Annotated in this window: 50 protein-coding genes, 1 pseudogene and 1 riboswitch (1 of these 52 running past the window's edge); of the genes and pseudogenes, 16 read left to right on the forward strand and 35 right to left on the reverse strand. The window is 74.3% G+C overall.

Going from position 1 to position 56,605, the window contains the following annotated elements; translation table 11 throughout:
* Positions 1-77 precede the first annotated feature (77 nt).
* Positions 78-1,373: a hypothetical protein gene (locus MicB006_RS32000; RefSeq protein ID WP_192900235.1), complete on the reverse strand. Its 1,296-nt coding sequence runs from the start codon at positions 1,371-1,373 to the stop codon at positions 78-80.
* Positions 1,374-1,643: 270 nt separating this feature from the next.
* On the reverse strand, positions 1,644-2,510 hold the full coding sequence (locus tag MicB006_RS12435) for a hypothetical protein (protein ID WP_116506145.1): 867 nt from the start codon (positions 2,508-2,510) through the stop codon (positions 1,644-1,646).
* Between the two features lie 131 nt (positions 2,511-2,641).
* Between MicB006_RS12435 and MicB006_RS12440 the strand changes: the two genes are divergently transcribed.
* Both MicB006_RS12440 and MicB006_RS12445 read left to right on the forward strand, forming a co-directional pair.
* A complete protein-coding gene (locus MicB006_RS12440) occupies positions 2,642-3,727 on the forward strand; it encodes a DICT sensory domain-containing protein (RefSeq protein ID WP_116506147.1) in 1,086 nt (361 codons plus the stop codon).
* Positions 3,728-3,750: 23 nt separating this feature from the next.
* Positions 3,751-4,460 (forward strand): annotated as a pseudogene (locus MicB006_RS12445) (helical backbone metal receptor).
* 18 nt (positions 4,461-4,478) lie between these two features.
* Here MicB006_RS12445 and MicB006_RS12450 read toward each other — a convergent pair.
* Complete coding sequence (locus tag MicB006_RS12450; RefSeq protein ID WP_116511387.1) at positions 4,479-5,177, reverse strand: CBS domain-containing protein; 699 nt, start codon at positions 5,175-5,177, stop codon at positions 4,479-4,481.
* A 217-nt stretch (positions 5,178-5,394) separates the two neighbouring features.
* Here MicB006_RS12450 and MicB006_RS12455 point away from each other — a divergent pair, with 217 nt between their 5' ends.
* Positions 5,395-5,976, forward strand: coding sequence for a hypothetical protein (locus MicB006_RS12455; protein ID WP_370013446.1), 582 nt, complete (start codon positions 5,395-5,397; stop codon positions 5,974-5,976).
* A gap of 154 nt (positions 5,977-6,130) precedes the next feature.
* Positions 6,131-6,499 (forward strand): FKBP-type peptidyl-prolyl cis-trans isomerase, encoded by a 369-nt coding sequence (locus MicB006_RS12460; protein ID WP_030499930.1) that lies wholly within the window; start codon positions 6,131-6,133, stop codon positions 6,497-6,499.
* A gap of 85 nt (positions 6,500-6,584) precedes the next feature.
* Here MicB006_RS12460 and MicB006_RS12465 read toward each other — a convergent pair whose 3' ends face one another.
* Positions 6,585-6,944, reverse strand: coding sequence for an anti-sigma factor antagonist (locus tag MicB006_RS12465; RefSeq protein WP_116506149.1), 360 nt, complete (start codon positions 6,942-6,944; stop codon positions 6,585-6,587).
* 185 nt (positions 6,945-7,129) lie between these two features.
* Here MicB006_RS12465 and MicB006_RS12470 point away from each other — a divergent pair, with 185 nt between their 5' ends.
* Positions 7,130-8,149, forward strand: a complete 1,020-nt coding sequence (locus tag MicB006_RS12470) for an SMP-30/gluconolactonase/LRE family protein (protein WP_116506150.1) — start codon at positions 7,130-7,132, stop codon at positions 8,147-8,149.
* A 60-nt stretch (positions 8,150-8,209) separates the two neighbouring features.
* On the opposite strand, the gene MicB006_RS12475 is transcribed toward MicB006_RS12470, so the two are convergent.
* The 4 genes from MicB006_RS12475 to pdhA form a co-directional block, all read right to left on the reverse strand.
* Positions 8,210-9,481: an Ig-like domain-containing protein gene (locus MicB006_RS12475; protein ID WP_192900236.1), complete on the reverse strand. Its 1,272-nt coding sequence runs from the start codon at positions 9,479-9,481 to the stop codon at positions 8,210-8,212.
* Positions 9,482-10,035: 554 nt separating this feature from the next.
* Positions 10,036-11,385: a dihydrolipoamide acetyltransferase family protein gene (locus MicB006_RS12480; protein WP_116511391.1), complete on the reverse strand. Its 1,350-nt coding sequence runs from the start codon at positions 11,383-11,385 to the stop codon at positions 10,036-10,038.
* Positions 11,386-11,495: 110 nt separating this feature from the next.
* Entirely contained in the window at positions 11,496-12,500 is a 1,005-nt protein-coding gene (locus tag MicB006_RS12485) for an alpha-ketoacid dehydrogenase subunit beta (RefSeq protein WP_116506153.1), read from the reverse strand.
* Positions 12,500-13,699 (reverse strand): pyruvate dehydrogenase (acetyl-transferring) E1 component subunit alpha, encoded by a 1,200-nt coding sequence (gene pdhA / locus MicB006_RS12490; RefSeq protein WP_192900286.1) that lies wholly within the window; start codon positions 13,697-13,699, stop codon positions 12,500-12,502. Before pdhA ends, MicB006_RS12485 begins: the two co-directional genes overlap by 1 nt.
* Positions 13,700-13,771: 72 nt before the next feature.
* Here pdhA and MicB006_RS12495 point away from each other — a divergent pair, with 72 nt between their 5' ends.
* A complete protein-coding gene (locus MicB006_RS12495) occupies positions 13,772-14,278 on the forward strand; it encodes an Lrp/AsnC family transcriptional regulator (RefSeq protein ID WP_073828474.1) in 507 nt (168 codons plus the stop codon).
* A 4-nt stretch (positions 14,279-14,282) separates the two neighbouring features.
* On the opposite strand, the gene MicB006_RS12500 is transcribed toward MicB006_RS12495, so the two are convergent.
* The 7 genes from MicB006_RS12500 to MicB006_RS12530 form a co-directional block, all read right to left on the reverse strand.
* Positions 14,283-15,263: a DNA polymerase domain-containing protein gene (locus MicB006_RS12500; RefSeq protein WP_116506158.1), complete on the reverse strand. Its 981-nt coding sequence runs from the start codon at positions 15,261-15,263 to the stop codon at positions 14,283-14,285.
* 34 nt (positions 15,264-15,297) lie between these two features.
* Positions 15,298-17,370, reverse strand: a complete 2,073-nt coding sequence (locus MicB006_RS12505) for an SWIM zinc finger family protein (RefSeq protein ID WP_116506159.1) — start codon at positions 17,368-17,370, stop codon at positions 15,298-15,300.
* An 11-nt stretch (positions 17,371-17,381) separates the two neighbouring features.
* Entirely contained in the window at positions 17,382-18,494 is a 1,113-nt protein-coding gene (locus tag MicB006_RS12510) for a VWA domain-containing protein (protein WP_116506161.1), read from the reverse strand.
* Positions 18,491-20,800 carry a DUF5682 family protein gene (locus MicB006_RS12515; RefSeq protein WP_116506163.1) on the reverse strand — a complete coding sequence of 770 codons (2,310 nt, stop codon included), beginning with the start codon at positions 20,798-20,800 and terminating at the stop codon, positions 18,491-18,493. Before MicB006_RS12515 ends, MicB006_RS12510 begins: the two co-directional genes overlap by 4 nt.
* On the reverse strand, positions 20,797-21,900 hold the full coding sequence (locus tag MicB006_RS12520) for an AAA family ATPase (RefSeq protein ID WP_116506165.1): 1,104 nt from the start codon (positions 21,898-21,900) through the stop codon (positions 20,797-20,799). Before MicB006_RS12520 ends, MicB006_RS12515 begins: the two co-directional genes overlap by 4 nt.
* On the reverse strand, positions 21,897-25,568 hold the full coding sequence (locus tag MicB006_RS12525) for a DUF4132 domain-containing protein (protein WP_116506167.1): 3,672 nt from the start codon (positions 25,566-25,568) through the stop codon (positions 21,897-21,899). The genes MicB006_RS12520 and MicB006_RS12525 overlap by 4 nt, the downstream gene beginning before the upstream one ends.
* Positions 25,569-25,631: 63 nt before the next feature.
* Positions 25,632-25,961, reverse strand: coding sequence for a hypothetical protein (locus tag MicB006_RS12530; protein WP_116506169.1), 330 nt, complete (start codon positions 25,959-25,961; stop codon positions 25,632-25,634).
* A 134-nt stretch (positions 25,962-26,095) separates the two neighbouring features.
* On the opposite strand from MicB006_RS12530, the gene MicB006_RS12535 reads away from it, so the two are divergent.
* From MicB006_RS12535 to MicB006_RS12550, 4 genes are all read left to right on the forward strand, one after another.
* Entirely contained in the window at positions 26,096-26,827 is a 732-nt protein-coding gene (locus tag MicB006_RS12535) for a histidine phosphatase family protein (RefSeq protein ID WP_116506171.1), read from the forward strand.
* On the forward strand, positions 26,811-27,674 hold the full coding sequence (locus MicB006_RS12540; protein WP_116506173.1) for an NAD(P)H-hydrate dehydratase: 864 nt from the start codon (positions 26,811-26,813) through the stop codon (positions 27,672-27,674). Before MicB006_RS12535 ends, MicB006_RS12540 begins: the two co-directional genes overlap by 17 nt.
* Positions 27,675-27,819: 145 nt before the next feature.
* On the forward strand, positions 27,820-29,298 hold the full coding sequence (locus tag MicB006_RS12545) for a S8 family serine peptidase (RefSeq protein WP_116506174.1): 1,479 nt from the start codon (positions 27,820-27,822) through the stop codon (positions 29,296-29,298).
* A gap of 107 nt (positions 29,299-29,405) precedes the next feature.
* Positions 29,406-29,906, forward strand: coding sequence for a hemerythrin domain-containing protein (locus MicB006_RS12550; protein WP_073828464.1), 501 nt, complete (start codon positions 29,406-29,408; stop codon positions 29,904-29,906).
* A 67-nt stretch (positions 29,907-29,973) separates the two neighbouring features.
* On the opposite strand, the gene MicB006_RS12555 is transcribed toward MicB006_RS12550, so the two are convergent.
* A complete protein-coding gene (locus tag MicB006_RS12555; RefSeq protein WP_116506176.1) occupies positions 29,974-30,780 on the reverse strand; it encodes an SDR family oxidoreductase in 807 nt (268 codons plus the stop codon).
* Positions 30,781-30,883: 103 nt separating this feature from the next.
* Positions 30,884-30,973, forward strand: a riboswitch (ZMP/ZTP riboswitch).
* 18 nt (positions 30,974-30,991) lie between these two features.
* On the opposite strand from MicB006_RS12555, the gene MicB006_RS12560 reads away from it, so the two are divergent.
* The gene (locus MicB006_RS12560; RefSeq protein ID WP_116506178.1) at positions 30,992-32,428 is read left to right on the forward strand and encodes a glycine hydroxymethyltransferase; all 1,437 of its coding nucleotides are present in this window, start codon (positions 30,992-30,994) and stop codon (positions 32,426-32,428) included.
* A gap of 66 nt (positions 32,429-32,494) precedes the next feature.
* Here MicB006_RS12560 and MicB006_RS12565 read toward each other — a convergent pair whose 3' ends face one another.
* The 6 genes from MicB006_RS12565 to MicB006_RS12590 all read right to left on the reverse strand — a co-directional run bounded on the left by MicB006_RS12565 (position 32,495) and on the right by MicB006_RS12590 (position 38,867).
* On the reverse strand, positions 32,495-32,746 hold the full coding sequence (locus MicB006_RS12565) for a hypothetical protein (protein ID WP_013286617.1): 252 nt from the start codon (positions 32,744-32,746) through the stop codon (positions 32,495-32,497).
* A 68-nt stretch (positions 32,747-32,814) separates the two neighbouring features.
* Positions 32,815-34,128 (reverse strand): PLP-dependent aminotransferase family protein, encoded by a 1,314-nt coding sequence (locus tag MicB006_RS12570; protein WP_225980716.1) that lies wholly within the window; start codon positions 34,126-34,128, stop codon positions 32,815-32,817.
* 1 nt (position 34,129) lies between these two features.
* Complete coding sequence (locus MicB006_RS12575; RefSeq protein WP_116506180.1) at positions 34,130-35,245, reverse strand: alpha-hydroxy acid oxidase; 1,116 nt, start codon at positions 35,243-35,245, stop codon at positions 34,130-34,132.
* Positions 35,238-36,269, reverse strand: coding sequence for an alpha/beta hydrolase (locus MicB006_RS12580; RefSeq protein ID WP_225980717.1), 1,032 nt, complete (start codon positions 36,267-36,269; stop codon positions 35,238-35,240). Before MicB006_RS12580 ends, MicB006_RS12575 begins: the two co-directional genes overlap by 8 nt.
* Complete coding sequence (locus tag MicB006_RS12585) at positions 36,266-37,489, reverse strand: cytochrome P450 (RefSeq protein WP_116506182.1); 1,224 nt, start codon at positions 37,487-37,489, stop codon at positions 36,266-36,268. Before MicB006_RS12585 ends, MicB006_RS12580 begins: the two co-directional genes overlap by 4 nt.
* Before the next feature lie 67 nt (positions 37,490-37,556).
* Positions 37,557-38,867, reverse strand: coding sequence for an SGNH/GDSL hydrolase family protein (locus MicB006_RS12590; protein ID WP_116506185.1), 1,311 nt, complete (start codon positions 38,865-38,867; stop codon positions 37,557-37,559).
* Positions 38,868-39,151: 284 nt separating this feature from the next.
* On the opposite strand from MicB006_RS12590, the gene MicB006_RS12595 reads away from it, so the two are divergent.
* Genes MicB006_RS12595 through MicB006_RS12615 form a run of 5 tightly spaced genes read left to right on the forward strand, consistent with a single transcriptional unit; the run spans position 39,152 to position 43,724 of the window.
* Positions 39,152-40,726: a class I adenylate-forming enzyme family protein gene (locus tag MicB006_RS12595; RefSeq protein WP_116506186.1), complete on the forward strand. Its 1,575-nt coding sequence runs from the start codon at positions 39,152-39,154 to the stop codon at positions 40,724-40,726.
* Positions 40,723-41,943: an MFS transporter gene (locus MicB006_RS12600; protein WP_116506188.1), complete on the forward strand. Its 1,221-nt coding sequence runs from the start codon at positions 40,723-40,725 to the stop codon at positions 41,941-41,943. Before MicB006_RS12595 ends, MicB006_RS12600 begins: the two co-directional genes overlap by 4 nt.
* A gap of 36 nt (positions 41,944-41,979) precedes the next feature.
* A complete protein-coding gene (locus MicB006_RS12605) occupies positions 41,980-42,372 on the forward strand; it encodes an MmcQ/YjbR family DNA-binding protein (protein ID WP_116506189.1) in 393 nt (130 codons plus the stop codon).
* Positions 42,369-43,001, forward strand: coding sequence for an HAD family hydrolase (locus MicB006_RS12610; protein ID WP_116506191.1), 633 nt, complete (start codon positions 42,369-42,371; stop codon positions 42,999-43,001). Before MicB006_RS12605 ends, MicB006_RS12610 begins: the two co-directional genes overlap by 4 nt.
* Positions 43,002-43,043: 42 nt before the next feature.
* Positions 43,044-43,724, forward strand: coding sequence for an SGNH/GDSL hydrolase family protein (locus MicB006_RS12615; RefSeq protein ID WP_116506193.1), 681 nt, complete (start codon positions 43,044-43,046; stop codon positions 43,722-43,724).
* Positions 43,725-44,273: 549 nt separating this feature from the next.
* Here MicB006_RS12615 and MicB006_RS12620 read toward each other — a convergent pair.
* From MicB006_RS12620 to MicB006_RS12680, 13 genes are all read right to left on the reverse strand, one after another.
* The gene (locus MicB006_RS12620; protein ID WP_116506194.1) at positions 44,274-45,623 is read right to left on the reverse strand and encodes a hypothetical protein; all 1,350 of its coding nucleotides are present in this window, start codon (positions 45,621-45,623) and stop codon (positions 44,274-44,276) included.
* 3 nt (positions 45,624-45,626) lie between these two features.
* Complete coding sequence (locus tag MicB006_RS12625) at positions 45,627-46,592, reverse strand: alpha-ketoacid dehydrogenase subunit beta (protein WP_116506196.1); 966 nt, start codon at positions 46,590-46,592, stop codon at positions 45,627-45,629.
* Complete coding sequence (locus MicB006_RS12630; RefSeq protein WP_116506198.1) at positions 46,592-47,563, reverse strand: thiamine pyrophosphate-dependent dehydrogenase E1 component subunit alpha; 972 nt, start codon at positions 47,561-47,563, stop codon at positions 46,592-46,594. The genes MicB006_RS12625 and MicB006_RS12630 overlap by 1 nt, the downstream gene beginning before the upstream one ends.
* Positions 47,560-48,357, reverse strand: a complete 798-nt coding sequence (locus MicB006_RS12635; RefSeq protein WP_013286631.1) for a DUF3050 domain-containing protein — start codon at positions 48,355-48,357, stop codon at positions 47,560-47,562. The genes MicB006_RS12630 and MicB006_RS12635 overlap by 4 nt, the downstream gene beginning before the upstream one ends.
* Positions 48,358-48,359: 2 nt before the next feature.
* A complete protein-coding gene (locus MicB006_RS12640) occupies positions 48,360-49,283 on the reverse strand; it encodes a phytanoyl-CoA dioxygenase family protein (RefSeq protein ID WP_073828449.1) in 924 nt (307 codons plus the stop codon).
* A gap of 53 nt (positions 49,284-49,336) precedes the next feature.
* Positions 49,337-50,434, reverse strand: coding sequence for a 4-hydroxyphenylpyruvate dioxygenase (gene hppD, locus MicB006_RS12645; RefSeq protein WP_116506200.1), 1,098 nt, complete (start codon positions 50,432-50,434; stop codon positions 49,337-49,339).
* A 59-nt stretch (positions 50,435-50,493) separates the two neighbouring features.
* Complete coding sequence (locus tag MicB006_RS12650) at positions 50,494-51,756, reverse strand: beta-ketoacyl synthase (protein WP_116506202.1); 1,263 nt, start codon at positions 51,754-51,756, stop codon at positions 50,494-50,496.
* Positions 51,753-53,372: a class I adenylate-forming enzyme family protein gene (locus tag MicB006_RS12655; protein ID WP_116506204.1), complete on the reverse strand. Its 1,620-nt coding sequence runs from the start codon at positions 53,370-53,372 to the stop codon at positions 51,753-51,755. The genes MicB006_RS12650 and MicB006_RS12655 overlap by 4 nt, the downstream gene beginning before the upstream one ends.
* The gene (locus MicB006_RS12660; protein ID WP_073828445.1) at positions 53,369-53,809 is read right to left on the reverse strand and encodes a beta-ketoacyl synthase chain length factor; all 441 of its coding nucleotides are present in this window, start codon (positions 53,807-53,809) and stop codon (positions 53,369-53,371) included. The genes MicB006_RS12655 and MicB006_RS12660 overlap by 4 nt, the downstream gene beginning before the upstream one ends.
* Before the next feature lie 152 nt (positions 53,810-53,961).
* Positions 53,962-55,092: a beta-ketoacyl synthase gene (locus MicB006_RS12665; RefSeq protein ID WP_116506205.1), complete on the reverse strand. Its 1,131-nt coding sequence runs from the start codon at positions 55,090-55,092 to the stop codon at positions 53,962-53,964.
* Positions 55,085-55,330: an acyl carrier protein gene (locus MicB006_RS12670; protein ID WP_116506207.1), complete on the reverse strand. Its 246-nt coding sequence runs from the start codon at positions 55,328-55,330 to the stop codon at positions 55,085-55,087. Before MicB006_RS12670 ends, MicB006_RS12665 begins: the two co-directional genes overlap by 8 nt.
* Complete coding sequence (locus MicB006_RS12675) at positions 55,330-55,593, reverse strand: acyl carrier protein (protein ID WP_073828442.1); 264 nt, start codon at positions 55,591-55,593, stop codon at positions 55,330-55,332. Before MicB006_RS12675 ends, MicB006_RS12670 begins: the two co-directional genes overlap by 1 nt.
* Positions 55,594-55,800: 207 nt before the next feature.
* Positions 55,801-56,605: the 3' portion of a class I adenylate-forming enzyme family protein gene (locus tag MicB006_RS12680; protein ID WP_370013480.1), read on the reverse strand. Its footprint extends 551 nt past the window's final position; only the last 805 of its 1,356 coding nucleotides appear in the window; the start codon falls outside the window, past its right edge — the gene reads right to left on this strand; it ends in the stop codon at positions 55,801-55,803.

Raw genomic sequence — 56,605 nt, forward strand, 5'->3', positions numbered from 1 at the left:
CCGGACCCGCCGTGCGGACATGCGACGGCCGCGGCCACCCGGAAGGTTCCCCGGGCGACCGCGGCCGTCGCACTCTCTCAGTTGACCCGGATGCGCACCACGTCGATGGCGGGAGTCTGGTTCGCCCGCTCCATCATCGGGATGCGGTGCGAACCGTCACCGGCCCAGACCGCGCACTGCGCCACACCCGACTGCGCCAGGCCCGGGATCTGGATCAGCACGTCGTCCGGCTGGTTGCCGCCGCGGCCGTCCTCGGTGGCGACGAAGAACGCCGGCACGTCCTGCGGGTTCGGGGGCTGCCGGGTGCTGCCGAGCATCCGGCAGGCGGTGTGGAAGTGGCCGCGCACCAGGCCCTCGCCGTTGAGCAGCGAGCTCTCCAGGTAGTAGCCGCCCTGCCCGGCCGCCAGGAAGCGGTCCCGCACCAGGTTCTTGGTGGTCACCCGGAGCGTGAACGGCTGATTGCGCCGCACCTGGTTCGGGAACTGCGTGATCAGCAGCGACGGGTTGTTCGCCGCGGCGCCCACCTCACCGAACGCGGTGCTGACGCACCGGTTGCCGTTCTGGAAACCGTCGTGCCCCTGCAGTTGGCTGCCGGAGCAGTCCTTGGCGAGCACGTTCAGCCCGTTGCCACCGCCGTTGTTCTGACCGCCGCCGTTGTTGTTCCCGCCACCGTTGTTCCCGCCGGTCGGACTGCCGGTCGGACCGCCGGTCTGGCCGCCGTTGTTGCCCCCGTTCTGACCACCGCCGTTCTGGCCGCCGCCGTTGCGCGGGACGTCGGTCAACGCGCATCGGGCGAACTGGTCCAGGCCCTGCGGACGCTGGGCGAACCGGCCGATGGCCGTGGCGATCCGGTTGAGCGCCGCGGTCCGCTTGTCCGCCAGCGGGCCCAGGATCGCGTTGTCGATGAACTCGCCGCCGTTGCGGCCCTCCGCCGCGAGCCGCCGGTTCGCCTCGGCGATCTGCGACGTCAGCGCCGCCAGTTCGCGGTCCACCTCGGCACGGGCCCGGCCGGGCACCTGCGGCAGCCGGCCCCGGACGTCCGGGCAGGCCACGGTCGGGGCGCCGGCGCCGCCCGCGGTCGTCTGCTGGCACTCGGCCGGCGACATCTGGCCGTCGCCCCAGTGGTTGCGGACCCAGCGGCCGTTCTGCCAGGTACGGGTGGTGCTGCCCTGGCCGTCCGGGGCGGTCGCCCCCGGGCTGGCGGGCACACAGGACGCCGAGGCGGCACGGGTGGTCGTCCGCCGGTCCTGGGCGGACGAGATCTGGGTGACGGCGACGATGCCGCCGAAGACCGCGAGCGTGCCGACCACTGCCAGCACCCGCTTGCTCCGCGCGTTACCGGATGACCGGCGCGCCCGTGTGGACCTGCGCATCGAATTGCTCTCCTTCTCGATCCGGTAGTTGACTGGTGATCCCGGCGGACCGATGAATTCGGGGTGTGAGATCACTGCGACGCTCGGGTCGCGCGTCGATGGCCGACGATGCCCTTTCCGCACCGTCTCCGCGCCGTCCGGGCGCGGCGGGGAAATCTGCGTCCATTCGCGATGAGGTACGGAGCGCCGTCGGCGAAGGTTCAACCGGAGATCGAAAAAAATCGGGACGTGCCGGCGGGGCCACCGACCGCCCGGTGGAGAAGAAGGCCGTCAGTCGGCGCAGAGGTGGTCGAAGGCGAAGCCGCCGTCGAAGGAGTCCCGCCGGGCCGCGAGCGCGCGCACACGCCGGCGAAGCTCCTCCCGGTCCACCAGGGACGACGCGACCGCGTCGAGATCGCGCAGCCGCTCCCCCAGCGCCAGCGCGGCCAGGTCCTCGGCGAGCCGGCCCGGGTCCACGCCGCAGGAGAACCCCCGCGACGTCAGCCGGACCCGCTCCAGCAGGCAGCGGCCGGGGCGCACCTCGACCCAGCCCCAGCCTTCCGCCGGGCCGTCGGTCCAGCGCACGTGCAGCCCGCGCACGATCGGGTCGGCGAGCCGGCCGGCGACGTACGCCTCGACCGCCTCGACCCGCGCGAGCGCCCCGAGGTCGTTCACCGGTCCACGCCGGCCGTCCGGCAGCCGGCCGACGATGTCGCGGAAGCCGACCGCGTCCCCGGCGTCCGGGTCGGTGCCCTCGGCGTAGGCCCGCGCGTCGAGCACGTACTCCGCGAAGCGGCGGACCTGATCGGCGCCGCCGAGCGTCGGCGACTCGATCCGCAGCAGCGGCAGGCCGACGGCGGCGGACACCGCGTCGGTCAGCCGTTCCTCCCGGCGGGCGGGCGACCCGTCGGGCGCGGGCGCGGTGAACCGCACCGCGAAGCGTGGCAGGCCGGTGTCGGCGGCGCTGACCACCAGGTCCAGCGGCGCCCGTCCGGCCGTGCTCCACTGGTTGCCGGTGACCCCCGGCGGGCGGCCCTGCACCAGCTCGCCGAGCCGCCGGCCCGCGTACCCGACGTGCCCGCAGCGGGTCAGGCACGGCGTCGTGCCGGACGGGATCGGCCGCAGCCAGGAGGCCGTCACGCTGCCGGTGCTCGTCATCTCGCCCCGCTCCCCGTCGTCCGGTCGACGCCCGAGTGTAGGGCGTCGGGGGACCGCCTCGGCGGTGCGGTGGAGCACGCCGGGGCCCGCCGGCCGGTGCGCGGCCGCCTCCGTCCCTCTAGGCTCTGCCCGTGCACAGCGGACGGACCCCGGAACAGTTCACCAAACGCAGTCTCGTCGCCCTCTCCCACGCCATCGAGCGGGCCGCGCTCGCCGAGGCCGAGGACGGCCCGCTGGTCGTGTTCGCCCTGTTCCAGCGGCTGCCGTACTTCGACCGGGAGCGCGAGGTCTACCGGCGCGTCGCCGGCCGCGCCGCGGCGACCGTGGTGGCGATGGTCGACGGGCCGCCGCCCGACCTGCCCGAACGCACGTACGGCGTGACGCTCGACGAGACGGAGGAGCTGGCCCGCGAGTGGAGCGTGGTGGTGCTGAGCCCTCGCTTCGGCGCCACCCTCGTGGCGCACGACCGCGCCGACGTGACGCCCGCGCCGACGCTGGAGTCCGGTCGGCTCTTCGAGGGTCGCTGGGGGTTCCGCCGGGACGAGGCGCTGCACGAGGCCATCCGGCTGCGCGAACAACTCGCCGAGCGGCTGCCCGCCGAGGCGCGCACCGCACTGGACGAGGCGATCGCCCGGGTGCGGGACATCCCGGCCGGACCGGGCGAGCCGCGCGCCGAGGCGGCGCTGCGGCTGCTGGCCCGCCGCGCCGACCGGAACACGCGACCGGACACGCCGACCGAGGCGATCCTGGACGAGCCCGGCATGCGCCGGTGGGCCGGCATGGACGGGGTGACGGCCTCCGGCACGCTGCCGGTGGCACTGGTCGGCCTGCGGGTGGACGAGCCGCCCGGCTCGCCGGAACGATTCCTCCGGCGCGGCGCCGCCCGCGAGGGGCACGCCGTGCTCACCGCGATCACCGCCGTGCTGCGGCCGGTCGACCGTGCGCTGCGCGTCGCCGACAACGAGTACCAGCTCCTGCTGCCCGGACTGGACGAGCCGGCCGCGCTGGAGGTGGTACGCCGCCTGCACGACGCGATCGGCGCGCTGGCCCGGTCGTACCCCTTCCTCGCGTACACGATGCACGCCGCGGTCGGGGTGACCACCCGGCGGCCGCTGCCCACTGCGGACCTGCGGGCCGCTGTCGACTGGGCGGCGCGCAAGGGCCTGCCGGTGGCGGGCCTGCCGGCGGAGACGGCAGACGCCGCTCCGGCTCGCTGACCTTCGGTACGAGGGGAGACGCCGTGCGGGTCGTGTCGCTGGTGCCGTCGCTGACCGAGGCGGTGGCGGCCACCCGCCCGGAGGTGCTGGTCGGGGCCACCGACTGGTGCACCCACCCGGCCGGGCTGGACGTCGCCCGGGTCGGCGGGACGAAGTATCCGGACCTGGACCGGGTGCTCGCCCTGGAGCCGGACCTGGTGCTGCTGAACGAGGAGGAGAACCGGCTGGCCGACGCCGAGGCGCTCCCGCGGCCGGGGTGCCGGTCCAGGTGACCTTCCCGCGTACCGTGCCGGAGGCTCTCGACCAGCTCGGCGAGCTGGTCGTCACGCTCGGCGCGACGGCCGAGCCGCCGTGGCTGACGGCGGCCCGCCGCGCCTGGGCGGCCCTGCCGGCCCCGGAGCGCGTCCGCACCGCGGTGGTGCCGGTGTGGCGACGCCCCTGGGTGGTGCTCGGCCGGGACACGTTCGCCGGGGACGTGCTGGCCCGGCTCGGTGTGGTCAACGGCTGGGCCGGGGACGCCGAACGCTATCCCCGGCCCGGCCTGGACGAGCTGCGCGCCCGCTCGCCGGAGCTGGTGGTGCTGCCCGACGAGCCGTACCGGTTCACCGCCGACGACGGGCCGGAGGCGTTCCCGGGGGTGCCGGCGGCGCTGGTGTCCGGCCGGCACCTCACCTGGTACGGCCCGTCGCTGGCCGAGGCGCCGGCGCTCCTCGCCGCCCAGCTCGCCGGCTGACGGCGCCGCCCGGCGCGCTCAGGCGACCGGGGTGGCGTGCACCGGGTCCAGCTCCATCAGCGTGGTGTCGTCCAGGTCGTACCCGATCGCGTTGTGCACGGCGACCACGCCCGCGACCTGTCCGGCCAGGCGGCCGGCGAGCTCGACGGCGCTGCGCCGGTCCAGCCGTCCGTCCATGGTGACCTCGCCGCCGCGCACCTGCACCGTGACCAGCCCGTCGCGTACCGACAGCACCCGGCGCAGCACCTCGTGCACCACCTCCTCGCGGATCTCCGCGTCGGTGCGCAGGTGCACCCGGAGCAGGTCACCGCGGGTGACGATGCCGGACAGCCGGCCCAGGTCGTCCAGCACCGGCACCCGCTTGACCGCCTCGCGGTCCATCAGCCGGGCCGTCGCGGCCAGCGAGGCGCGTTCGTGGGTGGTTACCGGCGGGGCGGTCATCAGGTCCCCGGCCACCAGCGCGTCGGCCTTCTCCCGCGCGGTACGGCGCCGCCGCCCCTCGAACACCCGGCGCTCGTCCGGGTGACCGGCCCGCTCCACCTTGTGCAGCAGGTCCGCCTCGGAGATCACGCCGAGCACCCGGTGGAACGAGTCGACCACCGGCACGCCGCTGATCCGCTTGCGCACCAGCACGTCGACGATCTCGCGGTACGGGGTCTGCTCCGTCACCGCCGCGACGTCCCTGGTCATCACGTCGGCCACCTGCCACGTCCTCATCACGACCTCCTCGTGCCGGGCCTTCACCTGTGACGATAGGCCGCCGCAAACGCCCTGTTCAGGGGCGGCGGACCGGCGGGGACGGGCCGACCGGACCGGGTACGGACGGGACCAATGACCCGGTCACCAGGGCACCGGTCGGCCCTGCTCCGCGACGCCGCGCGGCGGTGGAATGAATGTGCCACCGGGAAGCGCGGTGCGAGGCACAGGAAGGGACGTGGAGACCATGACCGCGACAATCGAGCGGACCCCCGCCGTCAAGCGGACCCCCGCCGCCACCACCGCTCCGGCGGCGCACATCGAGACCACCCGCCAGAAGGCCACCCGGTACGTGTGGGCCGGGCTACGGCTCGCGCTGGGCTGGATCTTCCTCTGGGCCTTCCTCGACAAGATGTTCGGCCTCGGCCACGAGACCGCCGCGAAGAACGCCTGGATCAACGGCGGCAGCCCGACCAAGGGCTTCCTGGGCAACGCGGTCGAGGGCCCGTTCGCGGACCTCTACGGGAACATCGCCGGCGCGGCCTGGGCGGACACGCTGTTCATGCTCGGCCTGCTCGGCATCGGCGTGGCGCTCATGCTCGGCATCGGCATCCGGATCGCCGCCGTCGCCGGCGGACTGCTCCTGGTCCTGATGTGGACGGCCGTGCTGCCCCCGGCGAACAACCCCTTCATGGACGACCACCTCATCTACGCGGGCCTGTTGGCCGGTCTCGCCCTGGTGGGCGCCGGCAACACCCTCGGCCTCGGCCGGATCTGGGCGAAGCTCCCCCTGGTCCAGCGTCTCCCCTGGCTGAAGTGAACCAGCCCGCTCCGGGGCGGGCGTCGCCGAAAGGCGGCGCCCGCCCTCTTCTCGTGTCCCCGCCACGCCGTTGTGCGGGGACCGGCGCGTATCGGCCGGTCGCGATCCGGCAGGATCGACTGTGACCACACCGTCAGCACCGAGGAGACCGTTCATGGACAAGCCCCAGGTCGGCCCGATCGAGGGCGCGCCGCCCGCGGATCTGGTCGTCGAGGACATCACCGTCGGCGACGGCCCGGAGGCCCGCCCGGGCCAACTGGTGAGCGTGCACTACGTGGGCGTGGCCCACTCGAACGGCCGCGAGTTCGACGCCTCGTGGAACCGGGGTGAGACGTTCGAGTTCCCGCTCGGCGGCGGCCAGGTCATCGCCGGCTGGGACCAGGGCGTCGTCGGCATGAAGGTCGGCGGCCGACGCAAGCTCACCATCCCGCCGCACCTGGGCTACGGCGCCCGCGGCGCCGGCGGCGTCATCAAGCCGAACGAGACGCTCGTCTTCGTGGTGGACCTGCTCGGCGTGCGCTGAGCGTCAGCCGTTCACCGGGTCGTCGGCCACATGCCGGCGGCCCGGTCCGCGCTCAGGCCGGGTGCGCGCTCGGGCCGCCGCTCGCTCAGGCCGCGGCGCAGGTCACCAGCTCGCGGGAGCGGTCGGAGCGACGCACGGGCAGGACCCGCTGCAGGCCGGTAACCCGCAGCACGCGGGCCACCACCGGGTCTGGGTCGACGAGCACCAGCTCGCCGCCGCGGGCGCGCACGCGCAGGTGGGTGGCGACGAGGGCGCGGACACCGGCGGCGGACAGCAGCCGCACGCCGGACAGGTCGACCCGCAGCACCGGTCGCGCCGGCGCCGCCCAGAGCGCGGCCCGGAACGCCGCCACGGTGGCGATGTCGATCTCGCCGACCGGACGCAACTCGACCACGTGATCGTGCACGTCCGTCGTCACGTGGAAGCGGTCGCCCGTGTGTCCCATGCGCCCAAACCTACCCGCGCCCTCCGACATTTCCCGACGTCGCGGCGGGGGTTCCGGGTAGCGCCGGGGTACCGACCCCGAGCCGTCTCAGGGTCATCCCGCAGCCACCGCGCCACGCCGCGCGGGACGTGGCGAAACGCCGTCGGAGACTGCCGTCCGGGACGGCTCGGGGCCACAATGAGCCGATGGCCGTCCCGCGCCCGCGCGCCCCACTGCTGATCCGGCCGGTCCGCGAGCCGGCGACCGTGCCGCCGCCGCTGACCGGGCCCTGGGCGCCCGAGGACACCCGGCTCGACCGGGCCGACCTGCTGCCGTTGCCGGCCGGCGGGCACGGGCCGGAGGACGTCGTCGTCGACGCCGACGGCCGGGTGGTCAGCGGCGACGAGGACGGCCGGCTCTGGTGGTGGCCGGCCGACGCGCCGGCCGGCACCCGGCCCACGCTTCTGGCCGAGACCGGCGGACGGCCGCTGGGCACCGAACGCGACCCGGCCGACGGCGGACTGCTCGTCTGCGACGCGTACCGGGGACTGCTGCGGGTGGACCCCGCCGGCGCGGTGCACGAGCTGACCGGGACCGCCCCGCCGGTGCACCTGGCCGACAACGCGGCCGTCGCGAGCGACGGCACCGTCTACTTCACCGACTCCTCCGACCGCTTCCCGCTGTCGCACTGGAAGCGGGACCTGCTGGAGCACCGGCCCAACGGACGGGTGCTGGCCTACGACAGGCGCACCGGGCGCACCGACGTGGTAGCCGACGGGCTCTACTTCCCCAACGGACTGGCGCTCACCCCGGACGAGTCGGCGCTGATGCTCGCCGAGACCGCCACCCACCGGCTGCTCCGGGTCGACCTGCCGGGCGGGCGGGCCACAGTGCTGACCGACCTGCCGGCGTACCCGGACAACATCTCCGCGGTGGGTGACGGGACGTACTGGGTCGCGTTGCCCAGCCCTCGGCTGGCGGCCATGGAACGGCTGCTGCCGCATCCGCGCGTACGCCAGATCGTCGCGCTGCTGCCCGGCGCGGTGCAGCCGCGGCCGCGCCGCTACGGGCTGGTCGCGCTGGTCGACGGCACGGGGCGGGTGCTGCGGACGCTGCACGGCCCCAGCGGGGCGTACCCGATGGTCACCGGCGTGCGGCAGCACGGCCGCCGGCTCTGGCTGGGCAGCCTGACCGCGACCGGGGTGGCCCGCGTCGACCTGGACTGAGCACGGCATGGGGCCGGCCCGCGCGACGCGGGCCGGCCCCGGGGCCGTTCCTCCCCTGGTTCAGCCGCCGCTGTTGCTCCGCGAGGGGGCCGGGGCCGGTGACGACCCGCCGGCCACCGCGCCCGGATGCGGCGTGGCGCTCTGCGTGGGCTTCAGCCCCGCCGGTACGGGCAGCGCGCTGCCCTTGGCGAACTCGTCCCAGCTGACGTTCCAGGCGGTGAAGCCGTTGCCCTGGTCGAGTTTCACCTCGGTGCCCCGCACGGTGACCAGGTCACCGACCTGCGTGATGCCCATCAGCCAGTCCGCGGCGGTGGCCGAGACGTTCGTGCAGCCGTGCGAGACGTTCGTGCTCCCCTGGTCCCCCTCCGACCAGGGCGCCGAGTGGATGAACTCGCCGCCCCAGGTCAGCCGCTGCGCGTCGTCCACGTCGACCACGTAGCCGCCGTTGGGCTCGCCCCGGGTGTCGAACGTGGTGTGCTCGTGCTTCTCCATGATCACCATGGTGCCGCTGGACGTCGGCGTGCTCGCCTTGCCGAGACTGACCGGGATCTTCTTGAGCACCTTGCCGTCCTGGTAGACGGTCATCTGCTTGGTCTCGTTGTCGATGTCGAGCGTCATCTGCCGGCCGACCTTGGCGGTGGCGACGCGGTCCGAGTCGCCGATCGTCTCCTTGCCGATGGGCAGCCCCTGCAGCGCGCTGCGTACGCTGATCTTCGTGCCCGGCTTCCAGCGGTCCGGCGCCCGGTACTCCGCCTGCTTGCCGTCGGCCACCCACGACCAGGTGCCCGGCTGCGGCGGATCGGTCTTCACGAACAACCGGCGCTGCACGTCCGCGCGGGCCTCCTTCGGAATCGGCGGGTCGAATCCGAGCACGACCGGCATCGCCGTCCCGTACGTCTGATTCGGCTGGAAATACAATTCGCTGGTGACGGCCGGTTTGGTGGATTTGGCCATCGTCGTGAACGTCGTCTTCTGCGTGGCGGTCTTTCCCGAATCGCCGGTGGCGGTCACCTCCGCCGTGTACGTCCGGGAATTGGCCAGCGGCCGGTCCGGCACCCAGCCGGAGCCGTCCTCGCGCGGCTGGGCCGGCACCTGGTTGCCCTTGTCGTCGGTGAGCTTCACCGCGGTCACCTTGCCGTTGCTGACCGTCGTGCCCACCTCCGCGCTGATCGGCACGCCCTTCGTGCGATCGGCGGGTGTCACGGTGACCGACGGCGGTGCCGCCTCGGCCTGTTTCCCCACCGACTTCGGGCCGGCGGTGCACGCGCCGACCGCCAGCGGCGCGGCTGCGACGGTCATCGCGAAAAGCGTCAGTCGGCGCCTCGCAAACATATTTCGCCCCCCATTTCCGAACCCTCTCGCCCACATTCTGTAGGCCCAGGATCACGCCGTGGCACCTTCGGCGGAATTGCTCGGAAAAGGCTGCGGAGAATCGTGCCGGACAGGTAATTCCCGTCCCCGCTTGCGCCCCACGCGCCCTCCGCCCGATTCCCCACCCCTCACCCACCGCCCGGCGCGCCCATGCCCGTCGATCATGAAGTTGGCAGCGAACGGCGTCCGTTTTGCCCCCGTCAACCTCATGATCGATGGACGGAGGAAGGCGTGAAGGGTCCGACCCGTCGAGATCTTGGTACGAAACGGCCCTCATAGGGGCACTTTCCTACCAAGATCTCGCCGGATCCCATCAACGGTCCCGCAAGAAGGGCAGCGCTGGACGGTCTCGCCCTCGCCACCGGCACCGCTGCGGCGATCTTGCGGTTGCGGCCCTGGAGAAGGGTGCGAATCGGGCACATCGAGGGCCGCAAGTGCAAGATCGCGAGCGGGCGGCGGGGACGCGCGCGGCCCCGGCCCTCAGGGAGGAGGGCCGGGGCCGGGAGCCGGAGCGGTCAGACGTTGGCGACCAGGAGGGCGGGCTGCTCGACGCAGTCGGCGACGTGGCGGAGGAAGCCGCCGGCCACCCCGCCGTCGCAGACGCGGTGGTCGAAGGTGAGGCTGATCTGGGTCACCTTGCGCACGGCGAGCTGCCCGTCCACCACCCACGGCTTGTCCACGATCCGGCCGACGCCGAGCAGCGCCGCCTCCGGGTGGTTGATGATCGGCGTCGAGCCGTCCACGCCGAACACGCCGTAGTTGTTGAGCGTGAACGTCCCGCCGGTCAGCCGCGCCGGGGGCAGCGTGCCGGCCCGGGCCGCCGCGGTGGTCTCGGCGAGCGCGGCGGCCAGTTCCCGGGTGGTCAGCCGCTGCGCGTCACGCAGCACCGGCACGACCAGTCCCCTGTCGGTCTGCGCGGCGATGCCCAGGTGCACGCCCGCGGACTGGATGATCCGCTGCCCGTCGGTGTCGACGTGCGCATTGAGCTGCGGGAACTTCCGCAGGCCGCTGAGGCAGATCCGGGCCAGCAGGGCCAGGATGCTCACCGGTGCCTCCGGCGCGGCGGCGTTGATGGCGGCGCGCGTCTCCAGCAGGCCGGTGGCGTCCACGTCGACCCAGATGGTCACCTCGGGGATCTCCCGCCGGCTGCGGGAGAGCTTGTCGGCGATGACCTTGCGGATGCCGGTGAGCGGGATGACCGTGTCACCGTCGCCGGCCGGGGCGAGCCCGACGTGCGCGGCCGGAGCGGCCGGCACCGCGGCCAGCCGGGCCGCCGGAGCGGGAGCGGCCACGGCGGCGTCCAGGTCGGCCCGGCGGATCACGCCGCCGGGCCCGGTGCCGCGCAGCGACGCCAGGTCGATGCCGTGTTCCTTCGCCAGCCGCCGCACGATCGGCGAGATGACCAGCGGCGCCGCCGCCGGTCCGCCGGTCCACGCCGCGTCGGACGCGGGGTCCGTCGAGGCGGACGCGCCGGGCTCGGGGGCCAGCGCCAGCCGCGGCCGACGCCGCCGCCGGCCCGAGCCGCCGTGGCCGGTGCCGTAGCCGATCAGGACGTTGCCGGACCCGGCCCGCTCCTCCTCACGGTAGGTGGCGTGCGGGTCGGGGGCGTCGTCGAGCGGGGCGATGGTGATGAGCGGCTGGCCGACCGGGCGTACCTCACCGGCCGCGCCGTGCAGGGCCACGACCCGGCCGGCGTACGGGCACGGCACGTCGACGACGGCCTTGGCGGTCTCCACCTCGACCACGCTCTGGTCCACGGTGACCACGTCGCCGACGGCGACCCGCCACTCGACGATCTCCGCCTCGCTCAGTCCCTCGCCCAGGTCGGGGAGAAGGAAGTCGCGGGTCCCCACAGCCGTGCTCATGCCGTGCCTGCCGGGCATGGCCTCACGGCCCTCGCTCCGCTCGGTGCGTTCGCTCATGCCGCGCTGACCGAGCATGCCCTCACGGCCCTCGCTCCGCTCGGTGCGTTCGCTCATGCCGCCACCCACCGCGTGTCGGGCTGGTCGTCCCACTGCAGGCGGGCCACGGCGTCCAGCACCCGGTCGACCGAGGGCAGGTGGGTGTGCTCCAGCATCGGCGCCGGGTACGGGATGTCCAGCCCGGACACCCGCAGCACCGGGGCGTGCAGCGCGTGGAAGCAGCGTTCCTGCACCCGGGCGGCGATCTCGGCGCCGACACCGGCGAAGCCCTGCGCCTCCTGGATCACCACGCACCGGCCGGTACGGCGTACCGAGGCGGTGACGGTGGCGTCGTCGAACGGCACGATGCTGCGGACGTCGACGACCTCCAGGTCCCAGCCCTCCTCGCGGGCGGCCTCGGCGGCGGCCAGCGCGACCGGCACCGCCGGGCCGTACGCGATCAGCGTGGCGTCGGTGCCAGGGCGGCGCACCACGGCGGTGCCGATCGGCGCGGTACGGGCCGGCAGGTCCGCCTCGGCGCTGGTGAAGTAGAGCTTCTTGGGCTCCAGGAACACCACCGGGTCCGGGTCGTCGATGGCGGCTCGCAGCAGCGAGTACGCGTCGTCCACGGTGGCCGGGGTGACCACCTTCAGGCCGGGGGTGTGCGCGTAGTACGCCTCGGACGAGTCGCAGTGGTGCTCGACGCCGCCGATGCCACCGGCGTACGGCACGCGGATGACGATCGGCACGCTGAGCGCGCCGCGGGTGCGGTTGCGCAGCTTCGCCACGTGCGAGGCGATCTGCTCGAACGCCGGGTACGCGAACGCGTCGAACTGCATCTCCACGACCGGCCGCAGGCCGGACATGGCCAGGCCGACGGCGAACCCGACGATGCCGGCCTCGGCGAGCGGGGTGTCGAAGCAGCGCTTGTCGCCGAAGCGGGCCTGCAGCCCGTCGGTGATCCGGAAGACGCCGCCGAGCTGGCCGACGTCCTCGCCGAAGACGAGCACCCGCTCGTCGTCGAGCATCGCGTCGGCGAGCGCGGCGTTCAGTGCCTTCGCCATGGTCATGGTGGCCATCAGGCGTCCCCCTCCGCGTCGGCGGCCAGCTCGGCCCGGACCATCTCGCGCTGCTCGACCAGTTGCGGCGTCGGCTCGGCGTACACGTGGTCGAACAGGCTCAGCGGGTCGACGGTGGGCTGGGCGTCCATCCGGCGGCGCAGCGCGGCGGCGTACTCCTCGGCCTCCGCCGCGATCGCCGCGACGGCGGCGTCGTCCAGCACGCCCCGGGCCCGCAGGTACGCCTCGAGCCGGGCGATCGGGTCGCGGTCGCGCCACGCCTCGACCTCCTCGGCGTCGCGGTAGCGGGTCTGGTCGTCGGCGTTGGTGTGCGGCTCCATCCGGTAGGTGTGGGCCTCGATCAGGTACGGGCCCCTGCCGGCGCGGGCGTGCGCGACGGCGCGCTCCAGCACCGCGAGCACGGCCACCGGGTCGTTGCCGTCGACCTGCTCGCTGGGTACGCCGTAGCCGACGCCCTTGTACGCGAGGCTCGGCGCGGCGGTCTGCCGGGACAGCGGCACGCTGATCGCGTACTTGTTGTTCTGCACGAGGTAGACGACGGGGGCCTTGAACACGGCGGCGAAGTTGATGCCCTCGTGGAAGTCGCCCTCGCTGGTGGCGCCGTCGCCGATGAACGCCAGCGCCACTGTGTCGCGGCCCTGGTACGACTCGCCGTAGGCCAGTCCGGCGGCGTGCACGCACTGGGTAGCGAGGGGCGTGCACTGCGGCGCGGTGTGGGTGACGGCCGGGTCGTAACCGCAGTGCCAGTCGCCGCGCAGCAGCGTGAGCACCTCGACCGGGTCGATGCCGCGCGCGGTGAGCGCCATCGACTCGCGGTAGGTGGGGAACACCCAGTCGGTGTCGCGCAGCGCGAGCACGCCGCCGATCTGGCACGCCTCCTGGCCGCGCGCGGACGGGTAGACGGCGAGGCGGCCCTGCTTGGTCAGCGCGGTGGCCTGCACGTCGAAGCGGCGGCCGACGACCATCCGCCGGTACATCTCGCGCAGCGTGTCGACCGGCGGCTCGGGGTAGTCGTCGCGGGCCGGCAGCGGGGTGCCGTCGGGGTTCAGCAGCCGGACGGGTTCGCGCTGCGGCATGAGGCCGGCCGACGGGTCGGGTGCGGCCGGGGTGGCCTTCCGGCGGGTACGCGGGGATGCCCTGCGGACCGCCTGGGGTGTGGTCGTCACGGCGGGGACCTCCTGGACGTGTGGTGGCCCTATGCTCCCGGTCGTGGATGATTGACTCAACATGCGGGATGAACGCGGGACGAATGGCACGGAAGGGCGGCTGAGGTGAGCCAGGAGACCGGCGCCACACCGGGCGCGGCGGGCGGAACGGGACGTTCGGCCGGGCCGCTGGACGAGGTGGACCGGCGGATCCTGCGCGAACTGGTCCGCGACGCCCGCACGTCCATCCGTACGCTCGCCGAACGGGTGCACGTCTCGCGCACAAACGCGTACGCCCGGGTGGAGCGGCTGCTGCGCGACGGCGTGCTGACCGGGTTCACCGCACGGGTCGCGCCGGAGCCGGCCGGGCTGGGCACGTCGGCGTACATCGCGCTGACCATCGAGCAGAACACCTGGCGGGAGGTCTCCGCCGAGTTGGCCCAGGTGCGCTACATCGAGCACGCGGCGCTGCTCAGCGGCGAGCACGACGTCCTCGCGCTGGTCCGGGCGCCGGACAACGCGACGCTGCGGGACGTGGTGCTGGACCGGGTGCAGAGCATCGCCGGGGTGCTGTCCACACGTACCTGGCTGGTGTTCGAGGAGTTCGACGGCACCCAGAGCCCCTGGGACTGACCGGTCAGCGTTCCGGCGGCGGCTCCAGCCCTTCGGCGTCGGCTCGCTCCAGCAGGGGTTCCAGCGAGTACCGCCGCCCGTCCAGCCCGGCGTGCGGGTCGCCGCGCCCGGCGAACCGCGCGGGCATGCTGAGCACGTCGAAGTCCTCCGGCCGGGCGTCGTCCAGCTCGGACCAGTCCAGCGGCGCCGAGACCAGCGCCGCGGGTGTCGGCCGGATCGAGTACGCCGAGGTCATCGTGTGGTCGCGGGCCATCTGGTTGTAGTCGACGAAGACCGGCCGGTCCCGCTGATCACGCCACCAGGTGGTGGTGACCAGGTCGGGCAGGCGGCGCTGCATCTCCAGGCCGAGCGCCAGCACCGCCCGCCGGCACTCGCCGAAGCTCCAGCGCGGCTCGATCGAGACGTAGACGTGGATGCCGCGCCCGCCCGTGGTCTTCGGGAAGCCCTCCAGGCCAAGCTCGGCCAGGAACGCACGCACCTCGTGCGCCACCGGCACGACCTGCGCGAAGTCGACACCCGGCATCGGGTCGAGGTCGATGCGCAGCTGGTCAGGGTGTTCCACGTCGTCCTTGGACACCGGCCACGGGTGGAACCGCAGCGTGCCCAGGTTGGCCGCCCAGATCACCACCGCCAGCTCACTCGGGGCCACCTCGTCGGCGGTACGGCCACTCGGGAACGTGATGTGCGCGGTGCGCACCCAGTCGGGCGCGCCCGCCGGGAGCCGCTTCTGGTAGAACGCGTCGCCCTTGTTGGTCTGCCGGGTGGCCACCTTCGCGCCCTCGAACACGCCGCGCGGCCAGCGTTCCAGCATGGTCGGCCGGTCCCGCAGCGCACGCAGGATGCCGTCGCCGACGGACAGGAAGTAGCGGACCACGTCCAGCTTGGTCAGCCCGCGCTCCGGGAAGTAGGGCTTGTCGGGGCTGGAGACGCGGACCAGCCGCTCCCCCACCTGGATCTCCTGCGCCGCCGTGGTCGCCACCGTCACACCGTAGCGATCCTTCCCGGCCGCGGGGACCGGCTCACCGGGACTCCGCCGTCACCGACAACCGGACCCAGGCGTCCACCCAGGCCCGTACCGCCGGTTCGCCGGGGTCAGCGCCGAGCGCCAGGGCCAGGCCGGACAGGGCCGCGCCGCAACGGTCCAGGCCGACCCCGGCGAGCCCGGCCGCCGTCGCGCGCAGCCGGTCCGGGAAGCCGGCCGGCAGGTGCCGCAGGCCGGTGTGCGCGGCCTGGGCGAGCAGCGCCGACGCCGTACCCAGCGCCGCGGCGACCGGGTCGGGCCGGGCGTCGACCGCGCCGGCCAGCCGCCCGTCACCGGCGCCGGGCGCCAGATCGGGTACGACCACCGCGTCGGCGACCACCGCCAGCGGCTCGACCACGAGTCCGTCGGCGCCCCGGCGTACCGTTCCGCTGACGTAGCGCGGCGGCCCGTGCGTACCGTCGAGCGCCGCCGCGAGCGCGTCGAGTGCGCCGGGTGCGGCGGAGTGGTGGGTCGCGGTGACTGTCGCCGTGCCGCCGTCGGCCCCGGTCACCGTGGCGTCGAGGCGCTGTTCGCCGGCCGCGTACCCGATGGCGCGGACCTCGCCCAGCGCGAGCACCCGCACCGACTCGGCGGCGGCGCGCGGGCGCAGCAGCCGGGGTGGTCGCGCCGCCAACTCGGCGGCGAGCGCGTCCGGGTCGCGGGCCAGCAGGCCGGGTGGCAGCCCGGACCACTCTCCGGCGCCGGGGGTCACAGTGGTGCGGGCCAGCCGGCCGGCGGCGAACCGGAGCTGGTGCGCGGCGCTGCGCACCGCCGACTCGGAGACCACGTTGCCGGTGGCCAGCGCGCCGAGCGTGGCGCCGGTGACCCGCCGTCCGGCCAGCTCGTGCCCGGTGGGCGGGCCGTCATCGGTGACCGGGTAGGTGCGCCGCAGCACCAGCACCGAGACGGCCGCCGGGTGGGCGAGCACCACGTCCACGGCTGTCTCCCCGGCGCTCTCGCGGACCCGGGCGCCGAGACCGGTCAGCCGCAGCCGCCGCAGCGGTGTCTCGGCCGGCTCGTGCGCGCCGAGCACCCGCTCCGCCGGTGTCGCGCCCGCGTTGACCACCGCGCGCCGCCGCGCGGGCAGCTCGGCGAGCAGGTCGGCCAGGGTCTCCGGACGGTACCGGGCGCCGCGCGCGGCGTACGCCTCCAGTTGCCCGGCCAGGTCGTCCACCGCAAGCAGCGGCCAGCGCAGCCCGGCCGCGTCGAGGTCGCGCCGGACCGCCGCCAGCCGGGCGTCCGTGCCGGAGCCCAGGTGCGCGGCCCCGGTCAGCAGCACGTCGGCGGCCAGCGTCACCGCCTCGTCCAGCGCCGCCAGGTCCGTCACGGTGGCCGGTCCGCCGACACGTACCTGCGCCTCGGGGCGGTCCGGGTGTTCCCGGTCGGCCGCCCGGCACGCCCACACGGCGAGCGCGATCGACTCTCCGCCGTCGTCGGCCGCGTCGCCGCGCGCGTACCCGATCTGCCCCGGCACGAGGAATCGGACCGTGCCGGTGGGCAGCTCCACGCGCGGGACCGGGTCGGCGGCGTCGGGCCGGTGGACCACGGCGGCGTAGCCGCGTCGCAGCCGTCGCTTCGCGGCGGCGAGCGCGGGCGCGCCGATCGCCGCGGCCAGTTCCTCGTCGGTGACGTCGCCCGGCGACCACCGCCACGGCTCGCCACCGGCCCCGGCGTCGTCCCGGCCCGGCTCGGCGTCGTGGCCCGGCTCGGCGTCGTGGCCCGACGCGACGTCCGGCACGGCCTGCCGGTCCGGCGCGGCGGGCTGGTCCGGCGCCGCCTCGCGGCCGGGGACGTCGGCGTGCGTGCGCTGGTAGGTCAGCACGACCGCGAGCAGGTGCCGGCACACGCCGGGCGCCGGGCAGGAGCAGGTCCCGGCCGCGAGGCCGCCGCCCACGGGCAGCGTCACCGTCACCCCGTCCGGGTACGCGGCGCGCACCGCGCCGTCGGTGTCCTCGGTGAGCGCCGGCCGGTCGCCGGCGTCGACCTCTTTGGTGGCGCGTTTCACCAGGCCCCTGTTGCTCAGCGCGGCGAGCACGTCCGGGGTGAGCGCGATCAGGTCCTCGCGGGTCATGGCGGTCCCCCCTACCGGCCCACGTGCTCGGCCACGAACGCGGCCAGCTCGCCCGGCGTCATCGCGCCGACCGCCGCGCCCACGTCGGCAAGCCGCTGGGCGGTGGCCCGGTCGTACGCCGGGTCGGCTTCCTCGTCCAGCGCGGCCAGGGCCAGCACGTGCGTGCCCTGCTCCACGAGCTGCTGCACCGACCGGACGAGACGCCCGGCGTTGCCGCCCTCGTAGAAGTCGGACACCAGCGCGACGATGGCGCGGCGCGGGTTCTCCACGAGCTGCGCGCCGTACGCGACCGCGCGGGCGATGTCGGTGCCACCGCCGAGCTGCACCTTCATCAGCAGCTCCACCGGGTCGTCCACGTCGGACGTCAGGTCGACCACGTCGGTGTCGAAGGCGACCAGGTGGGTCCGCACGCCGGGCAGCCCCCACAGGCAGGCGGCGGTCACCGCGGCGTGGATCACCGAGCCGAGCATCGAGCCGGACTGGTCCACCAGCAGGATCACCTGCCAGCGGTCCAGGTGGCGGCGGGTACGGGAGAAGAAGTGCGGCTGCCGGACGTGCAGCCGGCGCTCCCCCGGCTGCCAGTGGGCCAGGTTCGCCCGGATGGTGCGCCGTACGTCGAAGTTGCGGGCCTGCCGGAACCGGCTGGGTCGTCGCGCCCGGGGACCCGAGAACGACTGCCGCACCTCCGCGGCCAGCCGCTCGACGAGTTGCCGCACCACCGCCTCGACAAGTTTCCGGGCCAGCCGCAGCACGTCCGGGTTCATCAGATGCTTGGTGCGCAGTACGGCGCGCAGCAGCGCCGGGTTCGGCTCGACCCGGGCCAGCACCGCCGGGTCGGTGACGACGTCGTGGATGCCGTACCGCTCGACCGCGTCCCGCTCCAGCCGCTGCACCGTCTCCTTCGGGAACAGCCGGGTGATGCCGTCCAGCCAGTCCACAGTGGTCAGGATGGACGGGCCGGACCCGCCCCGCCGCACGTCGCGGCGGCCGAGTTCGGCGTCGCGCCCGTAGAGCCAGTCCAGTGCCGCGTCCCGGCCCGCCGCCTCGGCCGACAGGCCGCCCAGGCTGTCCTGCGCGGCGTCGCCGAGCACCAGCCGCCAGCGTTCCCGCATCGGGTCGCTCACGTCCCGTCCCCCTCCCACAGCCCTTCCCGGATCAGCACCGCGTCGACCCGCTCCTCCACCGCGCGGGCGGCTGCCACCAGCAGCGGGTCCGCGTCCAGCCGCAGCAGGTCACCGGGCGGCGCGTCGCCGCCGTGCAGCGCCTGCACGTGCCGGGCCACGGCCGCCCGCTCGCGCGGCGGGAACCAGCCGAACGCCTGCCGCAGCGCCGGCAGCGCCACCAGGAAGTCGTGCGCGCCCATCCCGGCCAGCAGCGCGTCGACGACGGTGAGCAGCGCGGCGTCGCCGGCCACCACCTCCTCCCGGGCCAACGCGAACAGCCCGGACAGCCAGTCGCCGAGCGTGTCCGGCGCGGCCACGGCCCGGACCGCCCGGGAGGCGTCCGGCACGTCCCCGAGCGACCAGGCCAGGCCCAGGGCCGCGCCGCGCAGGTCCGGCGGGGCTGCCGCGTCGGCCGCTACCCGCCCGGCCACCGCCAGCGCGTCGTCCCGGTCGAGCCCGAGCGCCGGGCCGGCATGGCGGATCGCGTCCCGGACCGCCACGAGCGCGACCAGGCGTCCCGGGTCGGCCGGCCCGGCCGCCGCCCGTACGCCCTCGACAAGCCAGAGCGCCCGGCGTACGGCGGCGGTGATCAGCGCGCCGAGCGGGGCGGTCCCAGCGCTGCCGAGCAGCCGGTCGTGCCGCCACAGGGCCAGCGCAACGGCCAGCGCCCGGCCCAGCGCCCGCAGGTCGGTGACCGAGCCGGTGGCGCGGGCGATCGCGGTGAGGGTCCGGGTGGAGTGCTCGGGCAGCCCGGCCAGCGCGGTGTCGAACAGCGTCGTGGCGAGCGCGTCCACATCCGCGCCGAGCAGCGTCACCCGCTCCTCGATCCGGGCGGTGACCGCGTCGGTGACGGTCGGCCCGTACCCGCCGGCCTCGATCACCCGGGCGAGCCGGTCCGCCGACGGCGCGGGCGACCAGCGTTCGGTGAGCAGCGCGTCGGCGCCCACGCGCGGGCCGCGCTCACGGACATGACCGGGTACGTCGAGCAGGCGCAGCCGGTGCAGCAGGCGGCTGCGGGCCAGGTCGCCGGTGTCGGTCAGGTCCAGCTCGACCGTCTCGTGCGGGTCTATCCGGTGCCGTTCCAGCTCGGCGTCGACGTCGTGCACGAGCGGCGGCAGCGGCGTGCCCGGGTGCAGGCGGCCCACCCGGTCACCGCTGAGCGCGGCCACCATCTCCACCACCACCGGGTGCGCGCCGGGCGCCAGGGTGCCCCGGGTCGCCCACGGCAGCGGCTGGTCGAGCGCGTCGGTGACCAGCGCGGACACCAGCCCGTCGAGCACGTCGACGCGGCCCGGGTGGGCGTGGCCGCGCAACCGGGCCAGACCACCGGCCATCGTCCGGGCGGCGATCAGGTCGGCGGCGGAGACGGGCTGCCGCCGGGCGCGCAGCCGGGCCGCGACCGCCTCCGTGAGCGCCTCCGCGGCCCGGCGGGGACCGTCCTCCCAGACCCGCTGGTAGTACGCCGGGGACGGCATCCCGGACTGGTAGCCGACGAACGCGTCGAGCCGCCGGAACGAGTACGGCACGAGGTAGCTGCCCGCCACCGCGTCGGGCGCCGGGGCGGGCACCTCCGGCCAGTCGTCGTACTCCGGCCCGTCGTCCCCCGCCCCGGCGGTGAGCCGGACCAGGGCGGGACGGTGGAAACCGCCGGTCACCACCAGCACCGGGCGGCCGGCGGCCCGGCGCCGGGCGGCGCGCACCCAGCGGGCCATGTACGCCTCCCGGGCGGTGTCGTCCTCCCCGGCCGCCGACTCGCCGCGCAGCACGTCGAAGTACGTGTCGAGGCGCTCGGCCAGCCCGTCGTCCGGGCCGATCTCGAACAGGTGGTCCCAGAGCGCGTCCACGTTGTCCACTGCCAGGGTGGCGCAGAGCCGCCGGACCGCCTCGGCGTACCGCTGGTCGGCGTCGGCGTACCGGTTGGCGCGGTCGCTCAGCGCGGGATGCCACGCGGGCAGGTCGATGAAGCGCAGCTGCGCGCCCACCTCCCGGCCTGCGGTCAGCGCCACCCACTCCGGCGAATACGCGCAGAACGGGCTCCACGAGGCGTGCCGCCGCGTGCCCTCGCGGTGCGCGGTGAACACGGCGATCGGCAGCTCGTGGTCTCCCAGCAGCTCGTCCATCCGCCCGTTCAGGTCCGCCGGCCCCTCCACCAGCACGTACGCCGGGCGCAGCCGCGCCACGGTGGCCGCCACCAGCCGCGCGCAGGCCGGGCTGTGGTGCCGGACGCCGAGGAACGTGACGCCGCCGGGCGCCTCGACGGCGCTCACCCGGGCAGCAGGTGCCGGGCGTCGTGCACCGCCCGCCACTGCGCGCCGGAGCGGCGGGACACCTGCTGCTCCAGGTAGCGCCGCAGCCGGGCCAGGTCCTCCGCGTCGTCCTTCGCGGCGGTGCCGGCCAGGCAGGCGACCAGGTCCGCGGCGTCGCCCGGCTCCCCGCGCAGGAACCAGCCGCGCAGCCCGACCGCGTGCGCCACCGAAACCGCCTCGGCGGTGCTCATCACCGCGGACAGCCGCTCCATCGCGTCGCCGCGTTCGGTGATCCCGGTCCGCAGCTCCCGGAACGTGGTGACCAGCACCTCCAGCAGGTCCCGCCGGGGCGGCGCGGTCACGCCGGAGCGGCGCAGCAACTCGCCCGCCTCCGCCTCCACCAGTTCCAGCTCGGTGCCGAGGTCGGGGATCGGGAAGACGGTCTCGAAGTTGAACCGCCGCTTCAGCGCGGCGCTCATCTCGTTGACGCCCCGGTCCCGCGTGTTCGCGGTGGCGATCACGTTGAAGCCCTCGCGGGCGAACACCATGGCGTCGGCACCGGGCAGCTCCGGAATGGCGAGCACCCGGTCCGACAGCGGGGAGAGCAGGCAGTCCTGCACCTCCAGCGGACAGCGGGTGATCTCCTCGAAGCGGACCACCCGCCCCTCGGCCATGCCGCGCAGCAGCGGCGCCGGCACCAGCGCACGGGGCGACGGGCCGTCGGCGACCAGCAGCGCGTAGTTCCACGAGTAGCGGATCTGGTCCTCGGTGGTGGCCGCGCCGCCCTGGATGGTGAGCGTGGAGTCGCCGCTGACCGCGGCGGCGAGCAGCTCCGACAGCAGCGACTTGGCGGTGCCCGGCTCGCCGACGAGCATCAGCCCGCGGCTGGTCGCCAGCGCCACCAGAGCCCGGTCGATCAGCGACGGGTCACCGACGAACTTGCGCCGGATCCCGGCCGCCGGGTCGCCGAGGATGAACCGGCGCGCGGCGCGCAGGCTCAGCCGCCAGCCGGGCGGGCGCGGATCGCTGTCGTTCGCGGCCAGCGCGGCCAGCTCGTCGGCGTACCGCACCTCGGCCGGAGGCCGCTGCGCCCGCTCGGCGGCCGGGTCGAGCGCGGTCACCGGGTCACCTCCGCCAGGTCGCGCAGCACCTCGGAGACGGTGACGTCGTCCAGGTCGCCGAGGCGGACCTTGCCGCCGCGCTGGAACCAGTCGCCGTACGGCACGTCGTTGACCCAGATCGCCTCGATCTTCTGGTCGGGGAACATGTCGACGATCCCGACCGCGATGCCGGGGTCGAGGTCGATCACGACGGCCCGGCCGCCGGGGACCTCGCGCTCCAGCCAGCTCTGGATGCCGGCGTCCTGCGGGGCGCCGCGCCGCCAGCCCCGCCGTTCCAGGCTGAGCAGCCGCCCGGCCGGGACCGTGACGCCCATGTGCCGGTGCAGCAGCTTCTCCGTGCGCTCGGCCTCGTCCAGCCGGTGCACCTCGCGGCCGAGCTGTGGGAACGGCTGGAGGATCTCGTAGTCGGCGAAGACCTCCGCCCAGGCCGGCACCGCCGTGCCGAGGCGCAGCGGGTGCGCGATGGTCACCGTCGCGTCGTCCGGCAGCGTGTACGTCTCGTCGTCGACGTCGGCGAGCGTGCGGTCCTCGGCGACCCGAAACGCGGCGCCCACCTGACCGGCGTCGTCCACAGGGGCCCAGACCAGCCGGCGCACGACGTGCCACAGCAGCGGGTGGGACAGGAAGTAGCGGCGGAAGTCCGCGGCCGGCCAGCGCCGCCCGGTCACCATGGCCGACTCGAAGCGGCGGATCTGATCGGCGGCGAGCGTGCGCACGTCCTTCTTCAGGCCGGCGAAACGCTTGTGCGCGGCGGGCGCAAGCGTCGCGTCGTCCCGGGTGCCGGGCTTGGGCAGGTCCTTGCGGCGGGCCCCCGAGCCGTCCACCACGTACGGCTTGAGCTGCTCGTCGAAGCCGACTGTGAACCGGCGCGGCCCGTAGTCGAGGACCAGGCTGCCGTCGGCGTCCAGCCCGAGGTCGGGCACCAGCCGGTCGCCGAGCTGCTCGGGCGTCAGGCCCAGCCCGTCGGCGACCTCGGTGACCTTGCGCGCCGCCTGCTCCCGCAGGCCGCGGAACTTCACCTTCTGCGAGATGCCGTACAGGTGCATCAGCGCCACGTCGGTGCCGATCTGCGCCAGCACCTCCAGGCCGGTCACCGCCCGCGTGTGCTGGCTCTCGCCCGGCCAGGCCCGGACCAGCGGCGCGAGCCGCCGCGCTGTCGAGTCGTCGCCGAGCAGGCCGAGCCCGGTGAACGCCCAGCCGTCCTTCGACGGCGCGCCGGCGCCCTGCCAGCACTCGAACAGCGCCCAGGCGAACTCCGCCAGGGAGTCGGTGTCGCACGCCGCGCGGACGATCTCCACCCCCGGGTACGGCTCGCCGGGCGAGGAGATGGCGAGCATCGTGCAGAGGTGGCGTACCGCGTCGGCGGGCAGCGCCGCCGAACGGTCCCGCAGCAGCACCTGCGGCAGCACCGCCGGGTCCAGCCACGCCGGCAGGCTCGGCATCCGGGCCGGGAGCTGAGCCAGCGGGTCCGCGTCGAGCATCACCGTGGCGGCGGCGAGCGCCTCCTCGCCGTGCTCCCGGGCCACGCCCAGGAGCAGGTCCCGGTGCTCCGCGGCGACCAGGCGCAACGCCCGCTCGGCGGCCCGGCGACGCGGGCCGGGCGTACCCAGGGCGGCCGGCAGCAGCGCCCGCACGGCGTACTCCGGGTGCCGCCGCAGCCACGAACGGGCGACCGGGCGGACCGTCTTGAGCCGGTCGAGCCAGTCGGCCATCAGGTCGGCGACCTCACCGTCGGCGTACGGCAGCAGCACCTCGCCGACGCTCTTCGGCGCGGTACGGGCCAGGTGCAGCGCGGCGGGCAGCGCGTCCAGCTCGTAGCGCCCGGCGAGGCGGAGCATCCACCCGTCGGCGCCCCAGGACTCGTCGGGCCGCCAGCCGGGCAGCAGCGGCCGGGCCAGTTCCTCGCCCGCCCGGACGAAGAAGTGGATCGCGGCGTAGGACCCGGCCCGGCCGGCGGCGACCTCGGCGGCGAGCACCGTCAGGTCGTCGCCCCGCCAGTAGCCGGACCAGCCGGGCACGATCGCGGCCCACCGCTCCCGCTCCCCCGGCAGCCAGGCCGTCGCGGAACCGGTGGGCCGGTCCAGCCCGCTGAGCACCGGCGGGGCGGATCGCGTCCGGCGGACCGACCAGGGCGGCGTCACCAGCACCGGCGGCAGGCGGTCCGGTCCGGCGACCGGCAGCGCCGAGGCGCTGTCGCGGACCTGCTCGATCCGTTCCCGCTGCGCCGGGGTCAGCACCGGCAGCGCCGCCTCGACAGCGGCCGGGCTGGCCAGCACATGAGCACGCAGCAACGTGGCGGCCTCCCGCGCGGCCGGGGTGCGCCCCTCGGCGGCGGCGGAGAGCAGGCGCACGCCGCGCACCGGGAAGCGGCGCAGGATCTCCGTCACCGCGGGCGGGACGTACTTGCGGTCCAGCCGGTCGAGCAGCGCCGCCATCGGCTCGTCACCGGGCAGGGCCGCCAGCAGTGACACCAGCCGCTGCCGCGCGTCCGCGCCGCTGTGCTCGTGGTCGAACCACTCGGCCAGCACCGGCGCGATCGGCGATCCGACCGCCGCGGTGGCGGTGACGATCGGCGCCATGTCGTACATCAGCCGGTAGACCGTCTGCTGCCCCTGAAGCGCGTGGACGGCGTCCACGTCGTCGACCGCGCAGAGCAGCAGCTCCGCGAGCAGCGGACCCCCCTCGCGCGCCACGTCGGCGACGTCCCGGGCCACCCACTCCCGCTCGGTCGGCAGCAGGAACGAGGTGATCGCCCGCGCCGACAGCGGCCCGGACCGGTACGGGGCCAGCGCGGCGCGGGCCGCGGCGTAGTCGACGTCGCCGGCCGCTGCGAGGTGCGCGCGGACCCGGCGCAGCACCGACCGGCGCAGGCGCCAGTGGATGTAGTTGTGGGCGTTCGTCGCCTCGGTGCGGCTCAGCGGAAACGAGGGCACCGATCCGGCGGCCACGGTTATCTGCTCGGTCGCGGCGACCGCCGCGCCGGCCGGGCCGAGGTCGGCGACCAGCAGGTCGGCGAGGGCGTGCCCCTGCTGGTCGCGCATCCGATAGTCCAGCGCCGCGCCCACCGCCGCCACCAGCGCCGCCCCGCCCAGCGGACCGGGCCGGCCGTCGAGGTAGCCACGCAGCGCCGGGCCCAGCTCCGGATCGACGGAGGCCCGTGCGGTGGAGGCGGCCTGGCCGGCCAGCGACTCCAGCAGTTTCTGCCCGGCGGCGCGGCCTTTCGCGGCGGACGGCAGGGCCGGGCCGGGTGTGCCGTCCCGGCGCGGGATCAGCATCCGCCGCCAGCCGGCCGGGACCTCGAACGCGTCCTCGTCCGGCAGCTCACCGGCGGGCGACGGCGCCCCGGCCGGGTCGTCGCCGGCCGAACCAGCGCCGGCCCGATCGGCACCGGCTGCTTCCGGGTCGTGGCCCGGCGCAGTCGGCTCGGCGGCGGGCGCTCCGGTGTGCCCGGCGGAAGGCGCGACTGTCGTCTCGGCGTACCCCTTGCGCAGTTTCTCCGCGATCAGCCGGTCGGCGTGCGCGGCGGCCTCGGCCGGCGAACCAAGCTCCTTGACCTGGGTGCGGCCCTGGGAGCCGATGGATCCATAGCGGACCGTCACCGTCGCGTCGCTCTGCCCGACCTCCCAGAACTTGGCCGAACCGCCGCCCACGAACTCGAATCTGCGCACACCGTCTCCTTGATCGCCCGCAGTGTGCGGGGACCATAACCGGCCCCACCGACAGCGCGAAGATCAGGTGATCAGCAGCGCCCCGACGACGATCAGCGGCACCGAGACGAACAGGAAGATGCCGACGCCGGTGAGCACGCGGCCACCACCGCCGTCCTCCCGCTCCGGCGCCAGGCCGAACGTCGAGCGGGCCGGCAGCATGCCGATGCGGCTCAACGTGAGGTCGCCGGTCATCCCGATCACGGCGCCGACGAGCATGAACGCAACACCGAGCCGGTGCGTGAAGTCGCCGCCGCCGACCGCGACCCAGATGCCGACCGCCGCCGCGATCACCACTGCGGCGATCAGGAAGAGCACCAGCGCCTCGCGCAGACCCCGCACCACCGTCGCCATGTGCGCCTCCCTCGGAACCGGGCCGTCCGTCCCGCGTCGTGGGACATTGTGCCGGGTCGATGCACCGCTGCGGAGTCCGCGCCAGGCCCGTCCGGCACGGTTATCCCCGGTCGAGCCCGGGTACCGGGAGCCGCATGGCGGAGTTGGCATCGCTCTGGATCGTCCGGCACGGGGAGAGCACGGCGAACGTCGCGGCCACGGCGGCCGAGACGTCCGGCGCCGAGCTGATCGACCTCACCCACCGGGACGCCGACGTGCCGCTGTCGCCCACCGGCGAGGAGCAGGCGCGGGCGACCGGCCGGTGGCTGGCCGGGCTGCCGGACTCGCAACGGCCGGACGTGGCGGTGGTGTCGCCGTACCTGCGGGCCGTGCGGACCGCCGAGCTGGCACTGGACGGCACCGGAATCCCGGCGAGCGTGGACGAGCGGCTGCGTGACCGGGAGCTGGGCATCCTCGACGGGCTCACCGGCCACGGCGTGACCCGGCGCTACCCGGAGGAGGCGCAGCGGCGTACCCGGCTCGGCAAGTTCTACTACCGGCCGCCCGGCGGCGAGTCCTGGACCGACGTGGCGCTGCGGCTGCGGGCGCTGCTGGGCGACCTGCGCCGCGACCACGAGGGGGGCCGGGTGCTGCTGTTCGGCCACGACGCGCTGGTCTTCCTGCTGCGCTACCTGGTGGAGGGGCTCACCGAGGCGGAGCTGATGGCGCTGACCCGCGAGCACGTGATCGCCAACTGCTCGGTCACCGGCTGGCACGCCGACGAGAGGGGCCGGCTCGTGCCGGACGTGTTCAACGACGTCGCCCACCTGCACCGGCAGGGGGCGACACCCACCAGGGAGGACGAGGTCCATGCCGAGCCGGTCTGACGTGATCACCCCCGCGCTGCTGCGGGACTGGGCGCTGCCGGTGCCCACCGGCGGCAAGGAGGCGCGCGGCACCGTGCTGGTGGTCGGCGGTTCCCGGTTCACCCCGGGCGCGGTGCTGCTGGCCGGGGTGGCCGCGCTGCGGGCCGGGGCCGGCGTGCTCCAGCTCGCCGCGGCCGAGTCGACGGCCGCGTCGCTGAGCATCCAGGTGCCCGAGGCGCTCGTGGTGGGCCTGCCGGAGACCGACGACGGCGCGGTCCGCGGCGACCCGGGCGACCTGCTCGGCGGCCTGGTCGCCGAGCCGGACGTGGTGGCGGTCGGCCCCGGCCTGAAGGACATCGACGCCACCGGGGAACTGCTGCGCCTGGTCCTGGACGCGGCCGGCCGGGAGACCGCGCTGGTGCTCGACGCGTACGCGCTGGGCGCGCTCAGCCACGCCCCGGACCTGCTGGTCGGCTCCGGCCGCAAGGTGGTGCTCACCCCGAACCTGACCGAGGCGAAGCACCTGCTGCACCGCGATCCGGGCGACGACCTGGACGCCGAGGCGGTGGAACTGGCCGGCCGGTACGACGCGGTGGTGTCGCTCTACGGGCACATCGCGACGCCGGACGGCCGGGCCTGGCGGGAGGAGAGCGGTGACGCCGGGCTGGGCACCTCTGGCAGCGGCGACGTGCGCTCCGGGCTGCTCGCGGGCCTGCTCTCCCGGGGCGCCGACCCGGCGCAGGCCGCCTGCTGGGCCGCGTTCGCGCACGCGGTGAGCGGGCAGCGGCTGGTCCCCCGGTACGGGCGGATCGGCTTCCTCGCCCGGGAACTGCTCGACGAGATCCCCTACACGATCGCCACGGTCTGACGATCCACGGCTCGGCGGGGTGAGGTGTGTAACACCCCGTCATCGGTGGGCGCTGTTGCGGCGAGGCGTGCAGCCTGCGCGTCTCCACCGGGCCGTACCCCCGTCCAGGGAGCGGCCCGGCCGCACCAACCCCCTGGGAGTATGTGTGAACAATCTCCGTCGCAAGACACTCGCCGCCGCGTCCGCCGTGACGCTCGGCGCCGGTCTCGCCCTGATCGGCGTCCCGGCGCCGGTGGCGGCCGCCGGACCGGAGACGTCGTACCTGGTCCTCGCCCCGCAGGGCAACGGCACCGCCAAGGCCGCGGCGCGGGTGGCCGCCGCCGACGGCACTGTCGTGGCCGCGTACGACAAGATCGGCGTGCTCGTCGCGCGCTCGTCCGCCCCGGACTTCGCCACCCGGGTGGCCGGCGCCGGCGTCGAGTCGGTCGCCTCCACCGCCGGTCTGGGCACCGCCTTCGACGAGGGCGAGACGGTCGAGGTGCCGGCCGCCGACCTGGTCGCGGGTGACCCGACCGCCGAGCCGCTCTACGGCCAGCAGTGGGACATGGACATGATCCGCGTCCCGCAGGCCCACGCGGTCACCGGCGGCAGCCCGTCGGTGGTGGTGGGCGTGCTGGACAGCGGCATCTCCAGCAGCCACCCCGACCTGGCGACCCAGATCGCCAAGGACAAGAGCACGTCCTGCATCGGCGGCGTCACGAACACCGCCGAGCCGGCGTGGAACCCGACCACCAGCGACCACGGCACCCACGTGGCGGGCACCATCGCCGCCGCGGTCAACGGCGTCGGTGTCACCGGTGTCGCCCCGGGTGTGAAGGTCGCCGCCGTCAAGGTGGTCAACGACGACGGCTACATCTTCCCGGAGGCCGCGGTCTGCGGGTTCATGTGGGCCGCCGAGCACGGCTTCAAGCTCACCAACAACAGCTACTACATCGACCCGTGGCAGCTGAACTGCCGCAACGACGCCCGCCAGCGTCCGGTGTGGCAGGCGGTGCAGCGGGCGCTGCGCTACTCGCAGTCGCAGGGCGTGCTGCACGTGGCGTCGGCCGGCAACGCGAACTTCGACCTGGCCCACAAGATCACCGACACCGGCAGCCCGAACAACGGCACGCCGGAGGAGCGCGAGAACCTCACCAACGCCTGCCTGGTCCTCCCGGCCGAGGCGCCGGGCGTGGTGACCGTCGCCGCCGTCGGCCCGACCGGTGACAAGAGCTACTACTCCTCGTACGGCCAGGGCGTCATCGACGTGACCGCGCCCGGTGGCGACACCCGGTTCCGGACCCGGGGCGCGACCTCGACGTCCACCGACGGCATCCTGTCCACCACCTTCAACACCACCACCCGCACCAACGGGTGGGGCTACAAGCAGGGCACCTCGATGTCCGGCCCGCACGCCGCCGGCGTCGCGGCGCTGGCGCTGTCCGCGCACCCGGGCATGACGCCGGGTCAGCTCTCCTCGTTCCTGGAGCGCACGGCGGTGGCCAAGTCCTGCCCGGCGGGCGTGTACAACCCGGTGCCGCTGATCCCGGCGGGCCCGAACGCCTACGACGCGACCTGCTCCGGCGGGAAGCGCAACGGGTTCTACGGCGCCGGTGTCGTCGACGCGTACAACGCGGTGAAGTAGACGGCGATCCACGTGGACCGGGCCCGGCGATCACGCCGGGCCCGGTCTGTTTGTCCTGGTCGGGCGCCGGGTAGGGGGGCACCGTCAGCCGACTTAGGAGGTAACCGGTGTCCACCGACGCGATCGTCCTGCTCAAGGAGGACCACAAGGAGATCCGCCGCCTGTTCAAGGCCTTCCAGGAGGCCGAGGAGGGACCGGCGAGCAAGCGCGGGAAGATCGTCAAGCAGATCCTCGAGGCTCTGACGGTGCACACCTACCTGGAGAACGAGGTGATGTACCCGGAGGTCCGCAAGCTGGTGCCCGACGTCGAGGACGACATCCTGGAGTCGTACGAGGAGCACCACGTCGCGGACGTGCTCTGCTTCGAGCTGTTCACCATGGACGCCGACGACGAGCGGTTCAACGCCAAGACGACGGTGCTGATCGAGAACGTGCTGCACCACGTCGAGGAGGAGGAGCAGGAGTGGTTCCCGAAGGTCCGCGAGGCGCTCGGCCGTAACCAGCTCCAGGAAATCGGCCAGCGGATGCTCGACCTGCGCCCGAAGGCCCCGAAGACGCCCACCGCCCCGAAGGCGCTGAAGAAGTCGCTGGACGCCGTGGTCGCCTGAGACCGGCCGCACGACGCGAGCGGGACCGCCCCGAGGCAGAGGGGCGGTCCCGCTCGCGTTGCGGCGCTCAGTCGCCGGAGCCGGGCTCGGCCATCTTGCGGTGCTGCTCGGCCTTCAACCGGTCCGGGATGATCTTGCCGGCAGCCACCTGGATCTTGTTCACCAGCGACCCGGCGGCGACCTTGTGCTCCCCCTTCATCAGCGCCTCGAACGCGTCCTCGGCCACCTTGCGGGGGTCGTCCTTGGGGCCCTGACCGACCCGGGTGTCCGCCATGTCGGCCCGGTCGAAGAACTCGGTGTCGGTCGGGCCGGGCATCAGCGAGGTCACCGTGACGCCGCTGTCCTTCAGCTCGTTGCGCACCCCCTCGGCGAAGGACTGCACGAACGACTTCGAGGCGTTGTAGACCGCCTGGTACGACCCCGGCATGGTGGCGGCGATGGACGACGTGAACAGCACCCGCCCGGAGTTGCGGCGGACCATGTCCGGCAGCAGCAGCTTGGCCAGGTGCACAGTCGAACGGACGTTCAGGTCGATCACTGTCAGCTCGTCGGCCAGGTCGGTGCCGCCGACGAAGTCCCCGCCCGCGCCGCGCCCGGCGTTGAGCGCCAGCGCGTCCACCGGGCGGCCCAGGCCGGTCACCTCGCCGGCCAGCCGTTCCACGCCCTCCGGGGCGGCCAGGTCCACCCGGACCGGGTACACCTCGGGGCCGCCGTCGCGCCGCAGGTCGCCGGCCGCGCGCTCGATCGCCGCGTCCTCGGCGGCGACCACCACGTCGTACCCGTGCTCGACGAACTGGACCGCCAGCTCGTACCCGATGCCGCTGGACGCGCCGGTCACCACGGCGAGCGGCCGTCCGGTGCTCGGTGTGGTCATGGTCGTGCCTCCTCTCCCCGGCCGGGTCGGGGCCGGCCTCCCTGACGGTGTGCCCCGCGACGGGCGGCCCAACCCCGCCGGCCCGGGCCGGGCCGGTAGGATCGGCACAGGCCGTGACTGGCGCGTGGAGATGGAGCACCATCGGGGAGCGGCCTCGTCATGAGGACGCATGCCGAGCGCCTGGGCCTTCCGCACGTCACCAGGAGGTCGCATGTCGCGCAACGCCGAGTCCACCGCCTTCCGCAGCGCGTTGGAGGTCGTCCGCGGCGTCGAGCCGCGGGTCGCCGACGCCATCGCCGCGGAACTGGCCGACCAGCGCGAGTCGCTCAAGCTCATCGCCAGCGAGAACTACGCCTCCCCCGCGACGCTGCTGGCCATGGGCAACTGGTTCAGCGACAAGTACGCCGAGGGCACCGTCGGGCGCCGGTTCTACGCGGGCTGCCAGAACGTCGACACGGTCGAGGCGCTCGCCGCCGAGCACGCCCGGGAGCTGTTCGGCGCGTCCCACGCGTACGTGCAGCCGCACTCGGGCATCGACGCCAACCTTGTCGCGTTCTGGGCGATCCTGGCCGACCGGGTCGAGTCCCCCGCGCTGAAGAAGGCACAGGCCCGGCAGGTCAACGACCTCACCGAGGCCGACTGGTTCGCGCTGCGCCGCGAGCTGGGCAACCAGCGGATGCTGGGCATGTCGCTGGACGCCGGCGGGCACCTCACCCACGGCTTCCGGCCGAACATCTCCGGCAAGATGTTCGACCAGCGCAGCTACGGCACCGACCCGGCCACCGGCCTGATCGACTACGACCGGGTGGCCGAGGCGGCCCGCGAGTTCAAGCCGCTGATCCTGGTCGCCGGTTACTCCGCGTACCCCCGGAAGGTCAACTTCCGGATCATGCGGGAGATCGCCGACTCGGTCGGCGCCACGTTCATGGTCGACATGGCCCACTTCGCCGGGCTGGTCGCCGGCAAGGTCTTCACCGGCGACTTCGACCCGGTGCCGCACGCGCACATCGTCACCACCACCACGCACAAGTCGCTGCGCGGCCCGCGCGGCGGCATGGTGCTCTGCGGCCCGGAGCTGGCCGACCAGGTCGACCGGGGCTGCCCGATGGTGCTCGGCGGGCCGCTGCCGCACGTGATGGCCGCCAAGGCGGTCGCGCTGGCCGAGGCGCGCCGGCCCGACTTCGCCGACTACGCCCAGCGAATCGTGGACAACGCGCAGGCGCTCGCGGACGGGCTGCTGCGCCGGGGCGCGACGCTGGTCACCGGCGGCACCGACAACCACCTGGTGCTCATCGACGTGTCCGGGTACGGCCTGACCGGCCGGCAGGCCGAGCAGGCGCTGCTGGACTCGGGCATCGTCACCAACCGCAACTCGGTGCCGCAGGACCCGAACGGTGCCTGGTACACCTCCGGCATCCGCATCGGCACCCCGGCGCTGACCACCCGGGGCCTCGGCGCCGCCGAGATGGACGCCACCGCCGAGCTGATCCACACCGTGCTCAGCCAGACCACGCCCGGCACCGGCCCGGACGGCGCGCCGTCGAAGGCGAAGTACGTGCTGGACCCGGCCGTCGCCGAGTCGGTCGGCAAGCAGGCCGCCGACCTGCTCACGCCGTTCCCGCTCTACCCGGCGGTCGACCTGGGCTGAGCGCCCGACCGAAACGAAGCGGCACCCCGGGAGATCCTTCTCCCGGGGTGCCGGCGGTTACGGGGGTCAGCGCAGCGGGCGCTTCAGGTGGTAGCGGTGGACCTCAGTGCTGCCCTGCACGTTGTTCACGTCCTCGGCGGCGGACACCAGTTCCCAGCCCTCCCGGCCGACCCGGTTCAGGTGCGCGATGGCGGTGTCGCCGTACGCGGTCACGTCGGTGCGTGACCCGTCCGGGCCGTACCACACGAACGAGACGTGGAAATTGCGTCCCTGACCCTGATACCGACGAACGAGCAACGCGTACTCCCAGGCAACCATTGGTCCATTATCAACAGACGAACGGCGTCAGGAAACACGCAGTGTGCCGGAACCCTGACACTCCGGCGTCACGCCGGCGCGCCCACCCCGGCCGTGGTGTCCGCGACCAGCGCGGCGAGCCGGTCCAGCCCCAGATCGATGGATTCCGGTGTGACAGCGCTCACCGACAGCCGCAACGCATTCACCGGCGTGCCCGCGTCGTAGAAGTGGGCCATCGGCGTCCAGAGCACGCCGTACTCGCGGGCCGAGCGGTGCAGCAGCGCGTCGTCCACCGCGAACGGCACGCTCACCACCACGAAGAACCCGCCGGCCGGGACGGTCCAGGTGACCGGCCCGCCGGCCGGGAAACGCCGGGCCAGGCCCTCGACCAGGTGGCGCAGGTTGCGGGCGTACGCGGCCCGTTCCCGCACGTTCGCGGCCACCAACGAGCAGTCATGCGCCAGCAACGCGCCGCCGATCACCGCCTGGCTGATCGGCGACGTGTTCACGGTGACCATGCTCTTGATCTTCGCGAGGTGATCGGCCAGCGGCACCACGGTGCCGTCGGTCTCCCCCACCCGCTGGTCGGCGACCACATAGCCGACCCGGGCGCCGGGCAGCACCGTCTTGGCGAACGAGCCGAGGTAGACCACCCGGCGCGCGGTGTCCAACGCCTTGAGGGTGGGCCGCCGCGCGGTGCCGTCGGCCGGGAACAGACCGTACGGGTTGTCCTCGATCAGCAGCAGGTCCTCCTCGGCGGCCAGTTCCAGCAGCCGCCGCCGCTGTGCGGTGGTCATGCTGACCCCGGACGGGTTGGCGAAGTCCGGCATCACGTAGCAGGCCCGGGGCGCCAGCCCCTCCGCGCGGGCCCGGCGCACCCCGGCGCGCAGGTCGGCCAGGTCGACGCCGTCCGGCCCGCCCGCCACCGGGCGCACCGGCAGGTCCACCAGCCGCGCCGCGCCGGTCAGCCCGACGTACGTGGGCGCGACAGCGAACAGCACGTCCGCCGGACCGGTGCGCAGCGCGCGCAGCACCAGGAACATCGCCTCCTGGCAGCCGACCGTCACCACAATCGACTCCGGGTCGACGGTGAGCCCCTCGTCCACGGCGAGGTTGCGCGCGATCAGGTGGTGCACGACGCCCTTGGTCCGGCCGTACTGCAGCAGCGTCCGGTCCACACCGGCCCGGTCCAGCCCGAGGTCCTCGGCGAGGTGCCGGCGGAAGCGGTCCAGGTGCTCGTGCAGCAGCGCCGAGTCGAAGAACTCCTCGTACGGGCGCCCGGCCGCCAGCGACACCGCCTGCGGGTAGTGCTGCGCCACCTCGTTGAGGAAGTTCATCGAGTTCAGCGCCGGGTCGCCGACGCTGCCGTGCAGCGCCGTGACGGCCAGGTCGACGGGTTCCACGTCAGCCTCCGATCCAGGTGCGCAGCCGCCGGGCCGAGGCCGGGTCGGGGCAGCCGCTGAGGATGAGGGCGTCGCGCAGTTCCGCCGCGAGCAGCGCGAGCGCGGCCTCGGCGCCGGCCCGGCCACCGGCGGCCAGGGCCCACAGCAGCGGCCGGCCGAGCAGCACGCCGTCCGCGCCCAGCGCCAGCGCGCGCAGCACGTCGACGCCGCCGCGGACGCCGCTGTCCAGCAGCACCGCGCACCGCTCGTCGACCGCCTCGACCACCTCGGGCAGCACGCTCGCGCTGGCCGGGGCGGCGTCGAGCTGCCGGCCGCCGTGGTTGGAGACCACCACGGCGTCCACGCCGGCCTCCGCCGCGCGGGCCGCGTCGCGCGCGTCCAGAACGCCCTTGACCAGCAACGGCACCGGGGTACGCTCCCGCAGCCAGTCGAGGTCCGCCCAGCTCAGCGCCGGGGCGAACACCGCGCCGGTGTGCACCGCCACCGCCGACACGCCGGGCGTGCCCTGGTGCGCCAGGTCGTCCCGGCCGCCGGGCAGGTTCGCGGCGGTGACGTGCGGCGGCAGCGCGAAGCCGTTACGCGCGTCGCGCAGGCGCCGCCCGAGCACCGGCACGTCCACTGTCACCATCACCGCGGCGCAACCGGCCGCCGACGCCCGGTCCAGCAGGTCGGCCACCAGCGCCCGGTCGCGCAGCCAGTACAGCTGGAACCACACCGTCGCGCCGGTCGCCGCGATCTCCTCGATCGGCGTGCTGGCCAGCGTGCTCGCCACGTACGGCACGCCCGCCGCGCGGGCCGCCGCCGCGAGCGCCGGCTCACCGTCGGGGTGCAGCAGCCGCTGGTACGCCATCGGCGCGACAGCCACCGGCAACGCGGCCCGGCCGCCGGGCAGCGTCGCCTCGGTGGACGGGTCGTCCACCCCGGCCAGCATCCGGGGCAGCACCGCCACCCGGTCCAGCGCGGCCCGGTTCGCGGCCAGCGCGGTCTCGGCGCCGCTGCCGCCGTCGACGAAGTCCCACACGTCGGGCGGCAGCACCGCCCGCGCCAGCGCGGCGAAATCGGCCAGGCTGACCGGCGGCACGAACCCGTCCGCCGGGGCGGCGGCCGCGTCAGCCATGGCCGCCCGCGCCCACCGTGCTCCCGGCCGGGTCCACGCCCGCCGCCGGCTCGCCCGCGCCGGACGCGGCGTCGGCCGGGCCGGACGCCGTGTCCAGCCCGAATGAGCGGCGCAGGAAGGCGGCGGCCCGCTCCTGGGCCTGGCGGCCCGCGTCGAACACGCCGGGCATGGCGAAGAACCCGTGCACCATCCCCGGATAGTGGGCCGTCTCGGTGGGCACGCCGGCCTCGTGCAACCGCTCGGCGTATCGCCGGCCCTCGGCGCACAGCGGGTCGTACCCGGCGGTGATCACGAGCGCCGGTGGCAGGCCGCCCAGGTCCTCGGCGAGCAGCGGCGACGCCAGCGGGTGCGCCGCGTCGCCGGGGTCGGGAAGGTAGTGGCTCCGGTACCAGCCCACCGAGTGCCTGTTGAACAGCATCGGATCCTCGTCGTCGCCCGGGCGGTGCCCGGGCCGCTGGTCGGTGTTCGGGTAGACCAGCAGCTGGGCGGCGAGCCGGGGACCGCCGTCGGCGCGGGCCAGCAACGTGACAGCGGCGGCCAGGTTCCCGCCCGCGCTGTCCCCGCCCACCGCCAGCCGATCCGGGTCGGCGCGGAACTCGGCGGCGTGCGCGGCGAGGTGCCGCACCGCGGCGTGGCAGTCCTCCACCGCGGCCGGGAACGGGTGCTCCGGCGCGAGCCGATAGCCGACCGTCACGGTCTGCACGCCACTGAGATTGACCAGCCGGCGGCAGATCCCGTCGGCGGTGTCGACGCTGCCGAGCGTCCAGCCGCCACCGAAGAAGTAGACGAGAGTCGGCAGCGGGCCGTCGCCTTCCGGCCGGTGGATCCGCACCGGCAGCGGCCCGGCCGGGCCGGGCACCGTCGTGTCGCGTACCTCGGCGACCGGCTCGACCGCGCCGGAGCCGGCGCGGATCGCGGCGAGGTCGGCGGCGCGGGCCTGGGCCAGGGTCTGGGTGTAGAGCGGCACGGCGCCGCCGGCCGCCCGCGCGGCCCGCCACGCGACCACCTGCGGATCGAGTGTCATCCGGCCTCCCCTGTGGTGACGAAGAGTTTGTCGATGCCGCGCAGGAACAGGCTCCCGCTGTAGGTGTACGGCTGGGTGACGGCCAGCCGGGGGAAGCGCGCGAACAGGCGCGGCAGCGCCAGGCGGCCCTCCAACCGGGACACCGCCGAGCCGAGGCAGAAGTGCAGCCCCACGCCGAATGCCAACGACGGCGGGCCGGGACGGCGCGGGTCGAAGCGGTCCGGGTCGGGGAACCGGGCCGGGTCGCGGTTGGCCGCGGCGATCAGCAGCAGCACGTTGTCGTCGCGGTCGACCGGCACGCCGCCCAGGTCGACGCCGGCCGGCGCGGAGCGGGCCAGGAAGTGCACCGGGCTCTCCATCCGCAGCACCTCCTCCACGCAGCCCCGGGCCAGCGAGTCGTCGCCGGGCAGCGCGGCGGTCACGTGCGGGTGCTCCAGCAGCAGCGGCAGGCCGTTGCTGAACATGTAGACGGTGGTGACGAAGCTGGCGTTGAACAGCACGATCAGGTTGCTGATCAACTCTTCCTCGGTCAGGTCGACGCCGCCCGCGTCGAGCACCTCGACCAGTCCGCTGATCAGGTCGTGACTCGGCGCGCGGCGCCGGTGGGCGATCAGGTCACGGTAGTAGACGCGCAGCTCCTCGGCGGCCTGGTTGGCCCGGGCCAGCCGCTCCGGCGTCTTGCCGGCCACGTCCATGTACTCGTCGATCCAGTCGACCCGCTGCCGGTACCAGGCCAGGTCGGCCGCGGGCAGGCCGATGAACTCGGCCATCACCAGCGCCGGGACCGGGTACGCGAAGTCGGCCACGAAGTCCACCTCGGCGCCGTCGGCGCCCGCCTCGGCCATGTGGTCCAGACGTTCGGCGACGACCCGCTCGATCACCGGCTCCAGCGCTACCAGCCGGCGCGGGGTGAACGTCTTCGCGAACACCGCACGCATCCGGGTGTGGTCGGGCGGATTGACAAACATCATCGAGGTCAGGAACGTCCGCAGGATCTCCTGTTCCTCCCAGCCGGGCGGGAAGCCCTTGTACCAGGCGGGGTCGCGCAGGATCTGGTCCACCATGTCGTACCCGCCGGCCACCGCGCTGACGGTGCTGTGCTCGGCACGTGCCGGAACGGCGTTAATCGGCCCGTGCTCGTGCAGGGCCGCGTAGAAGGGATAGGGGTTCTGCCGGCCCTGTTCGCTGTAGAGGCCGGTCAGGATCTCGCTGACGTCCACTGTCTTTTCCTCCCCAGGAAAACGGCGGCGGGGGCGGCGTCGTGTCGACCGCCGCCCCCGCCCGGTGTCACAGTCCGAGCAGCTTCAATGGCACCGCGTTCGCCATCGCCGCGGCTCCGGTGTCGTTCGGGTGGATGTGGTCACCCGAGTCGTACGCCGGCAGCAGCCGGCTGGGCTGCGCCGGGTCGCGCATCACCGCGTCGAAGTCGACGACGCCGTCGAACTCGGCCCGGCCCGGCCCGCGCAGCCAGGTGTTGACGGCCTGGCGGGTGGCGTCCTTCTCCGGCGTCCACACGCCCGGCCCGCCGTTGCCCTCGTACGGCATGAGCGTGCCGGCGATGCTGGTCAGGCCGCGCGCCTGGACCTGCCGGTTGATCTGGCGCAGCGAGGCGATGATCGCCTCCGGGCTGTCATCGCTCATCCAGATGTCGTTGATGCCCAGGTGGGTGATGACGGTGCGCACCCCGGTCTGCGGGAACACGTCCTCGTTGAGCCGGGCCAGCGCGTTCGGGCCCAGCTCGTAGTAGCCGGGGAAGCCGCCCGCGCCGGGCTCGGTGCCCTCGTGGTTGAGCCGGTTGCCGGCCAGGCTGAGGTTGAGCACACCCGGCGTACGCGGCTCCGGGCGGGCGTCGATCAGCCGCTTGGCGAGCAGGTCCGGCCAGCGGCGGTCGGCGTTGACGGTGCTGCCGTTGCCGTCGCTGATGGAGTCGCCGAGCACCACCACCGAGCCGGGCGTCACCTTGCGCTCCACGTCGATGCCGGACAGGAACATCCAGCAGCAGTTGGGCCGGATGGTGAAGCCGGCGCCGTCGGCCGCCGAGGTGAGGTCGGTGGCGCCGATGAAGTTGGTGACCCGGGACTGGCCGTGGAACGTGACCGGACCGGTGAGCACCGGGAAGTACAGGGTGACCACCAGGTCCTCCTGCTCGGCCACCGGGAAGGCCACCGGGTCGCTGAGCAGCTCGGCGCCCTTGTTGATGGTCGCCGAGCCGGCGCCGGAGAACGTCAGCTGACGGACGCTGGCCGGGACGATGTCGGACAGGTCGTCGGCGGTGGCGGTGTTCGGCCGGGCGATGGTGGCGCGACCGACCTGGATGGCCTGCTGACCGTAGAGGTTGGTCAGCCGCACCCGCAGGCGCGGCCCGCCCACCGAGGTCTGCACTGTCATCCGGATGCTCTGGTTGTTCAGGCCGGTCTCGGTCAGGCCCACGGTGTTCCCGCGGGTCACCGCCGCGGCCCAGGTCCCGGCCCACTCGGCGCGCCCGTGCCCGGCGCGGTCGGTGTCGGTCGGGCCGGCGCTCGCGGTGACCGCCGGGGTGGCGGCGATCAGGAGCGTTACGGCGGAAGCTATGACGTGCCATCTCTTCGGGGTCGGCATCGATCCTCCATGGTCGGCAGCCCCGGGCGTGACGCGGTCGGCGGCACCGGCCCGGGCGATGGACCGGAAACTAGCTTCCGGCGGTGACGAGCGTCAATCAACCTGATCGACATGATCAAATGCCCGCGGGGCGGGACGCAGCGACGATCGGCTCTGTCTTCCGTGGACCGCCGCTGCCTAGGCTCGGAGCTGGCGGCGGTGCGGTCGCCGACCTGGCACCTGCCGTCATGTCCCGGCCCTGACCTGGCCGGACGCCGCTCGCGGACCATGATGGGGGCTGCCCGATGACCGACCGGCCGAACTACGTGCACGAGGCGCTGGAGCTCTTCGCCGGCTTCGGCGACCGGGAGGCGCTCGTCGGCGGTGGACGCCGTCTCACCTACCCCCAGGTCGCCGTGCAGGTGCGCGGCCTGGCCGCCGCGCTGCGCCGGCACGGCGTACGCCCCGGCGCGGCGGTGCTGGTGATGCTCGGCAACACGGTCGAGGGCCCGCTGCTGCAACTGGCGCTGCACCTGCTGGGCTGCCGGAGCATGTGGATCGCCCCGGTGACCTCGCGGCGGGAGGTCGACGAGTTCGTCGCGCTGTCCGCGCCGGAGGCGTTCGTGCACGACCCGCGCGACCCGCAGGCGGTCCAGATCGCGGCCGGCCTGTCCGGCGTACCGGTGCTCTGCCTCGGTCCGGGCGGCGCCGGACCGGACCTGACCGCCGAGACCGGTGAGCCGGCCGCGGAGCCGCCCGCCGAGGCGCCCGCGCCGGAGTCGTTCCTGCAGACCAGTGGCACCACCGGCACGCCGAAGCTGGTGCACCACCGGGAGAGCTTCTACCGGCAGATCCTCGCGCTGGCCGCCGACTTCCGGGGCGCCGGGTTTCCGCTGCTGCGGCACCTGTCGCACTCGCCGATGTGGCTGGCCAGCGGCCAGATCACCACGCTGTTCAACCTGTTCACCGGCGGCGTGCTGTTCCTGCGCGAGCAGTGGGACCCGGCCGCGTTCATCGCCACCGTGGACGCCGAGCGGCTCGCCTCCACGTTCGTCACCCCGCCGATGCTCTACGAGGTGCTCGACCACCCCGACCTGCCGGGCGCCGACTTCTCCGCCATGTTCATGTTCAACGTGGGCGCCGGGCCCGCCGCGCCCGCCCGGCTGCGCCAGGCCATCGCCCGCTTCGGCCCGTGCCTGCGCATCGTGTACGGGCTCAGCGAGGCGGTGGTCATCTGCGCGCTGCCCGGGTTGACCGAGGACCCGGAGCACCCGGAGCGGCTGCGCTCCTGCGGCCGCCCGTACGGCGACGTGACCGTGGAGATCCGCGACGCCGACGGCCGGGTGCTGCCGCCCGGCGACGACGGCGAGGTGTGGGTCCGCACGAAGCTGAGCTTCGCCGGCTACCACGGCCGGCCCGAGCTGACCGCGGAGACGCTCGTCGACGGCTGGGTCCGCACCCGCGACATCGGCCACCTCGACGCCGACGGGTACCTCTACCTGGTCGACCGGTTGCAGGACCGGATCCTCACCCGGGCGCGCAGCTGGCCGATCTACTCCCGCCCGATCGAGGACGTGCTCGCCGGTCACCCCGACGTACGGGCCGCCGCCGTCATCGGCGTGCCGGACCCGGTGGCCGGGGAGCTGCCGTACGCGTACGTGGTGCCGGCCCCGGGCGCGTCGGTGACCGGCGAGGAGCTGATCGCGCTGGTGGTGCGGGAGCTGAGCGAGACCTGGGCGCCCGGCGCCGTGGAGTTCGTCGACGCGCTGCCGCTCAACCGGTCCTCGAAGGTGGACAAACGCGCGCTGCGGGCCCGGTACGCCGCCGCGCATCCCGCCGACGCCGACTCGCTGGGCACCGTGATCGGCAGCCCGGCATGAACCCGCGCCGGGAGTTGTACACCCTGGTCGGCGCCGACCTGCTGTCCAACCTCGGCACCCGGATCTCCGTGGTGGCCATCCCCTGGCTGGTGCTGGAGACCACCGGCAGCCCCACCAAGATGGGACTCGTCGCGGCGGCGGAGACGCTGCCGTACATGCTCTCCAGCGCGCTGGCCACCCCGTGGGCGGACCGCTTCGGCGTCCGCCGTACCTCCGTGTTCGTGGACGCGGCGAGCGCCGTCGCGATGGCAGTGGTGGCGCTGGCGCCCTGGCTCGGGTTCGGCACGCTGCTGGTGCTGGTGGCGATCGCCGGCGGGCTGCGCGGCATCGGCGACCGGGTCAAGCACGTGCTGTTCAAGCCGATCGCCGAGCGGGCCGGGGTGCCGCTGATCCGGCTCACCAGCGCCTACGACGGCCTGGCCCGGGGGATGACGCTGTTCGGCGCGGTGCTCGGCGGACTGCTCATCGACTGGGTCGGGCTGACCCGGGCCATCTGGATCGACGCGGCCACGTTCGCGGTCTGCGCGCTGCTCATCGGCGTGCTGGTCCGGCCACCCGCGTCGGCGCAGCCCGCGCCCCGGGAGCCGTACCTGCGGGCGCTGCGCGGCGGCTTCGCGTACCTGCGCACCGACCGGACGCTGATGATCATGCTGCTGGTGGTCTCGGTGTCGAACATGTTCGCCAACGCCAGCGTCGCGGTCTGGATCCCGCTCTGGGTCAACCAGGTGCTCGGCGACCCGGCCGGCTTCGGTCTGCTGCTCGGCGTGTTCTCGGCCGGCGCGCTGCTGGGCAACGTGCTGTTCACGATGTTCGGCACCCGGCTGCCCGCCGGGACGACGTTCGCGCTGGGGCTGACGCTCAGCGGCGCGCCCCGGCTGCTCGCGCTGGCGCTCAGCGACGACCTGGTCGTGGTGCTCGTGGTGACGTTCCTGTCCGGCATCGGCATCGCGGCGGTGAACCCGCTGCTCGGCGCGTCGCTCTACCAGCGGGTGCCGGGCGAGCTGCAGACCCGGGTGCTCGGCATCTCCGGGTCGGTGGCGTTCCTCGGCCTGCCCGTGGGCGCGCTGCTCGGCGGCTGGTCGGTGGCGCTGCTCGACCTGACCCCGGCGCTGCTGGTGATGTCGGTGGTCTGCCTGCTGCTGACCGTGGGGCCGCTGCTGCTGACCCGCGCGTCCCGCCGCCCGGCCCCGGAACCGGCGACCCCCACGCCGGTCTGAGCCGGCGTGTCGGTGGGCGGCGGTAGGGTCGGGGCCATGGCGACCTGGGACGACGTGCGGCGCATCGCGCTGGCCCTGCCGGAGACCACCGAGCGCGGCTCGTACGACGACCTGCCCGCCTGGCGGGTGCGCGACAAGATGTTCGTCTGGGACCGGCCGCTGCGCCGCAGTGACCTCGAGGCGCTCGGCGACGCCGCGCCCGACGGCCCGATCCTCGGCGCCCGGGTGCCCGACCTGGGCGCCAAGGAGGCGCTGCTCGCCGACGACCCGGCGGTCTACTTCACCACCCCGCACCTCGACGGCTACCCGGCGGTGCTGGTCCGGCTCGACCGGATCGCCGTGGCGGAGCTGACCGAGCTGATCACCGAGGCGTGGCACGCCCGCGCGCCGAAGCGGCTCGCCGCCGCACACCGGGCCGGGGCCGCGTGAGCCGCCCGGTCGACGCCGTCGTGTTCGACATGGACGGCACGCTCATCGAGTCGCACGAGGTGGTGCCGGCGGCGTACCGGGCGGCGGTGCGGGCCGGTGGCGGCCCGTCGTACACCGACGCCGAGGTCATCGCCGGCTACTCGATCGGCTCACCGTCCGACCTGCTGACGCACCTGCTTCGGCGCCCCGCCACCGCGGCGGACCTGGACCGCTACCACACCGAACTGGCCGCGACGGCCGGGCGGGTGAGCGTCTACCCCGGAGTCACGGAGATGCTCACCGACCTCGCCGCCCGGGTGCCGGTGGGCGTGTTCACCGGCGCGAGCCACCGCGCGGCGGAGATCATGCTCGACCGGGTCGGCCTGCTCGGTCACTTCCAGGTGGTGCTCGGCGGCGACCAGGTCACCCGCCCCAAACCGGCGCCGGAGGGCGTCGAGGTGGCCTGCCGGCGGCTCGGCGTGCCGCCCGGGCGTGCCGCGTACGTGGGCGACTCGCCGCTGGACCTGCGCGCCGCCCGCCGCAGCGGCGCGGTGGCGGTGGCCGCCGCGTGGGGGCATCAGTACGACAGCGCCGAACCGGCCGACCTCAGCCTGTCCCGGCCCGGGGAACTGCTGGCCCTGCTGGCCTGAGCCCTCTTTTGCCGCGCCGGACGCTCGGCTAGCCTGCCGATCATGCCATCGACGACGACCGAGGCGACGGACCCGTGGTGCCTGCGTCCGGGCGAGGCCACCGAGCTGCTGCGCGGGCACCCGTGGCGCCGGTTCGTGGTGCTGGGTGACAGCGTCGCGGAAGGACTGTGCGAGCCGGTGGACGGCTACCCGGACCTCCAGTGGGCCGACCGGATCGCCGCTGAGCTGCGGGCCGTCCGCCCGGAGCTGGCGTACCTCAACCTGGGCCGGCGCGGGCTGCGCGCGCACGAGGTGCGGGCCACCCAGCTGGCCGACGCGCTGGCCTTCGGACCGGACCTGGCCCTTGTGGTGTGCGGCGGCAACGACGCGTTCCGGTCCGCCTACGACCCGGACGCGGTCGACGCCGAGCTGACCGACATGATCACCGCGCTGCGGGAGGCCGGCGCGGACGTGATCACGGTGGGCATGTTCGACGTCTCGCACAGCCCGGCGGTGCCGGAGACGCTGCGCGCGGGCCTGGGCGAGCGGATGCGCCGGCTGTCGCGGCACACCCGGGGCGTGGCCGAGCGGCTGGGCACGCTGCACGTGCACCTGACCGACCACCCGCTGGTGGCCGACCCGTCGTTGTACAGCAGCGACGGCCGCCACGGCAGCGCCCGCAGCGACGCGATAGCCACAGCCGAAACCCTGAAGGTCCTGGCCACCCACCTCCCCCACCCCTGACCCGCACTCCCCCTACCCCCCGCCCGGCGCCCTGCCCTGCCCTGCCCTGCCCTGCCCTGCCCTGCCCTGCCCTGCCCTGCCCTGCCCGACGATCATGAAGTTGACGGCACTGGGCGTCCATTTTGTCCCCGCCAACTTCATGATCAGCGGGACCGGGGGCGCCGAGGGCCGACCTGCAACCGGATCCACTCCGTTGACCAAGGAGTTTGGGTCGGCGACGCGCCCCTGCGAGGACACAAACCCCTTGATCAACGCGCCGGGGCGAGCCGGAAGGGTGGAAGACGAAACGGACGGGCCGGACGGGCGGCCGACCCCGGTCCAGCCCAACCCCATCCGCCGATCATGAAGTTGACGGCGTCGAGCGTCCGATTTGTTCCCGCTAACTTCATGATCAGCGGGATCAGGGGGCCGAGGGCCAGCCTGCGGGCCGGATCTACCTCGTTGACCAAGGAGTTTGCGGCGGTGACGCGCCCTGGTGAGGACACAAACTCCTTGATCAACGCGCTGGGGTGGAGGGCGGGGAGCGGAAGGGACGGAAGCGGTGGCCGGTCAGTCGGTTAGGAGGATGCCGGTCAGGAGGACGCCTCGGGCCAGGTTGAGGACCTCGTCGCAACCCGGGTAGCCCACCCGCGCGAGCGCGCCGGAGCCGGTGCGGCCGAACAGGTACGGGGCGAGGCTGTAAGGGACGTCGGCGGTGACCGTCTCACCGGTCTCGATCTGCACGAAGTCCATCGCCACCCGGTCGGCCTCGTGGTAGCGCTGCAGGATGTTGCCGCCCTCGGCGATCGCCGCGCGTACCCCGTCCGCCCACGCCACAGCTGTCATCTCCCGTCCGATGAGCACCCCGTGCCCGGCCGACCCGCCGGCCGGCTTGGCGACCAGGTCGGCCTGTTCGGCGAGCGCCCGGTCGAGTTGGTCGGCGGTGAGCGCGACGGTGTGCGGCACGTACCGGCGGATCAGCGTCCGGTCGGCCTCCGGGAGCAGGTCCAGGTCGTCCCAGAGCCACGCGTAGTTCAGCTTGTTGCTCAGCAGCCAGGCGGCGCTGCTGACGAACATCGGCAGTGTGCCCGCGGCGAGCGCGCCGGCCACCGCGTCCAGGCCGGGGCTGGGGGTGACCCGGTTCGGCACGAACAGCCGGAACAGGGCGTTCACCGGGGCGCCGTCGACGACCAGCCGGCTCTGCTCGTCCAGGCCGGCGGTGGCGACCGGGGCGATGACCAGGTCGATGCCGAACGGGCGGGCCTGGTCGATCAGCGGGGACAGGATCCGGATGAACGTCTCCGGGTCGTCCAGGCCCGGGTAGTCGGCTTCGAAGTCCATCAGCAGCGCCACCCGGGCGCCGTCGGCCAGGCCGAGCGTGTCCCGGATGGCGGCGAACCGCTGGTCCAGCAGGGACGGCGCGGGCCGCGCGCCGTCGAGCAGGCCGTGGGTGCGGTACAGCTCGGCGTACCGCTGGATGACGGTGTCGGCGTCGAAGCCACCGCCGAGGCTGCTGTCGATGTTGTACTCCACGATGCACGGCACGCCGCCGGAGAACAGCACGTCCGGCCGGTACGCGGCGAGCAGCCCCTCGTGCAGCTCCTCGTCCGGGTCGAGCAACCGGGTCTCCCCCTCCGGCACGTCGAGGAGCCGTTGCAGCTCACCGGCGGTACGCGCGCGACGCCGGCAGGCGTCCAGGATGAGCTGGGCGATGCGGTCGCAGACCTCGTTCAGCTCGCCGAACGCGTCGGCGGTGAACACCGGCGGGCGGGCCAGCCGCCACTGCTTGTTGTACGTGGCCCGGCCGTGGAAGATCTTCTCCCACGCCGCGGCCCCGGTGGTCACCATCGCGGTACGGGTGGACTCGGGCAGGTCGGTCCACGCCTGACCGAGTGGCGGCCACGTGTAGTTCGGGTCCATCGTTCATCCGTCCTTGAGGGTCAGTTGGATGGCGGCGGTGAGCTGGTCGCGGCCGGGCTGCACGGCCCGGTCCAGGGCCGGGGCGAAGGGCAGCACGGCGCCGTCGGGGCGGGTGACGCGCCGGGGCGGCGCGGCCAGCCGCACCCGCTCGACCACCGTGGCGATGATCTCCCCGGCGATGCCGCAGGAGCGGTTGCCGTCGTCGACCACGACCAGCCGCCCGGTGCGGCTCACCGACTCGACCAGCCCGTCCCAGTCGAACGGGTAGAGCGTGCGGGGGTCGAAGACCTCCACCGACGCCTGCCCGGCCAGTTCCTCGGCGACGGCGAGCGCGTCATGCACCAGGTGCCCGACCGCCACCACTGTCACGTCGGCGCCGGGACGGCGGACGATTCCGCGGCCCAGCGGCACCGGTGTCAGGTCGGTGACGTCGGCGCGCAGGTCAAGGGCGCCGGCCGGGGCGAAGACCACCACCGGGTCGTCGCAGCGGATAGCGGAGACCAGCAGCCCGTACGCGTCGGCCGGGGTGGCCGGTACGACAGTGGTCACGCCGACGTGGGCGAACAGCGCGTACGGGTGGTCGGAGTGCTGCCCGGCCCAGCCGGTGCGGGAGCCGGAGCCGGGCACCACGTAGGTGACCGGCACCGCGCACTGGCCGCCGGTCATCAGCGGGAACTTGTGCGCGTGGTTGACGATCTGCTCGAAGACCAGGAACAGCAGCGACGGGATCTGGAACTCCACCACCGGGCGGGCACCGGCCAGCGCCGCACCGGTGGCGAAGCTGGTGAACGCCTGCTCCGACAGCGGGGTGTCGCGGACCCGCTCCGGGCCGAACTTCTTGAGCAGGCCGGTGGTGACGTTGGCGGCGGCCACCCGGATGTCCTCGCCGAGTACCACGACGGACTCGTCGCGGGTCATCTCGTCGGCGAGCGCCCGGGTGAGCGCCCTGCGGTAGGAGAGCCGGGGCATCAGCCACCTCCGGTCCGGGCGGTGAGCCCGCTGGCGTACAGGTGGTCCAGGGCGGTCGCCGGGTCGGGGTGCGGACCGGCGAGCGCGAACTCGACGGCGGCGTCCAGTTCCGCCTCGACGGCGGCGTCCACCTCGGCCCGCACGGCCGGGTCCAGCCGCGCGCCGGCGATGTCGACGGGATCGCGGGACCGGCCCTCGGCCACCTCCTCCGGCGGCCGGTAGTCGAGGCGTACCTGATGTTCGAAGGTGTGGTGGGCGTCGAAGCGGTAGGTGCGGGCCTCGATCAGCTCGGGGCCGCCGCCGGCGCGCATCCGCGCGACGGCGGCGGCGGTGACCTCGCGTACCGCTTCGGGGTCCTGTCCGTCGACGGCGGCCGCCGGCATGCCGAAGGCGGCGGCCCGCCCGGCGATGGTGCCGGCGACCGCGCCCTCGACGGGCATGGTGGTGGCGTAGCCGTTGTTCTCGCAGACGAACAGCACCGGCACCCGCCAGAGCGCGGCCAGGTTGAACGCCTCCAGGAGCATGCCCTCGTTGACCGCGCCGTCGCCGAAGAAGGTGGCGCCGACGATGTCGGCGCCACGCCGCCGGCGCTCCCACACCGCTCCGGTGAGGATCGCGCCGGCGGCTCCGACGATGGCGTTGGCGCCCAGGACGCCGACGCCGAAATCGGCGGCGTGCATCGACCCGCCCCGGCCCCGGTTGAGGCCGGTGACCCGGCCGCACAGCTCGGCCAGCATCCGGGCCGGGTCGGCGCCCTTCGCCAGCACGTGCCCGTGCCCGCGGTGGGTGCCGGTGACCAGGTCCTCGCGGTCCAGCGCCGCGCAGACGCCGGTGGCGATCCCCTCCTGACCGAGGTACGGGTGGATGCCACCGACGATCTCCCCGGCGCGGACCAGCTCGATCGCGCGCTCCTCGAAGCGGCGGATCAGCCGGACCGTCCGGTAGAGCCGGAGCGGGTCGGAGCCGGTCACGCCGGACGGCCCTCCTTGACGGCAGCGAGGATGTCGTCCCAGAGGCGGGCCCGGGCGGCCAGCGCGGCGTTCACCGTGTCGGCGCACTCCTGCCACTTCGTGTCGTCGTCGCCGCACAGGTCGGCCAGCATCTGCATGGCCATCGGGGTGTGCTGCTCCCCGTCGACCTCGATGTGCCGCTCCAGGTAGTCGACGAACTTGTTGAGCCGGTTGCTGCGCTCGTTGACGGCGACGACCTGGGTGAACATCTCCGGGATCAGGTCCTCGCGGCCGAATGCGAACGCCGCCGCCTGGCAGTGCACCGGGGTGGTCTCGATGATCCGCCAGGTGGTGCCGGCGAACGCGGCCGACGCCGCGGGGACGCCCGCCGCGCCGAGCGCCTCGGTGACCGGGGTGCCGTCGCGCAGCAGATCGACGAGCTTGTTCACGGCCGTGGTGTCGGCGCCGGCCTCGGTCATGCCCTGCACGTACAGCTCGAAGTGGCTGATGTAGCCGTCGCCCAGCTCGTCGCTCTCCTCAACCATGACGATGTCGTTGATCAGGCGGCGGCTGCCGGTCGGGCCGGTCGGGATCCACGGGACCGTGACGCAGGTCAGCTGCCGCTGCAACGACTTCAGCAGCGACATGAAGTCCCACACCGCGAAGACGTGGTGCTCCATGAACGTGACGAGCGCGTCGTGGGTGTCGAGGTTGGCGTAGAGCGGGTGCTTGACCACCACGTCGCGGCGTTCGGTCACCGCCCGCTCCAGCCGCTCGATGCCCGGGTGCGTCTTTCCCCAGTCGTACCGTGACATTGTCAGCCTCCCTGCTGGGCGCGGTCGCGCCAGATGACCGGGCAGTAATCGGGGTCCGCGTAGTCCGGCCGGCCCTCGTGGGTGCGGCGGACCAGCACGTCGTGGTTGTACGCGGCGAGCGTGCCGTCGGAGAGCGGGTACTCCCGCCAGGCGTTGTCGCCGTCCTGCAGGTGCAGCGAGATGGCCCGGCGGGGCCGACCGCTGACGTTCGCACCGCTGCCGTGGTAGGTGCGGCAGTGGTGGAAACTCATGTGCCCCTTGGGGATCACCATGGGGATCTTGCGGATCGTTGCCCCGTTGTACGCCGCGTTCTCGGCGAGCATCGCCTCGAGCTGGTCACGGTCCCGGTCGGCGAAGTGCCGCACCACGGTGTCGTCGGCGCCGATCTCCCGCCAGCGGTGGGAGCCGTCGACCATGGTGATGGTGCCCATCTCCTCGCCGCAGTCGTGGAACGGGATGAACGCGGTGAGCATGTTCTCCGACGACGAGGACGCCCAGTAGTGCTTGTCGAAGTGCCACGGCACGATGTTCGACGGCTCACCGGCGATCGGCGGCTTCCAGATCAGCGTGGACTGGAAGATGCGGATCTCGACGGCCCGGGCCAGCCGGGCGGCGACCGCGCCGATCAGCGGCTTGCGCAGGATGCGCGCGATGCCGTCGTGCTCGTGGTGGACGTAGTCGTTGTGCCGCTGCACGTCACCCTTGGCCGGCTCCCAGTAGGCCAGCTTCGGCGGCCGGACCGGCAGCCGCCGGTCGCGTTCCCCGGCGTAGTAGCTGTCGGTGGCGGCGACCAGTTCGTCCACCTCGTCGTCGGTGAGCAGCTTCTTCGACAGGTACCAGCCGTGCTCGGCGTAGTGCCGGACGTCCTCGTCGGAGGGAAGCAGCGCCTCCTCCTCGGCGGTCAGCCCGGGATCGATGGTGGTCATGCCGTGCCGGCCGGGCATGACCTCACGGCCCTCGCTTCGCTCGGTGCGTTCACTCATGCGCTTACCCCTCCGGCCGCGACGCCGGGGGTCGCCCCCGCCGCGGCCAGCTCGCGTTCCTTGGCCTCGTAGAGCGCCTTGATGTTGCCGCTGCCGAAGGTGCGCGCCCCGCGTCGCTCGATGAGTTCGAGGAAGAGGGTCCGGCGCACGTGCATCGACTCGGTGAAGATCTGCAGCAGCTGCCCGTCGTGGTCGGAGTCGACGAGGATGCTCAGCTCGCGCAGCCGGTCCACCGGCGCGTCGAGGCGGCCGACCCGCTGCTCCAGGCCGTCGTAGTACGCGCCGGGGGTGCTGGCGAACCGCACGCCCCGGCCGGCGAGCGCGCCGACGGCGGTGACGATGTCGTCGGTGCGCAGCCCCAGGTGCTGCACCCCGGCGCCGGCGTGCCAGCGCAGGAAGTCCTCGATCTGCCCCGGCCGGGCGCCGGTGTCCGGCTCCAGCAGGACGAACGTGACAGTCCCGGAAGGGCTCTGCACCACCTTGGAGTTCATCGCCTGGCCGGCGACCTCGATGTGCTCGGTGAAGATGTCGGCGAAGCCGAACACCTTCTCGTAGTGCGCGACCGTCTCGTCGAGCTGCCCCGGCGGCACGCAGATGGCCAGGTGGTCCACCTCGGCCAGCAGCGAGTCCCCGTCCGGCGCGCCCACCGGCTCGATCGCGCCGGGCAGGAACACCTCCGGGTCGCCGCGCCGCTCGACGAGGCGGTGCACGACGTCGCCGAAGCCGCCCACCTCGGCGACCACCACCTCGGCGTCCGCGCCGGTGAAGGTGCGCGGCGGGCTCACCGCTGTCGCGCCGCGTTCCACCAGTTCCGCGTACGCCCCGGCGGCGTCGTCGACGGCGAGCGCCACCACGGCGATGCCGTCGCCGTGCCGGTGCACGTACGTGGCCGCCGGGTGCTCGGCGGACAGTCCGGTGGTCAGCAGCAGCCGGATGCCGGCCTGGGCCAGCAGCAGCGAGCGCTGCCCGTCCAGCCCGGTCTCCGGCCCGCCCTGCCCGCGCAGCCGGAAACCGACGGCGTTGTCGAAGTAGAAGGCCGCCTGCCGGGCGTCTCCCACGTACAGTTCGAGATGATCTATCCCGTTGATGGTCATGGGCTTCCCCTGTTCCCCCCGTGATCGCGACCCGGACGACGCCCGGGATTGGAGTCCGGTCAGTCCGCAGCCGGGGTGGCGGTCCGGCGGGCCGGCCCGGAGAGCCGGCGCAGGAGCAGGCTGACGTTCTGGCCGCCGAACCCGAACGAGTTCGTCAGCGCGTGGTCGGCCCGGGTGGGCCGGGGCACGGCGCGGACGTGGTCCGCCTCGCACTCCGGGTCCGGGTCGTCCAGGTGGTAGGTGGGCGGCAGCAGGCCGCTGTCGAGCGCCAGCGCGGTGGCGGCGGCCTCCAGCACCCCTGACGCGCCGAGCAGGTGCCCGGTGAGCGCCTTGGTGGAGCTGACCGGGACGCCGCCGAGGCCGAACACCTCGGCCAGCGCGGTGGTCTCGGCGACGTCGCCGAGCTTGGTGCCGGTGCCGTGCGCGTTGACGTACCCGACGTCGGCCGGCCCGATCCCGCCGGCGGCGAGCGCCCGGCGCATGCACGCGGCCGCTCCCGCGCCGTCCGGGCGCGGCGCGGTCGGGTGGTACGCGTCGGTGTTCGCCCCGAAACCGGCGACCTCGGCGTAGCCGCGCACACCCCGTCCGTCGGCGTGCCCGGCGCGCTCCAGCACCAGCAGCGCCGCGCCCTCGGCCAGCACGAACCCGTTGCGCCGCTTGTCGAACGGGCGGCTCGCCTCGGTGGGCTCGTCCCAGCCCCGGGCCAGCGCCCGGGCGTTGCCGAACGTGTCGGCGAACGTGCCGAACAGCGGCGCCTCGCTCGCCCCGCACACCACCACGTCGGCCTCGCCGGAGCGGATGAGGCGTACCCCGTCGGCGACGGCCTGGGCGCCGGAGGCGCAGGCCGTGCCGACCGACGAGCTGTAGCCGCGGATGCCGTGCGCGATGGCGATCCGCGCCGAGGGCATGTTCGGCAGGATCCCGGTGAGCAGGTACGGGCTGACCGCCGCCCGGCCGCGGGCGGCCCGCGCCAGCACCTGGCCCTCCAGCGTGGACATCCCGCCGACGCCGCCGACGATCACCGCGATGCGCTCCGGGTCGACGTCGCGGCCCACCTCGATGCCGGCGTCGGCGAGCGCCTCGGCGGCGGTGATCAGGGCCAGCAGCACCACCCGGTCGAGCACCTTCGTCTCCGGGCCGGAGGCGACGCTGCGCGGGTCGATGTCCGGCAGCACGCCGGCCACCTCAAGGCTGCCCGCCGCCGGGTGTCCCTCGGGCGGGCGGCGCAGCCCGGAGCGGCCGGTGAGCAGCGCGTCGAACGTGTCCGCCACGCCGCGCCCGGCCGGGGTGAACAGGCCCATGCCGGTGACGACGGCGGTCACGACGGCGCCTCGGTCAGGTAGCGCTCGCGCAGCGCCACCTTGCGGACCTTGCCGGTAACGGTGACCGGGATGTCGTCGGCGCGTACCGGAACGATCCGGCGCAGCGTGGCTGCCACGTCCGGGCCGAGCGCGGCACGGACCCGCTCGGTGCGGTCCGCGTCCGGGTCGGCCCCGGCGGCCAGTTCCAGCAGCACGTCGGTGGTGACGGTGCCGTCGTCCGCCTTGACGATCACCACGGTGCAGTCGGTCACGTCGGCGCAGGCGGCGAGGATGCGTTCCTCGGACAGCGCGGTGAAGAACCACTTCCCGTCGCCCGCCTCGACCGAGTCGACCGCCCGGTCCAGGTGGTAGTAGCGGCCGTCGTCGTCGGCGTACACCAGGTCGCCGGTGAGGTACCAGCCGCGCAGCCGGAACCGGTAGGTGGTGACCGAGTCGTTCCAGTAGCCGCGGAACAGCGACGGCGAGTCGATGCCCAGCCAGCCGACCTGCCCGGGCGGCAGCTCGTTGCCCTCGGTGTCGAGCACGGCGACCGTGGCGAACCGGTACGGGCGGCCGACGCAGCGGCCGTACCTGTCGGTGTCGGTGGTGTGGGTGATGTGGAACATCGAGTGGCCCATCTCGCTGGAGCCCAGGCCGTCGATGAACGCCGACCCGGGTACCCGGGTCACGCCGCTGCGGGTCACCACGTCCCGGGAGCCGACAGCGACCAGCCGCCGGACGTGCGGCTCGTGCGAGCAGTCGCCGGTGTTGAACCACAGCCGCACCGAGTCCAGGTCGTAGCCGGACAGGTCGAAGCGGGCCAGCTCGGCCCAGGTGACCGAGAAGCCGAACACGCCGTCGGGACGCCACCGCTGGATCGCGTCGAGCACACGCTCGCCGCCCTGCTCGGAGAGCAGGAACATCTCCGCCCGGTTGCCCAGCGCCTGGTTGACCATGAGCACCGTGGCGGTGTGCGGGGCGGGCAGCGCGTTGAGGATGCGCGTGGTGCCCTGCGCCTGCGGCATGGACAGCAGGTGCCGGGTGGCGGCGAACAGGCTGGCGTGCGAGTGCAGCACCGCCTTCGGCACGCCGGTGGTGCCGGAGGTGTGGGTGATGACGATCGGGTCGTCCTGGTGGTGCCGGTAGTGCGCCGGCGCGGCGTCCGGGTCGCCGGTCCCGGCCTGCGCGGGTTCGCCGAGCATCGGCGCGCCCAGGTCGTGCCCGGCCAGCGCCTCGGCGTGCGCGGCGTCGGCGAGCACCCCGGCGGCGCGCAGCCGGCGGATGTACTCGGCGGCGATCTCGGGACGCAGCCTGCCGTTCATCAGCGCCGGGATGGCGCCGAGGCGGGTCAGCGCCAGGAACGACAGCACCATGTCGGCGGCCGTGCCGGCCCAGACCGCGACCGGGTCGCGGGGCTTCACCCCGCGTTCGTGCAGCCAGGCCGCCCGGGCGGCGACCATCCGGTCGAGTCGGCCCAGGGTCAGCGGAGTCTCGGCCGGGTGGCCGTCGATCTCGGTGTCGAACGTGAGCCCCGGCCCGTCCGGGTCGGCGCCGTGGGCCAGCACCCGGGCGAGCACGTTGCCCGCGCCCAGTTCCGCGTCGGCCGCGAGCGCGCCGCGCAGTCCCTTCGTCCTCATTGACGTGTCCCCTCCCCCAGCAGCACCGCGGTCGCCTCGCCCGGCGTACCGTCCGGTGCCAGTTCGATCAGGATCAGCAACGCCTGTGCGGCGTCGCCGTCGTACAGCAGCAGGTCCGCCTCGGCCTCCCCCTCGGCCCGCGCGTCGCCGGTCGGGCTCAGGCACACCACCGGCCCGTCCAGTCCCCAGCGCGCCGCGACGTGCCCGGCCACGCTGTTCGGCACGGACTGGAAGAAGAACAGCGGCCCGATCCGGTCACCGGCGGCCACCGCGGCCCTTACGTGCGCCGCGCTGGCCGTGTCCCCGCCCGCGCTGACCAGCACCACAGCCGTCGCGTTGCCCGGCGGCAGCGGCCCGGTGCCGTACCGCCGCGCGAGACACCGCTCGGCGACCGCCACCACCAGCGGCGCGAACGCCGAGTGCACGAACCCCGGCACCCCCGCCGGCCCCGCGTCCCCGTCCTCGGGCCACCGCGCCTCCGCCTGGCTGCGCGATCTTGCGGTTGGTGCCCTCTCGGCGGGCGTTGTGCCCGATTCGCCGGGGCCATGAGTGCAAGATCGCGGGGAGTCGGGGTGGGGGGTGGGGGCGGTCATGCGGCGCTCACCAGGAGGGCCGTGTTGGCGCCGCCGAAGGCGGCGTTGAGGGTCAGCGCGTGCTCGGTGCGCGCGGGGCGCGGGGCGTCACGGATGACGTCCAGCGGGCACTGCGGGTCGGGGCCGAGCCAGCCGGCGGTGACCGGCAGCTTGCCGTGCCGCAGGGCCAGCACGGTGACCAGCAGTTCCAGCAGCCCGGACGCCTCCAGCGCGTGCCCGTGCACCGACTTGGTGGAGCTGACCGGCAGCCGCCCGGCGCCGTCGCCGAACACCCGGATCAGCGCCGCCGCCTCAGAGGCGTCGCTGAACGGGGTGCCGGTGGCGTTGGCGTTGACATAGCCGATCGCGTCCGGGGGCAGCCCGCCGCGGCGCAGCGCCGCCTCGACCGCCCGGGCCAGCCCCAGCCCTTCCGGGTGCGGCTGGCACGCGTGGTACGCGTCCCCCGCCCGCCCCCACCCGGCCACCGTCGCCACCGTCCCGGCTCCCCGCCGGGCGGCGGCCCCCGCCGACTCCAGCACCACGGCGGCCACCCCGTCGCCCAGCAGCAGGCCCTTGCGGCCGGCGCTGAACGGGCGTACCGCGCCGTCGGCGGCGAGCGCCCGCCCGGCGTCGAACAGCGCGTACTGGTCCGGTTCGACCAGGTAGCCGGCCGCGACCACGACCCGGTCCAGGTCGCCCCGGCGGATCAGCGCGGCGGCGTCGGCGACCGCGCTGCTCGCCGACACGCACGCGGTGGTGTAGACCCGGGTCCGCCCGCCCAGGCCGCACCGCCCGGCCAGGTGACCGGCCAGCGCCGGCACCGTCGGCGCGTCCCGCCCCTCGGGTACGGGCAGCGAGTGCGGCCCGCCGTGGGTGGCCAGGAACAGCGCCGACTCGGCGCGCCCGGCCCGGTCCAGCCCGGCAGCCCGGGCGGCGGAGTCGACGGCGTCGGCCAGCTCGTCGGCGAGCGTGCCGACGTCCGGCACTGTGGCCGCCACGGTGACCCGGCGGCCGGTGGTGTCGAAACGGCGCACCGGCGCGAACGCCGGGGCGCCGGTGAGCACCCCGGCCAGCAGCGCGTCCGCGCCCCTGCCGAGGGCGCTGAGCGCGTACGTGCCGGTGATCCGTACGGTTTCCCGCTCAGCCATCTGCGGGTGCGGTCAGCGAGCCGCGGAACACCGCTAGCGCGTCGTCGACGGTACGGATGCCGGCGAGCTGGTCGTCGCTCAGGTCCAGCCGGCGGTCGTAGCGTTGCTCGACCATGTGCACCAGCCAGGCCAGCTCCATCGAGCCGAGCCGGTCCGGCACCTGGTCGACGGGCTTCGCGGTCAGTTCGGCGAGCATGCTCACCAGGTCAGCTCGCCCCAGGTCGGGCTGACCGGACATCAGGACTTGTCGCTGTTCGCGGCCACCCGGTCGGCGACCATCGTGATGAACTCGCCGACCGTCATCAACGCCAGCTTCTCCGACTCGTCGTCGGCGAACTTCAGGCCGTACCGGTCCTCGACGCGGACCGCGAGGTCGGCCAGGGCCAGCGACTCCAGGTCGACGCCGGAAGGGCCGAGCGTGGTGTCGTCGTCGAGCTCCTCCACGTCGTAGTTCATGTCGGCGAGCTGCTCGACGACGAAGGTGCGGACCTCGTCTCGCATGGATTCAGACCTCATTTCCGTGAACCAGCTGACGGTGCCCGGTCGGGACACCGCGTGCGTGTGGTCCGGGGTCACCGGCGGTCAGCGGACGCTGACGCGGTGCGGGCTCGGGCGCGCTGGTGGCGCGTTGCCCGGCCGGACCGGGGTGGGAATCGGGGTGGGCCGGACGCCCGGCGGGCGGCCAGTGGTGCTCGGACAGCGGGCCGGTCACGAGGCGGCGTCCCGCAGGGCCGGGACCGACCGGACCAGCTTTCCGGTGGTGGTGCGCGGCATCTGGTCGAGCAGACGCAGCGTGCGGGGACGCTTGAATCCGGCCAGCCGCTCGGCGATCAGCTTGTCGAGCGTCTCCTCGGTCAGCGAGCCGTCGGTCTGGACGTACGCGGTGATGCCGTCGTCCCAGACCACCACCGCGGCGGTGACGCCGGGCAGCCCGGCCACAGTGGCCTCCACCTCGGTCAGGTCGACCTTCAGGCCGCCCACCGACACCTGCGAGTCGAGCCGGCCCTTGATGGTGACCAGACCGGTGTCCGGGTCGACCACCCCGGCGTCGCGGGTGTGCAGCCAGCCGTCGGACCAGCGGGTCGGGTCGGCCAGCCCCACGTACGGGTTGTCCGGGCAGCTCACCCACAGCTCGCCGTCCTGCTCGCGGACGCGGATGCCGGGGGCCGGCGCGATGGCGGGCCGGTGCCGCCCGTACAGGTCGGTGCCGATGACGCCGACCTCGGTCATCCCGTACATGTTGCCCAGCGGCACGCCGTAGCGGTCGATGAACGCGTTCGCCACTGCGGCGCTCACCAGCTCGCCGCCGGTGGTCATGCGCTTGAGCTGGGGCAGCGGCCCGGCCGGTGTGGTGGAGGCGAGCAGCCCGATGTGGAACGGCACGCCGAGCACCGTGGCCGGGGTGTCCTGGGCGGCGACGGCGGCGAGGATCGCGTCGCCGCTGAGCCGCTCCGGCGGGCACAGCTCGACGCCCGCGTGCAGCCCGTAGAGCAGGCCGCCGACCAGGCCGAGC

It is taken from the genome of Micromonospora sp. B006, from assembly GCF_003408515.1.
Classification (GTDB): domain Bacteria; phylum Actinomycetota; class Actinomycetes; order Mycobacteriales; family Micromonosporaceae; genus Micromonospora; species Micromonospora echinospora_A.

What these genes read in the sequence shown, in the direction of transcription:
- MicB006_RS32000 (WP_192900235.1), bottom strand. Translation starts at nt 1,373, where the DNA reads ATGCGCAGGTCCACACGGGCGCGCCGGTCATCCGGTAACGCGCGGAGC.
- MicB006_RS12435 (WP_116506145.1), bottom strand. Translation starts at nt 2,510, where the DNA reads ATGACGAGCACCGGCAGCGTGACGGCCTCCTGGCTGCGGCCGATCCCG.
- MicB006_RS12450 (WP_116511387.1), bottom strand. Translation starts at nt 5,177, where the DNA reads ATGAGGACGTGGCAGGTGGCCGACGTGATGACCAGGGACGTCGCGGCG.
- MicB006_RS12460 (WP_030499930.1), top strand. Translation starts at nt 6,131, where the DNA reads ATGGACAAGCCCCAGGTCGGCCCGATCGAGGGCGCGCCGCCCGCGGAT.
- MicB006_RS12465 (WP_116506149.1), bottom strand. Translation starts at nt 6,944, where the DNA reads ATGGGACACACGGGCGACCGCTTCCACGTGACGACGGACGTGCACGAT.
- MicB006_RS12470 (WP_116506150.1), top strand. Translation starts at nt 7,130, where the DNA reads ATGGCCGTCCCGCGCCCGCGCGCCCCACTGCTGATCCGGCCGGTCCGC.
- MicB006_RS12475 (WP_192900236.1), bottom strand. Translation starts at nt 9,481, where the DNA reads ATGTTTGCGAGGCGCCGACTGACGCTTTTCGCGATGACCGTCGCAGCC.
- MicB006_RS12480 (WP_116511391.1), bottom strand. Translation starts at nt 11,385, where the DNA reads ATGAGCACGGCTGTGGGGACCCGCGACTTCCTTCTCCCCGACCTGGGC.
- MicB006_RS12485 (WP_116506153.1), bottom strand. Translation starts at nt 12,500, where the DNA reads ATGGCCACCATGACCATGGCGAAGGCACTGAACGCCGCGCTCGCCGAC.
- MicB006_RS12505 (WP_116506159.1), bottom strand. Translation starts at nt 17,370, where the DNA reads ATGACCCGCGAGGACCTGATCGCGCTCACCCCGGACGTGCTCGCCGCG.
- MicB006_RS12530 (WP_116506169.1), bottom strand. Translation starts at nt 25,961, where the DNA reads ATGGCGACGGTGGTGCGGGGTCTGCGCGAGGCGCTGGTGCTCTTCCTG.
- MicB006_RS12535 (WP_116506171.1), top strand. Translation starts at nt 26,096, where the DNA reads ATGGCGGAGTTGGCATCGCTCTGGATCGTCCGGCACGGGGAGAGCACG.
- MicB006_RS12540 (WP_116506173.1), top strand. Translation starts at nt 26,811, where the DNA reads ATGCCGAGCCGGTCTGACGTGATCACCCCCGCGCTGCTGCGGGACTGG.
- MicB006_RS12555 (WP_116506176.1), bottom strand. Translation starts at nt 30,780, where the DNA reads ATGACCACACCGAGCACCGGACGGCCGCTCGCCGTGGTGACCGGCGCG.
- MicB006_RS12560 (WP_116506178.1), top strand. Translation starts at nt 30,992, where the DNA reads ATGTCGCGCAACGCCGAGTCCACCGCCTTCCGCAGCGCGTTGGAGGTC.
- MicB006_RS12565 (WP_013286617.1), bottom strand. Translation starts at nt 32,746, where the DNA reads ATGGTTGCCTGGGAGTACGCGTTGCTCGTTCGTCGGTATCAGGGTCAG.
- MicB006_RS12575 (WP_116506180.1), bottom strand. Translation starts at nt 35,245, where the DNA reads ATGGCTGACGCGGCCGCCGCCCCGGCGGACGGGTTCGTGCCGCCGGTC.
- MicB006_RS12580 (WP_225980717.1), bottom strand. Translation starts at nt 36,269, where the DNA reads ATGACACTCGATCCGCAGGTGGTCGCGTGGCGGGCCGCGCGGGCGGCC.
- MicB006_RS12590 (WP_116506185.1), bottom strand. Translation starts at nt 38,867, where the DNA reads ATGCCGACCCCGAAGAGATGGCACGTCATAGCTTCCGCCGTAACGCTC.
- MicB006_RS12595 (WP_116506186.1), top strand. Translation starts at nt 39,152, where the DNA reads ATGACCGACCGGCCGAACTACGTGCACGAGGCGCTGGAGCTCTTCGCC.
- MicB006_RS12600 (WP_116506188.1), top strand. Translation starts at nt 40,723, where the DNA reads ATGAACCCGCGCCGGGAGTTGTACACCCTGGTCGGCGCCGACCTGCTG.
- MicB006_RS12605 (WP_116506189.1), top strand. Translation starts at nt 41,980, where the DNA reads ATGGCGACCTGGGACGACGTGCGGCGCATCGCGCTGGCCCTGCCGGAG.
- MicB006_RS12615 (WP_116506193.1), top strand. Translation starts at nt 43,044, where the DNA reads ATGCCATCGACGACGACCGAGGCGACGGACCCGTGGTGCCTGCGTCCG.
- MicB006_RS12620 (WP_116506194.1), bottom strand. Translation starts at nt 45,623, where the DNA reads ATGGACCCGAACTACACGTGGCCGCCACTCGGTCAGGCGTGGACCGAC.
- MicB006_RS12625 (WP_116506196.1), bottom strand. Translation starts at nt 46,592, where the DNA reads ATGCCCCGGCTCTCCTACCGCAGGGCGCTCACCCGGGCGCTCGCCGAC.
- MicB006_RS12635 (WP_013286631.1), bottom strand. Translation starts at nt 48,357, where the DNA reads ATGTCACGGTACGACTGGGGAAAGACGCACCCGGGCATCGAGCGGCTG.
- MicB006_RS12640 (WP_073828449.1), bottom strand. Translation starts at nt 49,283, where the DNA reads ATGACCACCATCGATCCCGGGCTGACCGCCGAGGAGGAGGCGCTGCTT.
- hppD (WP_116506200.1), bottom strand. Translation starts at nt 50,434, where the DNA reads ATGACCATCAACGGGATAGATCATCTCGAACTGTACGTGGGAGACGCC.
- MicB006_RS12655 (WP_116506204.1), bottom strand. Translation starts at nt 53,372, where the DNA reads ATGAGGACGAAGGGACTGCGCGGCGCGCTCGCGGCCGACGCGGAACTG.
- MicB006_RS12665 (WP_116506205.1), bottom strand. Translation starts at nt 55,092, where the DNA reads ATGGCTGAGCGGGAAACCGTACGGATCACCGGCACGTACGCGCTCAGC.
- MicB006_RS12670 (WP_116506207.1), bottom strand. Translation starts at nt 55,330, where the DNA reads ATGTCCGGTCAGCCCGACCTGGGGCGAGCTGACCTGGTGAGCATGCTC.
- MicB006_RS12675 (WP_073828442.1), bottom strand. Translation starts at nt 55,593, where the DNA reads ATGCGAGACGAGGTCCGCACCTTCGTCGTCGAGCAGCTCGCCGACATG.